Raw genomic sequence first — 57,671 nt, forward strand, 5'->3', positions numbered from 1 at the left:
GGCCACCGCCGTCCGTCCCGCCGTCCGTTCCGCCGTCGACCACGGCAGGGCGGACGGCGGGACGATCACTGTCCAGCTGGATGAGCCGTCACTGAAGAGCCGTCACTGAGGAGCCGAAGACGATGACTGAGACACACGCCGCGACGAGCACCGACTCGCGACCCGGGGGAAGCACCGGGGCAAGCCCCGCCTACCGGTCCCGTGACCCGCGCACCAACACAGTGCTGGAGACCTTCGACGTCGTCGACGACGCCCACCTGGAGGAGTCGCTGGCGGCCGGGTACGCGGCCCACGGGCCCTGGAGCGGCCTCGACATCGAGGACCGTGCCGTCTTCGCCCACCGGATCGCCGACCTGTTCGAGGAGCGCCGCACTGAGCTGGCGGTCATCGCCTCCACCGAGATGGGCAAGGCCCTGGATCAGGCTGACGGTGAGATCCAGGAGTGCATCGACATCTTCCGGTACTACGCGGTCAACGGCCCGCATCTGGGCGCGGACGAGGTCCTCAAGGTGGAGGAGGGGCGCCGCTCGGTGATCCAGAAGCGGCCGCTGGGCCTGCTGCTGGGCATCATGCCGTGGAACTTCCCCTACTATCAGATCGCCCGCTTCGCCGCTCCGAACCTGCTGCTGGGCAACGCGATCCTGCTCAAGCACGCCGAGTCCTGCCCGCGGGCCGCCCTGGCCCTGCAGCGGCTCGTCGACGATGCCGGCCTTCCCGCCGGGGTGTATCAGAACCTGTTCGTCACCCACGAGCAGGTGGAGCGGATCATCGGCGATCCTCGGGTCCAGGGGGTGTCCCTGACCGGCTCGGAGCGTGCCGGTTCCGCGGTGGCCGCCATCGCCGGGCGGCATCTGAAGAAGGTCGTGCTGGAGCTGGGCGGCTCGGACCCGCACATCTATCTCTCCGCCGACGACGTCGCCGCCGCGGCCCGAGAAGCGGTGGAGACGCGCCTGGACACCATGGGGCAGGCCTGCACCTCCAACAAGCGGCTGATCGTCGCCGACGACATCTACGACGAGTTCGTGGACACCCTGGTGGAGACCGTTGCCGGGCTGGAGCCGGGCGACCCGGTGGAGCCGCAGCCGGGACGCTACTATCCGCTGTCCTCGGAGGAGGCCGCCGTCGGGCTGCACGCCCAGCTGCGGCGCGCCGCCGAGCAGGGCGCGGTGATCCGTGCCGGGGGCGAGCGGCCGGACCAGCCGGGAGCCTGGCTGCAGCCGACCGTGCTCACTGATGTGACTGAGCAGATGGATGCCTTCCACGAGGAGCTCTTCGGTCCGGTCCTGACGGTCTACCGGGTGCGCGACGAGCAGGAGGCGGTGCGCCTGGCCAACGATTCGCCCTACGGCCTGGGCGGGGCGGTGTTCTCCCAGGATCGCGCCCAGGCGCTGCGCGTGGCCCAGCAGCTCGAGGTGGGCATGTCCAACGTCAATGTGGCCGGTTCTGAGGCGGCGGACATGCCCTTCGGCGGGGTCAAGCGCTCCGGCTTCGGCCGGGAGCTGGGCCCGCTGGGCATGGACGAGTTCGTGAACAAGCGGCTGCTGACCATCGTGGACCCGGAGATCGCGGGCGGCGAGGACTGAGCCGCCTGCGCAGGCTGAAGCCGCCGATGAAGAAGCCGCTGATGACGCCGCTGATGACGCCGCCGGAGGGGCCGGGGCTGCTCGACCTGAGCCGACCCGTCCATGACGCCATGATGGTCTACCCCGGGGACCCCGCGGTGGCGTTGGGGCCCGGGCTCACCCTGGCCGACGACGGCGTGGCCGTCGCGCGGCTGTCCTGCGGCACCCACACCGGCACACATCTGGACGCGCCGTCGCACACGGTGCCCGGAGGGCGGACGACCTCAGAGATCTCGCTGGAGGAGCTGGTGGGTCCCACTCTGGTGGTCCACGTCGACGCCGACGCCGGCCGGTTGGTCGCCCTGCAGCAGCTGGAGCCGCTGCTTCCGCCGCACGTGCCGCCCCGGGTCTTTCTCAGCTTCGGCTGGGACACCTTCTTCGGCACGGACCGCGCCCGGGAGCATCCGGGGCTGAGCGCCGAGGCCGCTGCGCTGCTGTGGACGCGGGGGATGAGGGTGCTGGGCACCGACGCGCTGAGCCCGGATCTGACCCACGGCCCCGAGGGGGAGGGCGACGGCGACACCAGCGACGGCGATACCTGCTCCGCCGCTCCCGCCGACGGGCCCGGCTTCCCGGTCCATGAGGTGGTGCTGGGGCAGGACGGGCTGATCGTGGAGAACCTGACCGGGCTGCGCGGGCTGCCGACCGGCGAACACACCATCGGCATCTTCCCGCTGCCGCTGGAGGAGTGCGACGGCGCCCCGGCCCGCGTGGTCGCCTGGGAGCGCTGAGGGCGCGGCAAGCACGTGCTGAGCACGTGCTGAGCACGTGCTGAGGTGGTCTGGAGTCGTGCGTGCTCGACTTGATCGAGGCGAGCACGCACAACGCCAGACCCCTTCAACGAGGGGGCCACTGACTCAGGGGCGCTGGGGCCAGCCCTGCAGGAACTCCGCGAACCGGTCGGCGTCGATGTTGCCGCCGGTGGCGACGGTCAGGACCTTCTTCCCGCGCAGATCCTCCAGCAGTCCCTGCTGGAACGCGGCGATGCCGACCGCCCCGGAGCCTTCGATCATCTGCCGGTGATGCCGGGCCAGCCAGGCGACGGCCTCAGCGATGCTGTCCTCGGAGACCGCCACGAAGTCGTCCACGTGTTCCAGTACGAGCTGCAGGTTCAGCTCCCCGATGTCTCCCGGCAGGCCGTCCGCCCAGGAGGACCGATAGGGGACGTCCACACGGTGCCCGGCGGCGAAGCTGGCGCCGAACTTCGCCGAGACCTCGGGCTGGACGCCGATGATCCGGATCCCCGGGCTGATCGCCCGGGCCGCCACGGCGATCCCGGAGATGAGTCCGCCCCCGCCGACCGGCACCACCAACGCCTCCAGGTCGGGGTGCTCCAGCAGCGCCTCCAGCGCCACGGTGCCCTGTCCGGCGATGATGCGCGGATCGTCATAGGAGTGCACATAGACCGCGCCGCGTTCCTCAGCGAGCGTCCAGGCGTGGGCTTCGGCGTCGTCGTAGGAGGCGCCGTGGACGATCAGCTCCGCCCCGAGCGTCCGCGCCCCTGTTTTCTTGGTCTCCGGGGTGGTCTCCGGCACCACGATCGTGGCCGGCACCCCCTGGGCCGCGGCCGCCCAGCTCAGCCCCTGGGCGTGATTGCCCGAGGAGGCGGTGACGACGCCGCGGGCGCGCTCCGCCGCTGTCAGCGAGTCCACGGTGTTCAGCGCCCCACGGGCCTTGAACGAGCCGGTGACCTGCTGGTTCTCCCATTTGATGAGCACCTCGGTGCCCGTCTCCGCGGAGAGCGGGGCGGAGGCCTCCACCGCGGTGGTGCGCACCCGGCCGCGCAGGCGGCGGTGGGCGGTGACGACGTCGAGCAGGCGCGGAGGACGGTTCATGGGACCTCGTTCTCAGGAAGATGATTCTCACTCGGATGGTACTCAGGAGGACCGCACTGGCGCCGACGCCCCAGCCGCTGCAGGCGGCCGGGGCGTCCGCGGAGCGGAGGATCTGCCGCGATCAGTAGAACAGGTGCGCCAGGCCGATGATGATCGGCAGGGTGATCAAGGTGCGCAGCAGGAAGATCGCCACCAGGTGGTGGAAGCGGACCGGGATCTTCGAGGCGAGCAGCAGGCCACCGACCTCGGACATGAAGATCAGCTGGGTCACCGAGAGGCACCCGATGATGAACCGGGTCATCTCCGCCTCGATGCCGGTGCCGATCAGAGCCGGCAGCAGCATATCGGCGAAGCCGATGAACAGGGTCTCGGAGGCGGCTGCGGCCTCCGGGACGCCCATCAGCTCCAGCACCGGCACGAACGGTGCGCCCAGCCAGGAGAACAGCGGCGTGTGCTCGGCGATCAGCACCGCCACGGTGCCCACTGCCATGATGATCGGAATGATGCCGATCCACATCTCCAGGACATTCGAGCCGCCGCGCCGGGCGATGTCGCTGGGCCGGGAGGTCGCCGCGCGCTCCAAGGCGCTGTCCCAGGCACGACGGATCATCCGAGGTGCTGGCTGGGCCGATGACCGCGCCGCGGAATCGGCTGCGACGTCGGCTGTCGCCTCGGCCCCGGTCGCTGCGGTCTGGGCGGCGTCAGCATGCCCGGCGTCAGTCTGCCCGGCGTCAGAGTCCACGGCGGTCTGGTGCTCGGCGGCGACGGCGGCCTCGGTGCCGCCCTGCGGGATCCAGTCGGCGTAGCTGTCGCTGAACCGGGAGAGCGGCGGGATGCGCGGCATGATGACTGCGGCGGCCAGGCCGGCCACCACGATGGTCGCGTAGAAGGGGGCGAACATGTGCTGCAGGCTCAGGTAGCCCATGATGACGATGGTGAACGTCAGCGAGACCACGTTGAACGTGGTGCCCAGCACGGCGGCCTCACGTTTGGTGTAGTAGCCCTGCACGTACTGCTGGTTGGTCATCAGCACACCGATGGTGGCGTCGCCCAGCCAGGAGGCGAGGCTGTCGATCGAGGAGCGCCCGGGCACGGTGAACAGCGGGCGCATCACCTTGGTCAGCATCACCCCGGCGAACTCCAGCAGCCCGAAGTTCAGCAGCAGCGGCAGCAGGAAGCCGGCGAAGAAGAACACGGTCACCATGAAGGCGGCCAGCCCGAAGATCAGGCCGCCGGTGTCCTCGTGCCACAGCCACTCCGGCCCGACCTGCAGCACGGTCAGCAGTCCGAAGATCAGGCCCAGGATGCGCAGCGCGAACCACACCGGCGTGGTGGAGAACAGTGCGCGAACCAGCGGACGCTCTCGCACGTGCTCGGGGAGGGCGCGGAAGGCGGCGGTGCCGATGACCGAGAGCGCCATCACCCCCACGGTCAGCCAGGCCAGGGCGTCGCCCAGCCCGGCCTCGGTGGCGCCGGCCAGCCAGGCCACCGGGATGGTGATCGAGCCTTCCCCGTCGGGGATGGGCACCACGAAGATCATGATCCCCAGCAGGGACGGGATGAGGAAGCGGGGGGCGGCCCGTCGGGCGGTTGTCTGTGTCATAGCAGGTGACCTCACCTTGTGGTGGACAGCTGGGCGGAAGTGTCAGGGTCGGAGGGGGCCGTGGCCGCACGCTCCGGGGAACGAGTGTGCCACGACAGCGCCAGGTAGGCGGCGGCGCTGAGCAGGAACGCGGGGATGGAGGCGCCGACGGCCAGGGGCCAGACGTAGGTCCAGCAGTAGATGGAGGCCGCACCGGCGAACCACACCAGGAAGGCCCGCCAGTTCACGCCCTGGCGGTACCAGTACGCGCCCCCGGCGGAGGCGAGGATGTCCCGGGTGTAGCGGGCCCGACGCAGCACGTAGTAGTCGATCAGCAGGATGGCGAACACCGGGATGAAGAAGGCGCTGATCATGACCAGGAAGTCGGTGAACTGGTCCAGCAGCGCCAGCCAGGTGGAACCGAGGACGGAGATGCCGCCCAGCACCAGCGCGGTGGGCAGGAAGCGGAAGCGGCGTCCGGGCAGCAGGCCGACCGCCGACGTCGTCATCCCGTAGACGGCCATGGTGTTGGTGGCCATCACCGAGAAGAAGATCACCACGGCCACCGGGGTGCCGAAGCCCTCCACGAAGGCCACCGGGTCGAAGGCCTCCGGGCTGGTGCCGGAGGCGATCAGGTAAGAGATCCCGGTCAGCCCCAGCAGCATGGCCAGCACCGTGGAGGTCGTGTAGCCCAGCCCGGAGCCGACGACGCCGGCCCGCGGGGTGCGGGCGAAGCGGTTGAAGTCCGCGGAGAGCACCGTCCAGGAGATCGCGGTGGCAATCACGATGTCCAGGGCGATGATCGAGGTCATCCCGGCCTCGGGGTCCTCCGGCAGCGCCTGGAAGTCCGTCACGGAGAACGCCGAGAGGGCCAGGTAGAACACGTAGCCCATCACCGCCAGGATGAAGACCGCCAGCCAGGGTTCGACCTTGGCGATCCCGGAGTGGCCGAAGATCGCCAGGGAGACCACGATGATCTCGCAGACCACCGACCAGAGCACGGGGTTGGACCAGCCGGTGAACCCGGAGATCAGGTGGTCCACAGTGATGCCGGCCAGCATGGCCTGCACCCAGCTCCATCCCATCAGGACCGTCACATTGGCGGCCACCGGCAGCATGGAGCCGCGCAGTCCGAAGGGCCCGCGGGTCAGCGCCATCGTGGCCAGGCCCGTGCGGGTGCCGATCGCGCCGACTGCGGTGAGCACCGCCGCCCCGACCAACGTGCCGATCAGAATCGCGGTGGCCGCGGCCCCGTAGCCGATGCCGGGGACGAACAGGGTTCCGGTGAGCATGGTGGTGACCACCAGATTCGCGGCCAGCCAGATCATGAAGATCCGGCGGCCGGAGAGCTCACCGACGACCGGCTGCCCCGTCTCGGAGTGGGTCTCGAGGTGCTGGTCGAGGCGGCGGTAGAGGTTCATCGTCTCAGGCCTCCTGGGCGCTCTCGGAGGGGGAGTTCTTCGACTGACCCATCGCGGAGATCAGCTCGTAGACCACGTGGCTGGCCGCCACGGCGGTCAGCTGGGCGTGGTCGTAGGCGGGGGCGACCTCGACGACGTCGGCGCCGACGATGTTCAGGTCCGAGAGGCCGCGGATGATCCGCAGCAGCTCCCGGGAGGTCATGCCGCCGGCCTCCGGGGTGCCGGTGCCCGGCGCGTGGGCCGGGTCGAGCACATCGATGTCGATTGAGATGTAGACGGGTCGGTCGCCCAGGCGGGCGCGCAGCCGGTCGATGGCGGCCGGCACCCCGTGTTCCTCGATGAACTCAGTGGTGGTGATCTCGAAGCCCAGGCGGGCGTCGTCGTCGAGGTCCTTCTTGCCGTAGAGCGGGCCGCGGATGCCCAGGTGGGCGCTGGCGGTCAGATCGATGTAGCCGTCCTCGGAGGCGCGGCGGAAGGGTGTGCCATGGGTGACCGGGGCGCCGAAGTAGGTGTCCCAGGTGTCCAGGTGGGCGTCGGCGTGCAGCACCGCGACCGGGCCGTGCTTCTCCGCCATGGTGCGCAGCAGGGGGTAGGCGATCGTGTGGTCTCCGCCGATGACGACCATGCGGTCCGCACGGCTGAGCAGGTCCCGGGCGCCGTCGGCGACCTGCTGGACCGCCTCATCCAGGTTGAACGGGTTGGCCACCAGGTCTCCGGCGTCGGCGACCTGCTGGACTTCGAACGGGGAGATGTCCTGGGCGGGGTTGTAGGGGCGCAGCAGCCGCGAGGCCTCCCGCACGTGGGAGGGGCCGAACCGGGCGCCAGGCCGGTAGCTGACGCCGGTGTCGAAGGGGACGCCGGCCACAGCGATGTCGGCGTGGCCGACCTCGTGCAGCTCCGGCAGCAGGGCGTAGGTGGCGCGTCCCGCGTAGCGCGGGGTCTTCGAGCTGTCGCGGGGGCCCACCGGCGTCGTGGGGGTGTTCTCGGGGGAGGACTGGGAGGTCATGATGTCCTTTCGGGGAGGAGGCGGGGCGGGGGGAACGGCAGGAGGCGGGGGAGGAGGCGGTGCCTCAGTCCAGGGCGATGGGCTTCAGCTCGTCCCAGACGTCGCCGGGGCCGGGGTTCTGCGCGGGGGAGGAGCCGCCCAGGTGGTCCATGACGCCCCAGACGGCGTTGAGCGCAGTGGTGACGGCGCCGTCGGCCCAGCCGGCGGTGAAGGAGATGTCGTCGCCGGCCAGGAAGATGCCGCGCTGGTGCTCCGGCAGGTCCTTCTGCACGAAGTGGTTGAACAGCTTCTCCTGGTACCGGTAGTGGCCCGGCAGGTTGTTCTTGAACGCCCCCATGAAGTTCGGGTCGGCCTCCCAGGAGACGGTGATCGGCTGGCCGATGATGTGCGAGCCGATGTCCAGGCTCGGGTAGATCTTGTGCAGCGAGTGCAGCATCAGTCGGGTGCGCTCGTCGGCGTCCAGCGGCAGCCACTTCAGGGCGTCGTCGTTCCAGGTGTAGGAGAGCAGGATCGCCGCCGGCTTGTCCGGGCCCTCGTCCAGCAGGTAGGTGGCCCGCGGGAGTCGGTCGGTCAGCGTCATCGACATCACCGGGCGGCCGGTCTGCGGGTCGATGTCCCGCCAGAACGGGCGGTCCACCATCACGAAGGTCTTCGAGGAGAGCATGTAGTGGCTCTTCTCGATGGCGTTCCACATCTGAGGGGCGAACAGATCCTCATCGGTGTCGATGCGGGCGGAGAGCAGCCAGGACTGGCAGGTCACCACGGCCGCCGGGTAGGTGACCGTGCGGCCCCACTTCTCGGTGATGGTGACGCCGCCGCCGGGCAGGGAGCTGTCCTGGCCGCGGTGGATGCCGGTGACCGCACCACGGGGGGCGCCGCCGTGCAGGGACTCCAGCGAGGTGCCCACCGGCCAGTGGACGATGTCCTCGGGGGCGTGGCGCCACAGCGATTCGGGCAGCCGCTGGGCGCCGCCGACGATGCCGCGGTGGTCGTCGTCGGCGTCGGTGAAGACGACGCGCAGGACTTCGAGCACGGAGTTCGGGAAGTCGGTGTCCCAGCCGCCGGAGCCGAAGCCCACCTGCCCGAAGGTCTCGATGTGCTTCCAGCTCAGGGCCTTGAAGGCCTCGGAGCCGGCGACGAAGCCGTAGAAGGACTCGTCGTCGAAGCGGGCCACCAGCTCGTTCCAGAGCCGCTTGAGCTCGGTGGCGTCCCGGTGGCGGATGGCGTCCTGGACGGCGTCGAGCTCGGCCTCGTCGCGCAGCGCCTTCTTCCAGGCTTCGGCGACGTCGCGGTAGAGCTGAGGCAGCTGGTCCTCGGTCTCCGCGTAGGTGGGCTCCGGCTCGTGGGCGAGGTCGATCACGGTCGACGGGGTGACCGGGGAGAGCGGGTTCGGGAACGCGCGGGTCTCCAGGCCCAGCTTGTCCACGTAGTGGTAGAACGCGCGGCCCGTGGTGGGGAAGCGCATCCCGCCGAGGTCGACGACGACGTCGGGGGCGCCGTCGAAGGACTGGGACTTCAGGCGCCCGCCGATTCCGGCCGCCTCGTAGACCACCGGCTTCAGGCCCATCTTCATCAGCTCATAGGCGGCCACGATGCCGGCCAGCCCGCCGCCGACGACGGCTACCTCGGTGCCGTGCGCCTGCTGGGGGATCTGCCCCAGGCCGGCGGGGCTGGCCAGGTAGTGGTCGTAGCTGAACGGGAAGTCCGGGCTGAGCATCGTCAGCGGGGGTTCGCCGGCGGCGCGGGCGGCATCGGACTCGTCGTGCAGCGGTGTCGACATCGTCATATGCGGATCCTTGGTCTCGTGCGGGGTTCTGGTGCGAGGTTCACGGCCGGGCGTGATCGAGGTGATTGGCACGTCCGGAGCCGACAGTGGGCGTCATCGGCAGACGGCTCTGCAGAGAATCTACTGAGATGGCCGTCACAGGGCAATAGTGGATGTATCGCCGGTCGCTGCATCTGTTTCATTTTCGTGACTGCAGTCGTGCCGGTGTGCACCATATGAGACTCTGTAGGGGCAACTGTCTTCGTTTTTGTCAGACTTCTCTGGCAGGGGAGGGTTTCTCGGCGGGTCCCGACCGCTGGAGAGGAGGAAGCATGGCGTCTTCGGTCGATGATGAGCTCATCGCCGCGCTGCAGGAGGACGGGCGGGCGAGCTATCAGGCCCTGGCCGAGCAGTTGGGGATCCCCCGCGCCGTGGTGTCCGCACGAGTGCGGGAGCTGCTGGACTCCGGGGCGGTGCGGATCGTCGCCGCGGCGGATCCGGCCTTCCTGGGCGAGAGCTGCCTGGCGCACGTGTCCATCACCGCCAGCGGTGAACTCGGTGCGGTGATCGAGGAGCTGCGTGCTCGCGACGACATCCCCCTGGTCTCGGCGATCTCCGGCTCCCAGGACCTGGTGGTCGAGGTCCGGGCCGCCGACCACGCCGCCCTCTTCGACGTGTTGGCCCATGTGCGGGCCTTCCCCCAGGTGGCCCGCCTGCGCACCGCCGTCTACACCGACGTCCTCCGTGGGTCCTTCGTCTCCGACTACGGGGGCGGAGGCCGTATTGATCAGATCGACAGCGAACTGGTCGAGCTCCTTCGACATGACGGCCGCACCAGTTACCGTGACCTCGCCCGGCAGGTGCGGCTCTCCCCGACAGCGGTGCGCAGCCGGGTGCGGCGGATGCTCGACGACCGCATCCTGCGGATCAGCGCAGTGGTCACCCACAGCGCGACGGCGCGGCGCGTCAAGCTCGGCGTCGGGCTGCATCTGGGTGGCGATGACAGTTCGGTCGCCCAGCGCCTCATGAGCTACCCGGAGACGGAGTTCGCCGCACTCAGCGTGGGGCCCTTCGACCTGATCGCAACGCTCGCCTCCTCCGTGCCCGCCGACGTCTTCGCCCGGCTCGACGACCTCAAGGGTCTGCCCGGGGTGACCGGCATGGAGACGTGGTTCCACCTGCAGACGCTCAAGGAAGACTACTCCCGAGCGATCTGAGGCGGTCCTTCTGCGGTCTCCCCTGCATTGACTCCGCGGTTTGGGCCCTTATGAACCCGCGGAATCTAGGGGTCGTCGCAACAGCGGGTGGGCTAGCTGGTGATGAGTAAGTCTTTCATGCACTCAGCTGGGTTCTTCCATCCCAGAGTCTTGCGAGGTCGGCCGTTGAGCTCGTTGGCCACATGTTCGAGATCTTCAGGACCATGAAGGGAGAGATCGGTGCCTCTAGGGAAGTACTGGCGCAGCAGCCCGTTGGTGTTCTCATTCGAGCCGCGCTGCCAGGGTGATGCGGGATCACAGAAGTAGATCGGCAGGTCCGTAGCCATCGTGATCTTGTGATGCTCTGCCATCTCCACTCCTTGATCCCAGGTCAAGGAGCCACGCAGATGAGCAGGCAGAGTGCCCATCCGTTGAGTCAATGCCGCAGCGACCGTCTCGGCGGTGTGATCACCAGGCAGGTGGCAGAGCATCACGAATCGGGTATGCCGCTCCACCAGGGTCGCGATCGCTGATCTGTTGGCGGCGCCAAGGATCAGATCCCCTTCCCAGTGCCCCGGCACAGCCCGGTCCTCGATCTCTGAGGGGCGTTGACTGATCATGATCATCTCCTCGCCCAGTGTGCGCGGCTTGCGGCGCTGACCAGTAGGTCTACGGCGGGCTCTGCCAGTGCGCAGCGCGGTTTGGACTTCGCGTCTGAGCCCACCACGGGCCTGTAGATACAGGGCCTGGTAGATGGTCTCGTGACTCACGTGCATCTCCTGGTCTGCGGGGAATTCCTCAGCCAGCTTGGCACTGATCTGAGCAGGCGACCATCGACGTTGCAGCTTCTGCCATACATACCGCCTCAGCGGCCCATCGGAGAGGAGCTTGGGCAGCTTCGGGCGGGGCCGACGGTTCTGCGTCTTCCGGTGGGCCCCATAGGGCTGATAGCCCCCGTGGGTGCTGTTGCGAGCGACTTCACGACTGATGCTCGATCGTGCACGGCTCAGCTCTCGAGCGATCGCGGCTAGGCTCTGGCCTTGATGCAGACGGTCTGCGATGAGGATTCTGTCATCCAGGCTCAAGTACCGATCATCAGAGCCAGGGGCGGCCGAGTCAGCACAGGCATGAGACATGTTGCTGTTATACCCGGTCGCCTGGCTGGCACGGTCCCAGCGCTTAGCAGCGGTGAGTCCTGCACCGATTGCCTCAGCGGCCTGTTCTCTCTTGAGGCCGACCAAGCGCAGCCGGTGGTACTCGTCCCGACCGGGATGCCTGGGACGCCCAGGTCGGGAGCGATCATGCATCCCTGCTTCCTTGACCCACTTCGCCAGGGTCTTATCCGAGACACCCATCTCTGCGCACACATGGGTGAGGTTGGGATGCTCATGGAATCGGCGAAGGATAACCGCCTTCTCCTGCTCGGTGTATGGACGACTCAGTCCAGGTTTCCGGGAAACCATCGCAACTCCTGAATGATCAGGCTGTTGCGACGACCCCTAGAATCCGCGACCAGAATCTCCCGTCATAAGGGCCCAAATCACGGAGGCATTTCTACGTCGTCACTGGATCAGCCCGATCACTGTCGGGATCTGTTGGGCCGATCCGTCTCGCACCGCGACGTGGAGGTTCTGCTCCCAGTCGGGAGACGCCGTCGACACTGTGAGGCCCTGGGCGCCCATCGCCCGACCCAGTGCGGCGAAGTCTGGTCGGGCAAGCCGGACGCCAGTGGGTGCGACGCCACGTTCGACCATCTGTTCTTCGATCTCCCGGTATCCGCCGTTGTCCGTGATGACGAAGACCACCGGGAGCTCCAGCTCCACGGCGGTCATGATCTCCTGGATGGAGAACATGGCGGCACCGTCTCCGACGAGGGCCACGACAGGTCTGGCCGTGGAGGCGAGCTTCGCCCCGACAGCGGCAGGGATCCCGTACCCCAGGGTGGCGTGACCCGGCATGTAGAGGAGCTGGTCCGGAGTCCTCGCCACGAGAGCGTGGACGGTTCCTCCATACGTGATCTGGGAGGAGTCCCCGGCGATCACGACGTCGTCACCGGCGGCCGTTTGGATCACGCGGGTGATCCGTGCGAGGTCGTCATTCAGGTCGAACTCGGTCTGCACGGCCGCACGCAGATCATCCACACGGGCGGGGGAGGGCGGATCGAAGGAATCTGAGGGGTCATGCTCAGAGGACACGACGACGTCGAGCAGGTCTTCCAGAGCCGCTCGGGCATCACCGAGGAGGGCCACATCAGCGGGCAGGTTCTTGTGCAGCTGCGCCGAGGCGACGTCAACCCTGATCACCTGCTGGTCGACGTCGGGTGATGTCGCGCCTACGGATCCTCCCCACAGGTCAGAATCTCCCAGTTCGGAGCCCACGACCAGCAGCACGTCTGCTGTGTGCGATGCCTCCTGGATGCAGGACAGACGGATGTTCGCCCCCAGGCTGAGCGGATGGTCCTCCGGCACCGTCCCCTTCCCGTTGGCAGTGGTGACCACAGGAGCACAGAAGGCTTCAGCGACCCGCCGAAGGGGTCCTGCTGCACCTCTGGCCCCGCCGCCGGCGATGATCAGCGGTTCACGTGCAGCGCGGAGCAGATCTGCGGCGCGTCCGATGGAGTCCTCCGTCGGGTGGCGGACTGGGTGTTCTCGAAGTGCGGGGATGCGGCCCGACCAGGGTCCTTCGAGGATGTCGAGCGGAATCTCGAGGTGGACCGGGCGGGGACGCCCAGTGGCGAAGAGCTCGAATGCGTCGGCGACCGCCTGGGTCACCTCGTCGGCCGAACTGACTCGGCGTGACCATTCGAGCAGCCGGTGCGCAGCGCCGGAGGCGTCCTTGGTCTCGTGGAGGCGGCCGAGATCCTGTCCTTCGGTGCCACCTGGCATCCCCGGGGAGATGAGAAGCATCGGACGGGACTCGGCGAAGGCGGTGGCGGCGGCGGAGAGCACATTGATGAACGACGGTCCCGAGGTGGTCACGACGACACCCGGCCGGCCAGAGATCAGGTGGTAACCGTCTGCGGCGTAGCCGGCTCCCTGTTCGTGACGGAACGTCACCGGCCGGATCCCGTGGTTCGTCAGCTCTCGATAGATCTCCAGGTTATGCGTCCCGGGGATCCCGAAGATGAGCTCGGTGCCGTGGGAGGCCAGGGCTGCTGCCAGGGCGGAGGCTCCTGTCGCGGGCGGGAGATCAGGGCAGCGCCGGGTGTCGGCTGCGATGTCAGCGTGGCTGCGTGTCGGCATGATCGATCCTTTCCCTCACGGCCTCATCGATGAGTTGAGGAGCGATCGCGACGCAGGCGACGTTGAGCGCCCCGAAGACGAAGAAGAGCGCGATGACGGACCAGATGGTTCCCGTCTGCCCGTAGAGGAAGCTCGCCGTCACCGGTGCGAGGCCCCCATAGATGGCGGCCCCGACGCCGTAGCACAGGGACACGCTGGTGTACCGGGCGAGCGGCACGAAGAGTTGGGAGAGGAACGTGGCCATCGGGGCGTACGTCATCGCCATCGTGATGCGCACGACGCCGACCATGAGGAAGATCAGCAGCACGTTTCCGGAGGAGAAGGAGAGGAACAGCGGGGCGACCAGCACCAGGGTACCGATGATGCCCAGACAGATCGTGACCTTCCGCCCGATCTTGTCGCCCAGTGCGGCCAGTGGAAGGGTCACCAGCAGCTCCAGGAATGACGCGAGGGTCATCGCGTTCAGGATCACATAGGTCGGCACGCCCACTTCAGGGTCGGTGGCATAGGCCTGGGCGAAGGTCGTCGTCAGGTAGTAGCCCCCAGTCGCCACAGGGATGGCGCCGATGCCGATGAGCATCACGAGCCAGTTCCGTCGCAGAGCGAGCAGCACCGGAGCGCTGTCCTTCGGCTGATCGTTCTCGGAGCGGGAGCTCCCTGCAGGTTTCGGGGCATCGGAGACCTGGTCCTTGAACACGGGAGACTCCTCGACCCGCCAGCGGATCCAGAACCCCACGGCGACGAGCACGATGGAGGCGATGAAGGGGATGCGCCAGCCGCCCTCGAGGAGGAAATCGTCGCCTGCGAGGGAGATCAGGCTGAAGGCACCGGTGGCGAGCATGGCGCCGGCCGGGTTCCCCAGCTGCGGGAAGCCTCCGTAGAAGGTCTTCCACTTCGGCGGTGCATGCTCGACCGACATCAGGACGGCTCCGCCCCATTCGCCTCCGACGGCGATGCCCTGCAATGCACGCAGGATGACGAGGAGCACGGCCGCCCAGGCCCCGATCTGCGCATGGGTGGGGAGCAGGCCGACCAGGAAGGTGGCCCCGCCCATGAGGACGAGCGTCATCACCAGAGCCGGTCGTCGGCCGAACTTGTCCCCGACGTGCCCGAAGATGACACCTCCCAGGGGCCGGAAGAAGAACCCGACGGCGTAGGTGGCGAAGGCGGCGAGGATGCCGATCCAGCGCTCCGTCTCCGGGAAGAAGACGTGGCCGAACACCAGAGCGGCGGCTGTCGCATAGATGTAGAAGTCGAACCATTCGATCGTCGTGCCGACGAACGCGGCCAAGCCGGCCTTGCGAGCCTGGCGCGGGTCGTGGTGCTCCACGGGAGGCAGATTCTGAGCAGCGGAATTCTGTGGACGATGGGTGCCGGTCATGACAGGTCCTTCCAGACGGGGCGGCCGTCGATCCAGGTCTGACGAACCTCGATGGTGGCGATGCGGGATTCGGGAGCGGTCAGCGGATCTGCGTCGAGGACGACGAAGTCTGCGCGCTTGCCCGGCTTGAGAGAGCCCAGGTCGGATTCTCGGCCCACAGCGTGTGCAGCGCGGATCGTGTGTGCCTCCAGAGCGTCGGCGACGTCGACCCTCAGATCCTGTGAACCATGGACGGCGCCGGATCTGGTCTGACGAGTTACGGCCGTCTCGATGGCAGCCAGGGGATCAGGCGCGGCCACCGGTGCGTCTGAACTCAGGGCGTAGGGGACACCTGCGGCCTGGAACTCGCCCAGCGGATTGAACCGTGCGGCGTCGGGGCCGACGGTCTGCAGCAGTCCGTCGCCCCAGTTGTAGTAGTGCTGCGTCTGATTCACCGGGATGATGCCCAGGGAGGCCATCTGGTCGATCTGCTCAGCGGTGGGCAGGCCGCAGTGTTCGATGCGGTGCCGAGGATCCGCGCGGGGGAACTCCTCCTGTGCTTCGCGAATAGCTTGGAGCACCATGGCCAGTGCTGCCGGAGACTGTGCGTGGGTGGCGGTCTGCAGCCCGGCAGCGTGGGCTCGTGAGACCAGTGCCGTGTATTCCTCGGGGGAATGGTAGAGCTGGCCATGTCGGCAAGGGTCATCGGCATACCCTTCGGGGAAGTATGCGGTGGAGCCGCCCAGGGTGCCGTCAGCGTAGAGCTTCACCCCCGTGACGGTCAGGTGTGCCGTGCCGAATGCTGCCGTCAGGCCGATCTCCAGAGCGTTGTCGAGCAGATGGGAGAGCAGGTATAGGTTCAGGCGGGTGAGCAGAGTTCCACCCTCGGCCGCCCGGAGATACGTCTCGAACTCCCTCCGCGACACTTGGGCGTCGCCGATCGTGGTGACGCCGCGCCGCAGGAACTGCTGCTGAGCCTCATGGAACTGGGCGAGATGCTGCTCCGGAGAGTCCGCGAGGTGGAAGTTCGGCCCGTGGTTCCCGATCTTGACGCCGTCGATGCCGGTGAGGGCATTGCAGGCAGCATCGGAGACTTCGCCGGTCAGGCGTCCGTAGGGGTCGCGGAAGAATGTCCCTCCGGGGGGATCGGGGGTCGAGTCGTCGATGCCGCAGGCCTCCAACAGCCAGCTGTTGACCACTCCTCCGTGGCCGGAGGCATTCATCAGGTAGACGGGGCGGTCAGTGGCCACCAGGTCCAACTCGTCTCGAGTGGGATGACGGCCCTCCACGAGATTCTTCTGCTCGTAGCCGTATCCGCGCACGGGGTTCTCCGGCGGCTGCTCCGCGGCGGTGGCCTGAAGCAGGCTCAGGATCTCTGGAATGGAGCGAGCGGCGGAGGGGCCGCAGTCGACCCACCCGAGCATCTGGCCGTACATGAGCGGGTGGGCGTGAGGATCGACGAATCCCGGCACGATGACGGCGTCGTCGAAGCCATGGGAGTCCGGGAGCTGAGCGCCTCGGCAGTGACGACGGGCGACCTCATCAGCGTGCTCCGCGTCGCCGACCCAGGTGATCCTGCCGCCGTGGAGGACCAACGCCGTGGCAGTCGGCAGGTCGGGGTCCATCGTGCGGATACTGCGGGCGGTGATGATCATCGGTGGCTCCTCGAGAGGAGACGGCGGCTCCGGGGTGATGAGTCGTCGCATGTGGGGTTCTTCTTCCTCGAGTGGATCAGATGGTGTCGGTGAGTGACGGGAGACTGGCTCGCGTCGGGAGTTGAGCCGAATGTACTGAGGTCAGAGGAGTGCGGCAAAGAGCATCTCGATCGAGATACTCTCGGCATATGACTGAAGTGGACTCCTTCTGGGGGAGATCGGATGTATCTCGTGACATATCAGTGACCAGGCGACGAATATGTAGGCAGTGACGTGCATCACCATCAATTTGTCGGAATGTGCTCGAGGGCGCTGGCGTCGGCACGTATGAGGCGCCGGGCCACGGGACGGACGGGAGGCGGAGTTGACCGCGGAGCTGGATGAGAGGCTCATACGGTCCTTGCAGAAGGACGGGCGGAGGAGCGCCACGGGGCTGGCCCGGGAGTTGGGGCAGCCGAGGAACATCGTGGCGGCGCGCATCCGTGCGCTGATCTCTGAAGGTCGGATACGGATCGTTGCGGCCGCTGACCCGGCGTTCTTGGGAGAGCGGATGATGGCTCACGTGTCGATCACCGGCGGGGGGAGGCTCGGTAGTCTCATCGAACAGCTCTGCGCGCGGGCCGATGTCCCCCTCGTCTCAGCTGTGACAGGGGACCAGGACGTGATCGTTGAGGTGCGTACGCGGGATCTCACGACGTTGCACAGCACGTTGAGCTGGATCCGCTCGTTTCCCGAGGTCGCTGGTGTGGATGCGGTCCTCTACGTTGACGTCGTCGCGGGGGTGTTCATCTCCGGGTACGTCGGAGCGCGTGACGTCGACGACCTGGATCTGCACCTGATCGAACTGCTCCGTGAGGACGGCCGACAGAGTTGCCGTTCGATGGCAGAGCGTGTTCAGCTGTCCGAATCTGCTGTGCGAAAACGGGTGAACCGCCTGCTCCGGTCGCGGATCGTCACGGTCGGGGCTGTCGTGGCGCATGGCACTGCCAGCGGTCGTCTCAAGATCGGCCTAGGTATCAAAGTCACAGGCGCTGACGCAGACGTGGTCGACGCGCTGCGAGCCTGTCCAGAGCTGGAGTTCGCCGCCCGGACCATCGGGCGCTTCGACATCGTCGCGACCCTGAACTCGGGAGAGCCCTCCGGGCTGACGGCCCGGATGGAGGCGCTGAAGGACCTGCCGGGAGTGGTGAGGAGCGAGACCTGGTTTCATCTGGAGACCTATAAGGAGGATTACGCGCTCACGCTGCCTCGGGAAACGTCGGCCTGAATCGGTTCTGTCTGCGCACGGGGGCGCCGCACTCAGCCGACGCCCGTCTTCGGTCCGTGCGTCAGACTCCAGACTCGCGCCGCCAGGTGCACGTCCAGGCTGCGCGGCGCCCGGTCCCACCCGTCCCCGAGGATCCGGCGGATGGACTGCAGCCGCTGCTTGACAGTGCTGCGGTGGAGGAACAGGGACTCAGCGGTCCGGTCGATGCGCCGGTCCGTCTCGAAATAGGTCGCCGCGGTGCGCAGCAGCTCGGTGCCCCGCGCCGCGTCATGGTCGATCAACGCGGCCACCAGGGCGGTCAGGGCCACCGGCTCCCCGCGGGCCTCCGCCTGCTCGGCGGCATGGACGACGGCACCGACGTCGCGATGGCGTTGACCCTGCTGGTCCAGGCCTACGTGAGCGTGCGGATCGGCATCATGGAGGCCCGCAGCCAGCGCGACCTGGGGATCGCCGGAGTGACCGCCGGAGTGACCGCCGGCGCCCCGGCCCTGCTCGGTGCGGCCTGGGGGCTCGGCGTCGGGATCCTGCTGTGCCTGGTCATCTACGGCCGTGACTTCTTCCGAGGGGAGAACGACGGCACCTTCGCCGAGGAGCAGACCTGATCTCGTACCTCCCGAGCTGCCTCCGCGGTTTGGGCCCTTATGATGCCGGAATCGGGCTCAAAAGGGCCCAAACCGCGGAAGCAACGTCATGAGTGGGGAGGGGGGGCGTCACGCCCAGTGGCGCACGCGTCCGCCGGTGATCACCCCGGCCACCGGGATGTGCGGCAGATCGGAGGGCGCGACGGCGAACGGATCCTCCCGCAGCACGGTGAAGTCGGCGAGCATCCCGGGGCGGACCTCCCCGGTCAGGTGCCCCATCCCGGCGGCATGGGCGGCCCCGGTGGTGAAGCCGGCGATCGCCTCGCCCACGCTGAGGCGTTCCTCAGGCTGCCAACCGCCCTCGGGCCTGCCGTCCGGCCTCTGGCGGGTGACCGCCGCGTGGATTCCGCCCAGCGGCGACGGCGGCTCCACCGGCGCATCCGAGCCGAAGGCGAGCGTGGCCCCGGCGTCGATCAGGGACCGCCAGGCGTAGGAGGCCAGCGGCCGGTCACCCATCAGGCGCTCGGCCAGCTCGAAGTCCGCGGTGGCATGCGGCGGCTGCATCGACGGCACCACACCCAGTGCCGCGAAGCGCCGCACATCCTCCACTGCGAGATGCTGGGCGTGCTCCACCCGGTGCACCAGCGGGGAGGAGGGCACGACGCCGGAACTCACCTGCTCCGCCAGCCACTGGTACGCGTCCAGGACCAGCTCATTGGCGCGGTCCCCGATCGCGTGGGTGGCCACGGCCAGCCCGGCGCTCGCGGACCGGACCAGCAGGTCGCGCAGCCCGGCCTCCTCGGTCACCGCGACCCCGTGCCCGTGCTCAGAACCTGCCAGCGGCTCATGCATCAGGCACGTGTGGGAGCCCAGGGCGCCGTCTGAGAAGATCTTCACCGGTCCGGTGCGCAGCCAGGCGTCGCCGGAGCCGGTGTAGCGCCCTTCGGTCAGCGCAACGTCCAGGTCAGGGGCGAGGACTGCCTTGGTGACCCGCATCCTCAACCGACCCGTCGCGTGCAGGGCGGCGAATCCGGCACGGACGTCCTCGCCGTCGAAGTCGTGCACACCGACCAGCCCCTGGGCCCAGAGCTGCCGCTGGGCGTGCTCCAGCTGGGCCGTGAGGTCTCCAGCGGCACCGGAGGCCAGGATCTGGTCCACCGCCCGCCCGGCAGACTCCCGCAGGATGCCGGTGAGCTGCCCGTCGACGTCGCGGTCGAAGCTTCCGCCTACCGGGTCCGGCGTGGAGGCGTCCAGCCTCAGGGCCTCCAGGGCGGCGGTATTGACCCACCAGGTGTGGGCGTCGGTGGAATGCAACGCGGTGGGGAAGCCGCCGGTGACGGAGTCGAGCGCTCGGCGGTCCGGCACCTGCGGGACCTCCCAGACGTTGTGGTCCCAGGCCTGTCCGAAGATCCATTGGGGCTGCTGCGGCCAGGTGCCCTCGGCCTTGGCGGCCTCCACCCGGTCTCGCAGGTGGGTCGCGACTCGCTGCAGGGCGGCCTCCAGAGAGGTGCAGTCCCGCAGGTCGGCGGAGAAGAAGCCGCGGGCGTAGAGCCCGGTGTGGACGTGGGAGTCCACGAATCCGGGCAGCACCACCGCGCCCTGCAGGTCGATGACCTCCTCGTCGGCGGCGAGATCGGGATGCAGCCGGGTGGTCTGTCCGACGGCGGCCACGCGTTCGCCACGGACCAGCACGGCGTCGCCGCGGGCCTCACCGATGCGGGCCGAGGGGATCACTCGGGCGTTCACGAAAAGCGTCACGCGATCACTCTAGCGACAGTGTGCCGGGGGACCGGAGGTCGACACTGTCGGCCACCGGATGGTCAGGTCCCCAGGCATGGGCAGGGCGGCGCCGGTGATCCCGACGCCGCCCGCTCCCGGCTCACGCGGCCGAAAGGCTCGGCACGCGTGAGTTCTCGTGCTCCGGTCCGGCGCTCAGCTCAGACCGGGCAGTCTCTCAGCAGGGGTTTCCGGCGGTGACTTCGCCGCCTGAGACCTGCTGCTCGCCGGCGGCGATACTGTAGTCCTGGTGGTCGTTGTTGTCCCAGTTCCCCGCGCCGTCGTTGAAGGCTGCGGTGATGCCGTCGGCGTTGTCCAGCTGGATGTCTGTGCGGAACCAGCCCTCGCAGGCCTCGGCCATCGCGACGCCCGGAACGTCCGTCCAGCCGCCGTCGCCCACCTGGTAGTGGATGCGCGGGTTCTCCCAGCCCGTCTCGTAGTACACGGTCAGGTCGGGGTCCTCGCCCGGGGCGGGCTGGGCCTCGCAGGGGTCGCCCTCGGCGAGTTGCCCGTCGGAGACCTGGATGATGCCGGAGCCGATCGTGTAGTCCTCACCGTCGTTGTTGTCCCAGGTGTCGCCGCCGTCATTGAACGCCGCGGTGATGGTGCGGGCGGTGCCGAGGTCGATCTCGGTGTGGGCCCAGCCCTCGCAGACCTCGGTCAGTGCTTCGCCCGGCGCCTCGGTCCATTCGCCCTCGCCCACCTGGTAGTGGACGTGCGGGGTCTCCCAGTCGGTGGCGTAGAACAGGGACAGCTCGCGATCCTCCGGAGGGGTCGAACCGTCGTCGTCGCCGTCGCCGCTGGCCGGGGTGGCGCCCACGTGCAGGGCCACGGCGGAGTCCGGGCCCACGTGGGCGCTGAAGGTGCCGTCGGCCGCCACGGTCACGGTCTCCCCGGAGCAACCCTCGGAGGTGGCGGAACCGGTGTAGACGTTGCAGTACTCGCCGGCCGGCAGGGAGGTCTGCCAGGTGTGCTGCACGCTGTTCGGGCCCCGGTTGGCCACCAGGAAGCCCTTGTCGTCCCGTCCGAAGGCCAGGGCGTGGGAGTCGTTGGTCCAGGTGTCGGTCACCGGAGCGTCTCCGACGGCGTTGCGGAACCCGACCATGTTGGCCACCTCGGTCTGGGCGTGGACGCAGGTCCAGTTCTCCTCGCCGCAGACGGCGTCGCGGATCCGACCGTCCTCGTGCTGCACGGGGCCGGCGTCGTAGTCGCTGAACGAGTAGCCGGAGTGCACGGCGGGCATGCCGTAGGGCCAGGCCAGCGTGAAGGCCTGGGCCAGGCGGTAGGTGTCCCCGTCCTTATAGCTCAGGGTCTCGCCGTTGCGTTCGGTGTCGTGGTTGTCCACGAAGGTGCCGGCGTGCTTGTCGGCGATGAAGCCGTCCCAGGTCTCACCGATGCCCTCGCCGGAGAGCAGCCAGTGGATGTCGCCGCCGTCGAAGGCCTCCTTGAGCTTCCGGCCCCAGGTGAACTCGTGGACGTCGCCCAGGTGCTGGTACTCCTCGGGCTGGATCGGCTCGCCGCCGCCGCGGATGACCTCGGACACCACGTAGATGTCGGTCAGGTCCACGCGGTCCAGGATGCCGGTGAGGTCATCGGCGGAGATGTGCTTGACCGCATCGATGCGGAAGCCCTCGACGCCGAGGCTGATCAGGTCTTCGAGGTGTTCAGCGATCCTGGCCTGGACGTAGTCGGCGCTGGTCTTCAGATCCGCCAGGCCGAGCAGGTCGCACTCCTGGACCTCCCAGCGGTTGGTGTAGTCCTGCACTTCGCAGCCGTGATCGTGGAAGTCGTCGGACGAGTAGGTCCCGGGATAGTTTGTGTGGGTGAACTCGCTGCCGGCCCAGCCCACACCTTCGTCCTGTCCCGTCATGTGGTTGATGACGACGTCGGCGATGACCTTCACCCCGGCGTCGTTGCAGGTGGAGACCATGTCCGCGAACTCCTCGCGGGTACCCAGTCGAGATTCGATCTGGTAGCTCACCGGCTGGTAGTGGGTCCACCACGGCTCACCGTGGATGTGCTCCTGGGCCGGTGAGGTCTGCACATAGCCGTAGCCGGCCGGGCCGAGGGTGTCACGGCATTCACGGGCGATGCTGTTCCACGTCCACTGGAACAGGACTGCGGTGGTCTCCTTGTGCTCGTCAGCGGCCCCCGTGGCCCCGGTGCGGACCTCGGGGAGGCGGTCGGTGTGGTGCGCGGAGTTCGGCGAGGCGTTCTCCGCGCCGCGGGCACCGGCATGATCGGCCGCGTTGTCGGAGGCCGGGGGCCCGCCGTCGAAGGCGGTGGCTGCGGGCATCGTGGCGGGTGCGAGCATCGCTCCGGCCAGCCCGAGTGCTCCGACTGATCTGAGCGCCTGTTTCCGCAAACGCTTCCAAAGCGAGTGCGGCACAGGTTCTGCCGTACTCTGTGTCGTCGTCATCTCTGCTATCTCCAAGGTGGTGGCGTCTCATTCCGCCGGGAATCGGAAGAGCCGCGTCGTCGCCGAACTGTCGGCGACCGCGTCGAGTCGACGTCTCTCTGTTGAAGATAGCGTGAATGTGATCCACATCGCAAGAGGATGTGGAAGCGCTTACAGAATGGATGGAGCAGCCCGGGCCGCGTGCTCCAGGCCTCCACGATGTCTGCGGTGAACAGTTCGCCGTCGGCGAGCCAGTCGATGCCCAGCGGCTCGGCGAGCCGTCCGATCACTTCCGGGTCGAGGATCAGGCCGAGGGCCCGGCGATGATGCAGCTCGGCAGCAGCAGCTTCTGGATGAACGGAACCTCCACGCGAAGGTGCTTGCCGAGCAGCATGATCGCCGCCAGCAGCACGATCGCGAACCCGATGGTCTGGGGACTCATCGTCGTCTCCTCTTCTCCCGTGCCACGGGTGGCTCGAGCGCCGCCGCGCTCCGGTTGCGCGCAGGTGGTCGTCCTCGCCGGGAGACGCCGGGTCGACGGCGTAGACTGGCTCCGCCGTCCGCACCGGGCGTGACGGGCAGTCCGCTGTCGTGGCGCATCCCGGGGAGCCCCAGGCCAGTTGTCTCCTGGCAGGGGGCCTCAGGGTTGAGTGATCCGTGTCGCGTGACCTGGCTGACAGGCCCGGCGCCACAGTCTCAGGCCTGAAAGTCGAGTTATCCATGTCATCCAGCCCCTCTGCCGCAGAGCCCCCCGGGCACTCCTCCGCCGACGCCTCGGACCCCGTCGTCGACACGCCGGAGCAGCGTCGCACCACCATGGTGGGGGACCTCATCCGCGGCGCACTGATCGGCACCGTGGAGACCGTCCCCGGGGTCTCGGGCGGCACAGTCGCACTCGTCGTCGGCATCTATGCGCAGCTGATCGACTCGGCCTCACACGTCGTCTCGGCCGGACGCCGTCTCCTCACCGGCCCCGAACGCGTGGCCGGGACGCGCGAGCACCTGGCCGCCGTGCGCTGGAAGCTGGTGATCCCGGTGCTGATCGGCATGGCGCTGGCGGTGTTCACCATCGCCGGGCCCATGGCCGACGCCGTGGAGAACCATCCTGAGGCCACCCGTGCGGCCTTCTTCGGCATGGTGCTGGCCTCCATCGCTGTGCCGCTGCGCATGGCGCTGCACACCAGCGGTGCGGAGAGGGCGGGAACCGAGCGGGCGGGATACCGTCGCCGGTGGAGCCTGCGGGTGATGAGCTGGCGTCACCTGACCGCCGGACTGGTGGCCGCCGCCGTGACCTTCTGGCTGGTCTCGGTGCCACCCACCGCCGTGGAGGCGAGCCCGGTGACCATCGTCCCGGCCGCCGCCGTCGCCGTCTCCGCCCTGCTGCTCCCGGGGCTCTCCGGCTCCTTCCTGCTGCTGACCTTCGGCCTCTACGAGCCCACGCTGCGCGCAGTGGAGGAACGGGATCTCGGGTACCTCGCGCTCTTCGCCACAGGGATGGTCATCGGGGTGATCGTCCTGGTGAAGCTGCTCCAGTGGCTGCTGGAGCACCGCCACCGCATCACCATGGTGGTGCTGGCCGGGGTGATGCTCGGCGCACTGCGCACGTTGTGGCCCTGGCAGGATGCCGACCGCGGTCTGCTCGCCCCGACGGGAGACCTGCTGCCGATCGTCGGACTGGCGGTGGCCGGATTCGCCGTGGTGACCGTGCTGGTGATCCTCGACGCCCGACTCGTGGCCAAGCAGGAGCGCGAGGCCCGTTCCACCTGAACCGTGGTCCCCGGGTCAGCCGCAGGGGAGTGAACCTCACCCGAGGCGCCAGGTACGATGGGCCACAAGTCAACTGAATACGCCATGTCCCCTGTGTGGGAGAGTCCGGAGACCGCCCCTCTCATGGTGGGCGGCGTCGGCGCCGAAGGAGCAACATCCTCCCCAGGAATCTCTCAGGCACCCGTACCGTGCAGGGGTGGCGACTCTGGAAAGCAGGACCCCGACGCCCGGCCGCAGGATCCGGCCGCGACGGCGGTTCCTCACCCACGGTGCAAGCCCGCGTCCGACGGCGACTCCTCGCCTCGGAGAGCAGGTCAAACTCTCAGGTTTCCTACAGAGCTCGGGGAGGGACGTGACCCTGTCCACCCCTGTACGTTCCGGAAGGAATCCTCCCCGATGACCAGCACTCTCAGCCCCGACGGCGGCGTCAGCCCCGCCTTCTCCGTACCGGAGGGCTTCGCCTCCCGGCACATCGGCCCCACCACCGAGGCTGCCGAGACCATGCTGGACGCCTTGGGGCACCGGTCCCTGGCCGAGCTGGTCGACGCCGCCGTCCCCGACTCCATCCGCCAGGCTCGTCCGCTGCAGCTGCCCGCCGCCCTTTCCGAGGCCGAAGCTCTGGAGGCGCTGCGCGATTATGCCCGACGGAACACCGTGAAGACTCAGATGATCGGGCAGGGCTTCTACGGCACCCACACTCCGCAGGTGATCCTGCGCAACGTGCTGGAGAACCCGGCCTGGTACACCGCGTACACGCCGTACCAGCCGGAGATCTCCCAGGGGCGGTTGGAGGCGCTGCTGAACTTCCAGACCATGGTGGCCGACCTGACCGGCCTGGACATCGCCAACGCCTCCCTGCTGGACGAGGCCTCCGCCGTCGCGGAGGCGATCCTGCTGATGCGCCGGACGAACAAGAAGAAGGCCTCCGGGATCATCGTCCTCGACGCCGACACGTTCCCGCAGACCCGTGAGGTCGTCACCGGCCGCGCCGAGGCACTGGGCATCGACGTGCAGATCATCGACCTGGCCGCCGAGGGCCTGCCCGCAGGTGAGCTGTGCGGCGTGGTGGTCCAGCAGCCCGGCGACTCCGGCGCCGTCGTCGACCACACCGCGCTGATCACCGAGGCCAAGGAGCGCGGGGCGATGGTCACCGTGGCCGCCGATCTGCTGGCCCTGACCCTGATCACCTCGCCCGGCGAACAGGGCGCCGACATCGCCGTCGGCAGCTCCCAGCGCTTCGGGGTGCCGCTGTTCTTCGGGGGTCCGCACGCCGCCTACATGGCCGTCCGCTCCGGCCTGCAGCGTCAGCTGCCCGGCCGGCTGGTGGGCGTCTCCCACGACGCCGAGGGTCGCCCCGCCTACCGGCTGGCCCTGCAGACCCGCGAGCAGCACATCCGCCGGGAGAAGGCGACCTCCAACATCTGCACCGCTCAGGCGCTGCTGGCCGTGGCGGCCTCCATGTACGGCGTCTACCACGGCCCCGAGGGGCTGCGCCGCATCGCCGCACGCGTCCACGGCCACGCCCGGGCCCTGGCCGCCGGGCTGCAGGCCGGCCGACGTCGGCTGGTCAGTGCGTCCTTCTTCGACACTGTGCAGGTCAGCCTGGACCTCGAGGCCGAGGCCGAGCACGTGATGTTCGCCGCGGAGGAGGCCGGGATCAACCTGCGCCGGGTGGACGAGACCACGGTGGGCATCAGCGTGGACGAGACCACGACCGCGGCGCATGTGGACGCAGTGCTGCGGGCCTTCGGTGCTCCGACGGAGGCCTCAGAAGGCGCGTCGGTCGGCTCTGCGGTCGGCTCTGTGGACGGCTCTGCGGCCAGCACTTCCGGCGACGGCACGGCGTTCCCCGAGTCGCTGCGCCGCACCAGCGAGTTCATGACCCACCCGATCTTCCACGAGGTCCGCTCGGAGACGCAGATGATGCGGTATCTGCGGAAGCTCGCCGACCGGGACCTGGCTCTGGACCGCACCATGATCCCGCTGGGCTCCTGCACCATGAAGCTCAACGCCGCCACGGAGATGGAGGCCATCTCTTGGCCCGAGTTCGCCGGCATCCACCCCTACGCACCGGCCGAGCAGGCCGCCGGGTGGCGGGCGCTCATCGAGGACCTGGAGGCGAAGCTGACCGCGGTGACCGGCTATGCCGCCGTCTCGATCCAGCCCAACGCGGGCTCCCAGGGGGAGTACGCCGGGCTGCTGGCGATCCGGCAGTACCACCTGGCCCATGGCGACGCCGACAGGGACATCTGTCTCATCCCTGCCTCCGCGCACGGGACCAACGCCTCCTCGGCCGTGCTGGCCGGACTGCAGGTGGCCGTCGTCGCCACCGCGGAGGACGGCACCATCGAGATGTCCGACCTGCAGGCGAAGATCGCCCAACATCCGGACCGGATCGCCGCGATCATGCTCACCTACCCCTCCACCCACGGGGTCTACGAGGCCGACGTCCGGGAGGTCTGCCGCACCGTGCACGAGGCCGGCGGCCAGGTCTATGTGGACGGCGCCAACCTCAATGCGCTGGTCGGCCTCGCCGAGCCGGGGGAGTTCGGCGGGGACGTCAGCCACCTGAACCTGCACAAGACCTTCTGCATCCCGCACGGCGGCGGCGGTCCCGGTGTCGGTCCGGTGGGCGTGGCCGAGCACCTCAAGCCTTTCCTGCCCAGCACCGCGGTGGGCGGGGCCGGGGGCAACGGCGCCGGCACCGACGCCGCCAGCCGCGGCGGCGCCCCGGTGACCTCCACCCCCTACGGCTCGGCAGGGGTGCTGCCCATCTCTTGGGCGTATCTCGCGATGATGGGCGCCGAGGGACTGACCAGCGCCACCGCCCACGCCCTGCTGAGTGCGAACTACATCTCCCGGCGCCTGGCGGAGCACTTCCCGACCCTCTACACGGGCGAGGGGGACCTGGTGGCCCACGAGTGCATCCTGGACCTGCGTGAGCTGACCAAGCGTTCCGGGATCACCGCCGAAGACGTGTGCAAACGGCTCATCGACTACGGCTTCCACGCCCCGACGCTGGCCTTCCCGGTCAATGGGACCTTGATGGTGGAGCCCACGGAGTCAGAGGATCTGGCGGAGATCGACCGGTTCATCGAGGCGATGATCGCCATCCACGCTGAGATCCAGCAGGTCATCAGCGGCGAGCTGAGCGCCGACGACTCGCCGCTGCGGCACGCTCCGCACCCGGCCGCCGTCGTCGCCTCGGACGAGTGGGACCGCGCCTACCCCCGGCAGCAGGGGGCCTTCCCGGTGTCCGGTGTGCTGCAGGACAAGTACTTCCCGCCGGTGAGCCGCATCGACGGCGCCCACGGGGACCGCAACCTGGTGTGCAGCTGCCCGCCGCCGGAGGCGTTCGAGATCAGCTGACGGCCGCTGACACCGATGCACCCGCACAGATCGTCTCTCGGTGAGAGATCGTCGTTGGATTCAGGGACGATCTCTCACCGCAGGACGATGAACTGATCAGGAGACCTTCCATGACTGAGACCATCCCGCAACAGACGACGACGTCGGCGGGCTCCCAGCTGCGCGAGACCGCCCTGGCCGCGGAGCATGAGGCGCTCGGCGCCAGCTTCACCGACTTCGGCGGCTGGCGCATGCCCCTGAAGTACACCTCCGAGCTCACCGAACACCGGGCGGTGCGGGAGACCGCCGGACTCTTCGACCTCTCCCATATGGGAGAGATCCGCGTGGCCGGCCCCGACGCCGCCACCTACCTGAACACCGCGTTGGTGGGGAACCTGGCCACGGTGAAGGTCGGCAAGGCCAAGTACTCGCTGATCTGCGCGCCCGACGGCGGCATCCTCGACGACCTCATCGGCTACCGCATCACCGAGGACGAATATCTGATCGTCCCCAACGCCGGCAACCGGGAGACCGTCTATGCTGCGATGGCCGAACGTGCGACCGGCTTCGACGTCGACGTCTGGGACGAATCCGAGGCGATCAGCCTCATCGCCGTCCAGGGGCCGAACGCGGAGGCCATAGTCTCCTCCCTGGTGCGCCTGGACGAGACCACCATCGTGGAGAACCTGCCCTACTACGCGGCGGACACCGTGACGATCGGCGGCGAGGAGATCCTGCTGGCCCGCACCGGGTACACCGGCGAGGACGGCTTCGAGATGTTCCTGCGCGACGACAAGGCCGGTGCCCTGTGGCGGGCGCTGCTCAGCCGAGGCGAGGAGTACGGGCTCGCCCCCTGTGGACTGGCCTGCCGCGATTCGCTGCGCCTGGAGGCCGGCATGCCGCTCTACGGCAACGAGCTCTCCACCGAGCGGGTCAGCTTCGAGGTGGGACTGCCCGTGGTCTCGTTCGCCAAGGAGGAGGATTTCGTGGGCCGCGCCGCTCTGGAGCAGGCGAAGGCGGAGGGCCGCGGGAAGACCACGGGGCAGCGGCTCGTCGGGCTGAAGGGCCTCGGGCGCCGTGCCGGACGGACGGGCTATCCGGTCCTCGCCGCGGAGGGGGAGCGCACCGGTCAGCAGGTCGGCGAGGTGACCTCTGGTCAGCCCAGCCCGACCCTGGGCCGCCCGATCGCGATGGCCTATGTGGACGTGGCCTTCAGCGAACCTGGCACGCGGCTGGACGTCGATGTGCGCGGTAAGGCGCAGCCCTTCGAAGTCGTCCAGCTGCCCTTCTACCGCAGGGAGAAGTGATCCGTCATGGCGATCAGTGTGTTTGATCTGTTCAGTGTGGGGATCGGTCCCTCGTCCTCGCATACGGTGGGGCCGATGCGGGCTGCGCGGCGGTTCGTGGTCGAGGAGCTGCCTGCGGGGGAGGGCCTGGGCGGGCTCGCGGAGGTCCGGGTGGATCTCTATGGTTCCCTGGCCGCCACCGGGCAGGGCCACGGTACCTTCGACGCCGTGCTGCTGGGCCTGGAGGGCTGGGACGCGGAGGAGATCCTTCCCCGTCAGGTCGATGACCGGCTGGCCGATATGCGCGCCACCGGGACGGTCCGGGTGGCCGAGCAGGTGGGGCGACGTCGTGACGTCGCGCTGCGTACCGAGGATCTGGTGCTGAGGCCCCTGACCTTCCTGCCGCAGCACAGCAACGGAATGGCCATCACAGCCCTCGACGACGACGGCGGCGTCCTGGCCGAGCAGACGTACTTCTCCATCGGGGGAGGGTTCGTGGTCACCGCCGCGGAGGCGGAGGCCGCCTCTCTGGGTGAGGCGGTGGAGTCGGCGACCTCGGCCCAGGCTGCGGTGCCGTACCCGTTCACCACGGCCGCGGAGCTGATGGACCATTGCCGGGATGCCGGGCTGTCGGTCTCTGAGGTGATGATGGCCAATGAGACTGCCGTCCGCAGTGAGGATCAGGTCCGTGCCGGGGTGCTGCACATCTGGGAGGTCATGGAGGAGTGCAAGAACTCTGCGCTGGGTCGGCTAGGTGTCCTGCCCGGGGGTCTGAAGGTCCGACGTCGTGCGCCTGACTGGCATGCTCAGCTGACGGAGAAGGATCCTGAGCGTTCCCACGCCTACTGGCAGGAGTGGGTGAACCTGGTGGCGTTGGCCGTGAATGAGGAGAACGCCTCTGGCGGGCGGGTGGTCACTGCCCCGACCAATGGGGCGGCCGGGATCATCCCTGCGGTGGGCTTCTATGCGACCCATTACGGGCCCGGTGGGAGCTATGCCGCGCGGGAAGAGCGCGATGAGATCGTGGTGCGGTATCTGCTCACTGCCTCCGCGATCGGGGTGCTGTATAAGGAGCAGGCCTCGATCTCTGGTGCGGAGGTCGGCTGCCAGGGAGAAGTGGGATCGGCGTCCTCGATGGCGGCTGCTGGGCTGTGTGAGGTGCTCGGGGGGAGCCCGGAGCAGGTGGAGAACGCTGCCGAGATCGCGATGGAGCACAACTTGGGGTTGACCTGTGATCCTATCTCAGGTCTGGTGCAGGTGCCGTGCATCGAGCGTAATGCGATCGCGGCCACCAAGGCGGTCAATGCGGCGCGGATGGCGCTGATGGGGGACGGTTCGCACCGGGTCAGTCTTGACGAGGTGATCGTGACGATGCGTGAGACGGGTGCGGATATGTCCTCGAAGTACAAGGAGACGGCCCAGGGTGGGCTGGCGGTCAACGTCATCGAATGCTGAGGCCGGTGCTCTCGCGAGGATCGCCTCAGTCACGAGCTGAGGGGACCCTGATAGTGTCCAATCGTGATGTCAGGCTCGCTCCCGGATGGAGGCTCGTGCAGTGAAACGATATGACCGCCTCCACGGGATCATGGAGCTGGTTGCTGCGCGAGGATCGGTGGACGTGACTGACATCGCGGAGGAAATGGGAGTATCTGTGGCCACCGTTCGGCGAGATCTGGATCATCTCGCCGAACAGCAACTGATTCGACGTACCCGCGGCGGTGCCGTGTCCCATGACAGTGTCTCGTACGAGTTGCCGCTGAGATATCGGACGGGCCAACGAGCCGCAGAGAAGCAGCGGATCGGTCAGCGGGCTGCGGGGCTAGTCACGCCGGGCATGGTAGTTGGGGTCAACGGCGGCACTACGACGATCGAGGTAGCACGCGCCTTGGGAGCCCGTGCTGACCTGCTGTCTCCCGACAGCAGCCCGGCCCTCACAATGGTGACGAATGCGGTGAACATCGCCTATGAGCTCTCAGTGCGGCCGCACGTCAAGCTCTTGATGACTGGTGGGGTGGCCCGTCCCCAGACGTACGAACTGGTTGGACCGTTCGCGGAGGACACCGTGGATGCGCTGACGCTTGATCTCGCCTTCATCGGCGCTGACGGCATCGAACCAGATTTCGGGATCAGCGCCCGTGACGAGCAGGAAGCACGCGTCAATGGGGCGTTCGTGAAGAACGCCCAGCTCGTAGTTGTGGTGGTCGACAGCACCAAACTGGGTCAGCGCGGATTCGTCCGCATCTGCCAGGTCGCTGACGTGGACATCGTGGTGACTGACACGGGAGCGAATCCCGCGAATGTGCAGTACCTCGTTGATGCCGGAATCCAGGTCCTCTACGTGTGATCCCAGTCTGACCCCGACGGTGCTGCAGCAGCAGGCACGAGACCTGCGGGCGGCTCGATCTCCCTCAGCATCCGAGCTGCCTCGGCCGTGACGGCCTCCCGGCCTGGAAGGACATACTTCCGGGGGTCATGCAGAGCAGGCTGATCAGCAAGGTGGGCGCGCAGCGCCTGAGTGAAGATCCTGTTGAGATGTGTGGAGATGTTGATCTTCCGTATCCCGGCGGCGATGGCGGACTTCAGATCGGTCTCACGAACACCGGAGGACCCGTGGAGCACCAGCGGCACGGGTACCGCGTCGGCCAGGCGAGCGATGAGATCGAAGTCGAGCTGAGCCTCGCGGGTGAGCATCGCATGGGAGCTGCCGACCGCGACGGCCAGGGAGTCCACTCCCGTGGAGGCGACGAAGTCTCGAGCCGCGCGGGGATCTGTGCGCGCGGTGGGGGAGTGGACCCCGTCCTTCCCCCCGATCTCGCCGAGTTCGGCCTCCACCGAGACTCCTGCAGTGTGGCATGCGGTGACGATCCCGGCTGTCATCGATGAGTTCATCCGGTCCCCGAGGGCAGAGCCGTCATACATGACGGAGTCGAACCCGAGATCGACTGCTTCACGGATGAGATCGGTGTCATCAGCGTGGTCCAGATGGACTGACACAGGCACCCGCGCCTGCCTCGCAAGCTCCACCGTGGCAGCTCCGATCGGTGCCAGCGACCCGTGGTAGCGCACACAGTTCTGACTGATCTGGAGGATCACGGGGCGCCTGGCCTCCTCCGCCGCGGTCACGAGAGCTTCGGCCGTCTCCAGAAGCACCACATTGAACGCCAGCAGGGCCGTTCCTGCGGCTGTCGCGTGCTCCAGGTGTGTGCGGATGTGTTGGTGGGGCATCAGAAGTCTCCCGGCGTCGAGGTCGGTACGGTGTCGAGAAGCGTGCGAAAGGTCGTTGGTGAGATCACACCGGCCACGGGCTCGAGGACGGCGCTGGCTCCGGCAGCCGCTGCGGCGGCGAGCGCTTCAGGGATGTCGGTCTCGAGCTGACATCGTCGATGCAGATAGGCCGCCAGTGCCGCGTCCCCAGCTCCAGTGGTGTTCCCTGCGATGCCCGGCACCGCAGGCTGGTGCGTCACTGCATCGGCGGTCACGTGGAGGAAGCCCTGGCGCCCGCGTGACACCAGGACCGCGCCTGCTCCGCGCCGGATCAGCTCACGAGCGTTGAGGAGGGGACCGGAGCCGGGGAGGCAGTCGGCGAGCTCGTCCAGGTTCGGTGCGAGCAGGTCAGCACGGGCGTGGGCCGCGTGGAGCAGGTTCTCGCCGGATGTGTCCACCACGACCTGGGACTGCCCCCGGACCGCTTGGATCAGGTGGCCCAGATCGGTGCCGGACACACCCGGGGGCAGGCTCCCTGAGATCACGACGGCGCAGGCATGCCTGCTGCGCCGAGCTGCAGCACGGACGAGCAAGTTCCACTCCGAGGCATCGACCAGGGGACCGGCTTCGGAGAAGTTCGTGGTGGATCCGTCCGACTCCACGACGGCGAGGGTCTGCCGTGTGCTGCCGGACAGCGGGATCACCTCTGCCGGGACCTCCCGGTGGTGGAGGTCGCACATGAGTTCGTCGCCTGCGGCGCCTCCGAGAGGAAGTAGCGCCAGGCTCCGGCTGTCGAGGGCGGCGAGGACCGAGCTGACGTTGAGTCCCTTGCCGCCCGCCCGACGGCTCACCTGCGGTACTCGGTGGGTAGACCCGGACTGCAGCCGATCGATCCGATACGTCAGATCCAGTGCTGGATTCGGGGTGATGGTCAGGAACATCGGTCTCCCTCTGCTGGTCATCTCTGCGGACTCCGGAGCCGGGCTCCGCGGTGTCGGGCCGAGGCCGTCGCAGAGCTGCGGCCCCGATCGGAGTCTCAGGCGGAGGGGCTCTCGTCCAGGACCACGGACCGGCTGAGATTCCGTGGGTTGTCGGGGTCGAGTCCGCGTCGGCAGGCCATGGAGACGGCGAACCGCTGCGCCACGATCAGCTGGGCCAGCGGGTCCAGGCCAGAGTGGTTGATGTGGTCGGCGCCGGTGGCGGAGACCTCGTCACCGAGGCCCGCGGGAAGCGCCCCGAAGGTCCACACGCCTCGTCCAGGTTCCGCGATCGCCTTGGGGCCGTGACGGTACTCCATGGAGGCATACGACTCCGTCCACAGCTGCGCGGCCTCGCGGCACTTCAACGCGGCCTCCTCGGCGAGACCGGTGGTCCACTCCGAACCCAGGAAGCTCACCTGGTGGAGGTGGAGCAGAGCATCGACATCGATGTCCATCGCGGTGTCCGCATCGTGGATGGCGGCGGTGAGATCTTCTCCGAGAGTGGCTCGGAGGAAGGCCAGCACGGTCGTCGCGAATCGCGTCTGGACGACGGATCGTTCGTCCGCGTAGGGGAAGGTGATGACGTCCTGGGACGCATGGACCACAGGTGAGCCCGGCACTCCCGTCAGGGCCAGCGTGGGACTGTCGACCTCCCGCAGGAGATCGATGACCTCCGTGGTCGTGCCTGAACGCGTGATGCCGACGACCCTGTCATAGGATCCCCGCCGGGAGGGCGGGAACTCGGACGCAGGGAAGGCATCGGTCTCTCCGTGACCCGAGGACTCGCGCAGACGGGCGTAGGCCATCGCGATGTAGTAGGAGGTGCCGCAGCCGACGACGGCAACGGACTCTCCTCGCCGCGGCGTGGTCGCGGTGGTCGTCTCTGCGGTCTGGACGGCCTGTCGCCACGTCGTCGGCTGGGACAGGATCTCCTGGCCGGTGATGGTGGCGAGGGGCTGGACGGGGGAGATCATGGTCTCTCGCTCTCAGTGGTGGGTCGGGTCTGGACAGAGGCAACAGGGGCATGGGGCTGGTCGGAGAGGGCGTTCCTCCTGGATTCGACGAAGGCTCGCACACAGGTCTCGATGTCGTCGCTGGTGTGGATCGAGGAGATCTGGACTCGGATCCTCGCTTCTCCATGGGGGACGACAGGGTGGCTGAAGGACGTCACGTAGACACCGCGGAGCATGAGGTCCTCGGCGATGGCGCTCGTGACGATCGGGTCATGGAACATGACGGCGATAATGGGATGATCTCCATCCAGCAGCTCGAAGCCCTCCTCACCCATGCGCCGACGGAACAGGGCGGCGTTCTCATGCAGCCGCTGGCGAGGCTCGGTCGCGGTGGCCACCAGCTTGAGGCCCTGAGCCGCAGCGCCGACCATCGCCGGTGCCATGGAGTTGGAGAACAGGTAGGGGCGAGCCCGTTGACGGATCACCTGGATGATGCCGGCAGGACCGGCGACGTAGCCCCCCGACGCACCACCGAGTGCCTTGCCGAAGGTCCCGGTGCAGATGTCGACCCTGTCCGAGACGCCGAAGTGCTCTGGGGTTCCGGCCCCGGTCCGCCCCATGATCCCGACGGCGTGCGAGTCATCGACCATCACGAGAGCGCCGAACTCCTCCGCCAGGGTGCATATCTCGGGCAGCGGAGCGAGGTATCCGTCCATCGAGAAGACCCCGTCGGTCACGATGAGCGTGCGCCGCGGCCCGGCGCCGTCGTTCATGCTCCGGGACCGGTGGAGCTGCGAGCGCAGGTCGTCGAGGTCTCGATTGGCATAGCGGAAGCGGTGAGCCTTCGAGAGCCGGATGCCGTCGATGATCGATGCGTGGTTCAGAGAGTCGGAGACCACCGCATCCCGGTGATCGAGCAGCGAGGCGAAGACTCCGCCGTTGGCGTCGAAGCACGAGGGGAAGAGCACCGTGTCCTCGACACCGAGCATGGTCGAGACGAGCCGTTCCAGGTCCAGGTGGATGTCCTGGGTGCCGCAGATGAATCGCACGGACGCCATGCCAAGCCCTCGCTCGTCCAGAGCGGACTTGGCGGCCGCCACCAGGCGGGGGTCATCGGCCAGGCCCAGGTAGTTGTTCGCGCAGAAGTTCAGCACCGTTGTGGGAGCCTGCTCAGGCGACTCGCTGGTGACGAGGTGCGTGTTCTGGGTTGAGTGGATCCTGCGCTCGTGCTTGTAGAGTCCGGAGCGCCGCATGGTGGACAGCTCCTGATCCAGTTGGTCCTTGAAGGTGTACATGGGTGTGTCCTTCGTCGTCGGTGCCGGAGGGCCTGATCGTGAGCGGTCTCAGGGGTCGCCGGCCGGGTCTTGGGGCGCCTGGAGCTGCGTCCAGTCGAGCATCACCTTGCCCGCGGTGCGGGAGGCGGCGGTGGCGAAGGCCTCCCGCCAGTCCCAGGCCGGGAACTCATGGGTCACCACGGAGCTGATCTGTGCGCGCAGTCGGGCGTCGGACTGCAGCATGGCGCTCATGGCGTGCCAGGTGTCGAACATCTCCCGCCCATAGATGCCTTTGAGCGTCAGCATGCGGGTCACGACACGAGCCCAGGAGAAGTCCGCTCGCGTGCTGGGCAGGCCGAGGAGGGCCACGGATCCTCCGTGGTTCATGTTGTCCACGAGCTCTCGCAGTGCCGCGGGGTGTCCGCTCATCTCCATGCCGACGTCGAATCCCTCGTCCATCCCCAGCGTCTCCTGCGCTGCCCGGGCGGATCCGGTCGAGACGTCCACCGCGTGGTCTGCGCCGACATGCGGTGCCATGGTCAGGCGTTCCTGGAGGACGTCTGTCAGCACCACATGGCGCGCCCCGGCGTGTCGGGCGACCGCCGCCGCCATGAGCCCTATGGGGCCAGCCCCGGTGATGAGGACGTCTTCGCCGATCACCGGGAACGCAAGTGCTGTGTGCACGGCGTTGCCGAACGGGTCGAAGAGGGCTCCCAGCACGGGGGTGATCTCCTCGTGGTCGTGCACCCACACATTGGCCTCCGGCAGGACCACATACTCGGCGAAGGCGCCATCGCGCTGGACCCCGAGGGACTCGGTGCGGATGCACATCTGCCGACGACCCGCACGACAGTTCCGGCAGGACCCGCACACCACGTGGCCTTCTCCGGAGACCCGGTCCCCGGCGCGGACCTGCTCTGTCATGCTGCCGGTCTCGACGACTTCGCCGTAGAACTCGTGGCCCGGGATCAGGGGAAGGGTGAGCATCTCGGCCGCCGAGTCGTCGAAGTCGACGATATGGAGATCGGTCCCACAGATCCCGGTCATCAGCACTCGGATGACGACGTCATGCGGGCCGCAGGCTGGATCCGGGCGATCGACGAACTCGAGGCCGGGCCCGGCCTGGGACTTGTACAGCGCCTTCACTGGCGGTACCTCCAGGGATCGGGGGGGGATGGAGGCGCACTCCGGACGTGGTCGTACGCTTCTGCCACAGTATGACAGATAGTGATCGTTAGGGCGACATATCGTGCAGCTGCACTCACAATGAGGTGGATTCTACGATCGTTATTGACTTCAGCTGATGGAATGAGTGAGTATTACTGCAGATTCGCTCGTTAGGAGGATCACATCACGTCATCGAGGCGCTTCCCGCTGGAGAAGCTCGGGACCACACCTGAGGGTGGGGACCAGGCATGCAGTGGGCGGCCGTTCTCGGCACGTGATGTTCGAGCGGGTTCCCAATCCGACTAGGGGGATGACGTGACCTTCAGAAACATTGCAGGCAAGGCGCTGCCGACGGCGGCAGCAGCTGTGCTGGTCCTGACCGGATGTGGCGAGAACGGAGGCACCGGCGGCGACGGGGAAGCCGAGTCCGGTGAGGTGGAGCTGAGCTTCCAGACCGGCACTCCGACCTCATTGAACCCATTGCGGGACATCGGCTCTCAGATCGGCATGGCGCTGTGCGCCAATCTCGTCGAGATGAACAAGGAGACGCAGGAGTACGAGAACCTCGTGGCTGGGGACGTGGACAGCGAGGACGCTCAGAGCTGGACGATCACCCTGGAGGAGGGCTGGACATTCCACGACGGCTCCGCCGTGACGGCTCACTCCTACGTGGACGCATGGAACGTCGCCGCGGTGGGCGCAAATGCCTGGCAGTCCAACGGAACCTTCTCGGTCATCGAGGGCTACTCCGAGCTGAACCCCACCGACGGTGAAGAGCCGGAGGGGGATGAGCTCTCCGGACTGGATGTCATCGACGACCTGACCTTCACCGTGGAGCTCAACGAACCCAATGCAGACTTCCCCAAGGTCCTGAGCACCAACAGCACGTGTCCCCTGCCGGAGGTCGCCTTCGAGGATTTCGACGCCTATGAGGCTGACCCTGTCGGCAATGGTCCCTACCGCTTCGTGGAGCGGGTGGAGAATCAGCATGTCGAGCTGGAGCGTTGGGATGACTTCCCGGGTGCCCCCCAGTTTTCGGGAGAGGCTGACCGGCTCCTGGCCAAGGAATACACATCTCCGGAGTCTGCCTACACTGATTTCGCCGCCGGGAATCTGGACATGATCCGCAACGTTCCGGCGACCACCGTCTCGCGTGCGGAGCAGGAGCTCGAGGACGGCGTCCTCTACGAGGCCAGCCTGGCGAGCAAACAGTTCCGGCTGATGGTGCCCGGGTACGTGGAGGAGCTTCAGGATCCTGACCTGCGGCGTGCGATCTCGCTGTCCATCGACCGGGAGACCCTAGCCGACTCGGTCCTCGACGGGCACGCGCTCGCGTCCGACTCATTGGTCACCCCGGACCTCGGGTCCTACGTGGAGGGTGCCTGCGAGTACTGCACCTATGATCCCGAGCGGGCTCAGGAGATCTTCGCCGACACCGACGGCGTGGACTCGCTGACCATCCACTATAACGACAACGACCAGCAGCTGGTCCAGGCCATCGGCACGCAGATCTCCGACACGCTCGACATCAAGATCAATTTCGACCCGCTGATGCCGGCCACGCTGAGTGAAAAGACCAACAGCCAGGAGCTCGAGGGCGTGGCGTTCGGCCTGTGGGGCTGGTCCTACCGAAGCCCGGACCAGTACATGAGCACCTATGAGACGGACGGTCCCGGAAACGCCGCCGCCGGCTACAGCGACGAGCAGGTCGACCAGATGATCTCCGAGGCCCGGGGCACACAGGACGAGGAGGAGCGCAACGCCACCTACGCCGAGGCCGAGCAGCGGGTGCTGGAGGATCAGCCGGCGATCCCCCTGTTCATCCCGATCGACTACGGACTGCAGGGTGGCTGCGCGAAGATGAACGATGTCCAGGGCGACATCCAGTTCTACCGCGCCGACGTGGACTGCTGACCTTCGATCACAGACCCGGCCTCCGGCGCCACTTGGCGCCGGAGGCCGGGCGGATGAGACTCCCATGGTTGTCTATACCTTCAATCGACTGCTCCAGATGGTGCCGGTGCTCTTCGGAGCGACGTTCCTGATCTACGCGCTGACCTTCCTGGTTCCTGGAGACCCCGTCGCCTCCTTGGCGGGCGACCGCCCGTTGCCGGAATCGGCAGTCCAGCAGATCAGGCAGGCCTATCGGCTCGATGATCCCTTCCTCGTTCAGTACACCCATTACATGGCTGGTGTCTTTCAGGGAGACTTCGGCATCGACTTCTACGGACGGCCCGTCCTGGACGTCGTCCGGGAACGACTGCCCGTGACTCTGTCCCTGGCCCTGACGGCCTGGGTCATGAAGATCCTCCTCTCCATCACGATCGGTGTGGTGGCGGGGCTCCGGAAGAACGGCACCTTCGACTACGCAGCGCTGACGTTCACCGTGGTGATGCTCGGGGTCCCCAGCTTCGTCCTGGCGCTGAGCGGTCAGTGGCTGTTCGGGCTCTCCCTGGGATGGGTGCCCGTGGCCGGAGTCGGATCCGGCTGGCCTCTGGCGTTCATCCTTCCGGCGTTGGTCATCGCGCTGGAATCCGCCGCAGGGCTGGCCCGACTCACCAGGACCTCCCTGGTGGACGTCATCAACGCAGACTTCATGCAGATGGCCAAGGCCAAGGGGCTCTCCGGGACGCGCCAGGTTTGGGGGCATGGGCTGCGCAACGCGATGCTGCCGGTCATCACGTATCTGGGGCTGAGCCTGGCAGGCATGCTCGGTGGAACCGTCATCATCGAATCGGTCTTCAACCTGCCGGGGATCGGCGGGCTCATGGTGGACTCCATCCAGAACGGAGAGGGGACCACAGTGGTGGGCATCGCGACCATGCTGGTCCTGGCGTATCTGGTGTTCAACCTCGTGGTCGACCTGCTCTACGGGGTCGTCGACCCCCGCGTGCGGCTGAAGTGAGAGGACAGCAATGTCAACAGATATGACGATGACAGAGGCACCTTCTCTCCGGCAGCGACGGCGGTGGAGACTCAGCCGGCTGTGGCGCGGTCCGCGGGCGATGTGGGTGACCGGGCTGCTGGTGGGGATCGTGCTGCTCATGGCACTCTGGCCCCAGCTGTTCACGGGATTCGGGCCTGGTCCCTTCCAGGACTGTGACATCGCCAGGCGAAACGAGGCACCCAGTGCCGAGCACTGGTTCGGACGGGACACTCAAGGGTGTGACTACTACACCCATGTCGTCTATGGGGCCCGGACATCGGTGATCATCGGCTTGGTTGTGACGGGGGTCACGTTCGTCATCGCCACCATCCTCGGTGCGCTCGCAGGCTACTACGGAGGTTGGATGGATGCGGTGGTCTCCCGGACCGTCGACATCTTCTTCGGCCTGCCGTTCATCCTGGCCGCGATCGTGATCCTGCAGCTCTTCGAAGCCCGGACCATCTGGACCGTGGCCTTCGCCTTGGCCGCCTTCTCCTGGCCTGGGGGCGTCCGATTCATGCGGGCGAGCGTGCTCAGCGTGCGTGAGCGGGAGTACGTCACGGCAGCCAGGACGCTCGGAGCCAGCGACCTCCGGATCATCAGGGAGCATGTCGTGCCGAACTCGCTGACGCCGCTGCTGGTGCTCCAGACGCTCGGGGTGGGCACGGCCATCGCCGCCGAGGCCGGACTGACCTTCATCGGGGTCGGCCTCTCGCCGCCCGCCATCTCGTGGGGACTGCAGCTGGCGAACTCCCAGGCCTTCATCACCCTGGCGCCTCACCTGATGGTCTACCCGGCGATCTTCCTGACCTTCACCGTGCTGTCCTTCGTGATCTTCGGTGAGGCCCTGCGCGACACACTCGACCCCAAGGACTGAGTCTCATGACCAGCACGACGACCACAGGCATCGGTGAGGTGGCCGGCTCCGACGGCGGAGGGCCGCGGCCCCTGCTCTCCGTCGAGAACCTCAATGTGACCTTTCGCCATCGCGGACATCCCGCTCACGTGGTGAGGGACGTCTCCTTCGACGTCCAGCCAGGCCACGCGCTGGGAGTCCTGGGCGAGTCGGGATCCGGGAAATCTGTGACGGTCAAATCCCTGATGGGGCTGCTGCCGACGTCTCGCGCGCAGATCGACGCGGGCCATGCACACTTCGGCGACGTCGACCTGCTGAGGCTCGATGCACGGAGCCGACGGCGGATTATGGGCTCCAGGATCTCGATCATCTTCCAGGATGCGCTCTCTGCGCTGAACCCGGTCCAGCCGGTGGGGAGGCAGATCGGAGAGATGTACCGGGTTCATCGCGGCTACAGCCGGGTCGAGGCGCGCAAGGCGGCGATCGCGATGATGAGACGGGTCAGGATCCCCGCAGCGGAACGCCGGGTGGACGACCACCCGCACCAATTCTCCGGCGGCATGCGTCAGCGCATCTGCATCGCGATCGCACTCGCGCTGGATCCCGATCTCGTCATCGCTGATGAGCCGACCACCGCTCTGGACGTCACGGTCCAGGCGCAGATCCTGGATCTGCTCAAGGAGGAGCAGGAACGCCGTGGGATGGGGCTGATCCTGATCAGCCACGACATCTCGGTGATCAGTGAGATGACCGACGATGTGGCGGTGATGTACGGCGGGCGGATCATCGAGCGTGGACGGACCGGAGAGGTGCTGGCGGCTCCCTCGCATCCGTACACGCGCGGACTGGCCGCCGCATCAGTCGGCGGTGAGCCGGGGGAACCGATGGTCACCATCCCAGGACTTCCTCCGAATCTGGCCTACCTTCCCCCGGGATGCTCCTTCGCGCCGCGCTGCGGCATGGCCCAGGACATCTGCACCGGCTTCCGCCCTCGATTGGAACCTGTGGAGAGTCTCGATGCGGGCTCTGCGCACACACCACGGTTATCCGCATGCCACTTCGCCTCAGGGGTCACATCATGAGCACACCTATACTGCGTCTGGAATCGGTCTCCCTGACATACCCGGTCGGGCGTCGGCTTCCCCTGCTGCCCAAGCGGCACCTCACCGCTGTGGACTCGGTCGACCTGGAGCTCCATGAGCGAGAGACCATCGGGGTGATCGGGGAGTCCGGCTGCGGAAAGTCCAGCCTGGGGCGGCTGCTGGCCGGTGTGGAGAAGCCGGATTCGGGCACCCTCTACTATGACGGGGTCGACGTGGCCACGTTGGACCGGACGGCGCGGAAGCAGATGCGCAGAAGCATCCAGGTGATCTTCCAGGACCCCTCCGGTTCGCTGAATCCGCGGAGGACGGTCCGGCAGATCATCACCGAACCGTTCAGGATCCATCCGGATCTGGTGACCGAGAAGGGAGTCCGGGCACAGGTCGACGAGCTCCTGGACGTCGTCGGGCTGAAGGCGGAGCACGCTTCCCGGTACCCGCATGAGCTCTCCGGGGGACAGCAGCAGCGCGTCGGCATCGCCCGGGCACTGGCGGTCCGTCCTCGGGTGATCGTCTGTGACGAAGCCGTATCGGCGTTGGACGTCTCGGTGCGGGCGCAGGTGGTGAACCTGCTACGAGACCTGCAGAAGGAGTTCGGCCTGTCCTATCTGTTCATCGCCCATGACCTCCACGTGGTCCGCAACCTGGCGCAGCGGGTGATGGTGATGTACCTCGGCCAGTGTGTGGAGTTCGGCGACACCAGACAGGTCTATGACGAGACCGCCCACCCCTACACCTACGCCCTGCTGGCCTCCGCGCCGGAGCTGCGATATGCGGGTCAACACAGGCATGCTGATCTGGTGGAAGGTGACCCGCCCACACCGCTGGACATGCCGCCCGGGTGCCGGTTCCGCACCCGATGCAGCTTCGCCACCGAGATCTGTCATGAACCCCCGGAGCTGGACAGCGTCGCCGAGAGCCATCAAGTGCGGTGCGTCCACGCCGACGAGGTCGACAGCCACGTCCGACGCCGAACTTCGGCGACAGCCTGATCACGAGGAGACCCCTATGTCCACTGTTCCTTTGCGCATCGGCCTGATCGGCCTGGGCCTGCGCAGCGGGCTCGCCCAGCACGTGGAGACGTCCGAGACCGCCGCGGTCGTCACCGGTGTATGTGACCCGTTGCCCGACCGTCGGAGACGCGGCAAGGAGGCCCATCCTGAGGCGCAGGCGTTCGCGTCGGTGGAGGAGCTTCTGGCCAGCGGAGTGGACGCCGTCCTCGTGACCACGCCTGACTGGACGCACGAAGAGATCACGGTGACCTGTCTCAGGCAGGGCGTGCCGGTCTTCGTCGACAAGCCGCTGGCCATCACCGCTGAAGGGTGCGACCGCGTCCTGGAGGTGGCCCGTGACACGGGGACCAAGGTGTTCGTGGGGCACAACATGCGCCATATGCCGGTGGTCACCGCGATGAGGCGGCTCATCGCGGACGGGGAGATCGGCGAGGTGCAGGCTGTCTGGTGTCGGCATTTCGTGGGACATGGCGGGGACTATTACTTCAAGGACTGGCATGCCGATCGTCGCAACACCACGGGCCTGCTCCTGCAGAAGGGTGCCCATGACATCGACGTGATCCACTGGCTGGCCGGAGGGCGCACCGAACGCGTCAACGCGATGGGGGCGCTGGCGATCTATGGAGGGATCCAATCCCGTGGCGGTCAGGGGGAGAAACTGCTCGGCGAATGGTTCGACCCCACGCAGTGGCCGCCGGCCGAGCAGACCGGACTCAACGACGTCGTCGACGTCGAGGATATCTCCATGGTGCACATGCAGCTGGACAACGGTGTGCTGGCCAGCTATCAGCAGTGCCATTTCACGCCGGACTATTGGCGGAACTACACGGTCATCGGGACTCATGGCCGGCTGGAGAACTTCGGAGACAGTGAAGGTGCTGTCATCAAGGTCTGGAACAGCGGTCGCAGCGGGTATCGCCTTGACGCCGACCGTGAGGTGACCGTGGAATCAGAGAGCGGCGGACATGGGGGAGCCGATCCCCGGCTGATCGCGGAGTTCCTCGCCTTCATCGGGAGGGGAGCGCCCACACAGACGTCTCCGGTGGCCGCGCGGGATGCTGTCGCCACCGGCTGCGCAGCGACGCAGTCCCTCCGCGGAGGAGGTGCAGCGGTCGACGTTCCGGGAGTGGATGAGGCGACGGTCGCCTACTTCGCTGGACACCAGTCGAGAACCGGCACCCATGTCGTCTGACGGGCGGGGATCTGATGCTCCCGGCCCTCGGCGGGGACGGGCGCCGGTGCTCGGTGTGGACGTCGGCGGGACCAGCATCAAGGCAGGCGTGGTGCAGGAGGGACGGGTCCTGGATTCGCTGAGCATGCCCACCCCCATGGGTGCGGCAGGCGTCGTCGGCGCCGTGGCGGAGCTCTTCCGGGAGCTCGTCGCCGGCCGGGACGGCGGGGGCCGGGTGGCCGCAGCAGGTGTGGTCGTGCCCGGGATCGTCGACGAGCGCGCCGGGCGAGGAGTCCTGTCCGAGAACCTTCGATGGCGGGACGTGCCGTTGCAGCGGATGCTGCAGGCCGTGATGGACGTGCCGGTGGCGTTCGGGCACGACGTGCGCGCCGGCGCCCTGGCCGAGTATGACGCGTTGGAGGGCCCTCGTCCGGGCGTCATGCTCTTCGTGCCGATCGGCACCGGCATCGCCGCCGCGACGGTCATCCAGGGGGAGATCCTGGTCGCCGGCGGGTTCGCGGGCGAGATCGGGCACGCACCCGTCGGTTTCGGCCCCCGGTGCGGCTGCGGAGCCATCGGATGTCTGGAGGCGGTCGCCTCGGCTCGAGCGATCGCCACCCGGTACAGCGACCTGAGCGGCGCGCGCGTGACCTCCGCGGCGCAGGTGATCGAGCGCCTCACCTGCGACGAGATCGCCCGATCGGTCTGGGATGACGCGTTGGAGGGCCTGGCGACCGCGCTGTCGTGGAGCTCGGCGCTGAGCGCGCCCGATGTGGTCGTGCTCGGCGGGGGCCTGGCCAGGTCCGGCGGCACACTCATCGACTCCCTCCGGAGCAGGCTGGAGGATCGTCTGTCCGTGCCCAAGGTCCCGGAGCTCCGGCAGGCGCGCCTCGGGGACCGATCGGCGATCCACGGTGCCGCGCTGCTCGCCGAGGATCTCCTGGCATGACACTCTGAGGTGCCCACGTGGGAGGAAGCGGATCGTGCCTGAGGGCCGGGGGACACGAGCCGGCGGTCCATGCCACTGTTCATGCCACTGTCGAGATCAACTCGTGTTCAGCCCGTGTTCAGTCCCTGGCCTCACACCCGCCGATACCGCTCGTAGACCACACGGCCGCCGAAGACGCGGCTCTCCACCAGCTCCAGGGGCACCGCCTCGTCCACCGGCGGCAGCAGGGGAGTGCCTCCGCCGAGGATGATCGGGTGCCGGAAGATCTGGTACTCCTCCACCAGCCCGAGCTCCACGGCCTGGGCGGCCAGCGTGGGGCCGCCGATCTCCACGTCCTGCTCGGTGGCGGCGAGCACCGCGGGGATCTCCTCGGCCAGGGGGCGCTGTGCCAGCCGGGCGTTGCCCTGCACCTGGTCCAGGCTGCGGCTGAAGACGATCTTCGGCAGGGCGGCCCAGACGTCGGCGAACTCCGCGCCGAGCGCGTTCTCCCGCATCAGCGGGTCGGTCTCCCAGGGCAGCATGGCCTCGTAGAGGCGACGTCCGCACAGGCAGGCCCCGAGCGCACGGACCGTATCCAGATGGAAGCGGAAGAGCTCCTCATTCGGCACACCCCAGCTGAAGTCGCCGGTGCGGTCCGCGGTGAACCCGTCCAGCGAGGTGCTCATCGAGATCAGCAGCATGGTTGCCACTCTAGGCGCGGGCGGGCTCCGCCGGGGAGGCTTGGCGGCTCAGGCGAAGGCCGAATACCCGGTCAGGTCGCGCCCGATGATCAGGCTCTGCACGGACTCGGTGCCCTCATAGGTGTGGATGGCCTCGATGTCGGCCATGTGCCGGGCCACCTTGTTCTTCAGCAGGATGCCGTTGCCGCCGAGCATGTCGCGGGCCACCTGAGCGATCGCCCGGGCCTTGCGGGTGTTGTGGTACTTCGCCATCGAGGCCTGCGGGCCGGAGAGCTTCCCGACGGCGTCGAGCTCGGTCACCTTCCGCACGTGCAGCTGCATGGAGGTCAGCTCGGAGGTCATCCAGGTCAGCCGCTCCTGGATCTGCTGGAATCCGGCCAGCCGCTTGCTGAACTGCTCGCGCTGGGTCGCGTAGCTCAGCGCGGCTTCGACGACGGCGGCGGCGTGCCCGACGGCGGACCAGGCCACTCCCAGCCGGGTTGCGAAGAGGACCTTGGAAGTGTCCTTGAACGAGCGGGAGCCGGGCAGCACCGCGTCGGCGGGCAGGGAAACGTCCTGGTACTCGATGACAGCCTGGTGGATGGCTCGCAGTGAGGCCTTGCCGTCGATGACCTCGGCCCGGTACCCCTCGGTCTTCTGGTCGACCAGGAAGCAGCGGACCTGCCCGTCGTGCTCGCCGCCGGAGACCCGGGCCCAGGTGAAGGTGATGCCGCCGGAGGCGCCGTTGCCGATCCACTTCTTCGCGCCGTTGAGCACATAGTGTCCCGTGGTCTCGTCGCCGACCAGCTTGGCCGTGGTCTCCAGGGAGACCGAGTCGGAGCCGTGGGTGGGCTCGGTCAGCGCGAAGGAGCCCAGGGTGCGGGCGGTGGCCAGGTCGGCCAGGTGCTGCTCCTTCTGCTCCTCGGAGCCGAACATCGCCAGCGTGCGCAGCGCGAGACCGCCCTGGACGGCCAGCGCGGTGCCCAGGGAGCCGTCGGCCCGGGAGGTCTCCATGTTCACCAGTCCGGCCGCCAGCGGGGAGAGGGTGCTCAGGCCTTCGCCCACTCCGTCGACGTCGACGCCGTCGGTGAGCAGTCCGCGGGCGCCCGCGTCCCGGACCAGGTCCACCGGGTAGTCGCCGGCCTCCCAACACTGCGTCATGCGCTCCTCAAGGCCCGTGGAGAACTCCCGGGCGCGGGTCCACCAGGCGCGGTCCTTGTCAGGGACGTCGTCGAAGACCCCGTAGTAGTCCAGGTCGCGGGGCGTGGTGACGTCGTAGTCCGGGTCGATCTCGGCTCGCATGAGGGCCTCCAGCAGCTGGTCGGTGATGTGCGCTGACCCACATGTTACCCGAGAGTCACTGTAGGTGCGACGCGTCAGCGACTCGCAGATCCGGGTGACGCGCGACGTCATAGACGAGTGACATGTCTCACATTCTGCCCCCTGCAGGCGGTGGCGCATCTGGGCCTGATCGGCCTTCGGGCAGGGCCGGGGAGCCGCATCCTGGCGGGCCTGCGATGTCAGCCTGGTGAGCCGCCGGCGCCGGTGGGGAGCCTGCGTCGCCGGCAGTCTCCAGGAACCTCACAGGATTACAGCACTTGTATGTGACGTAATTGCAGTTATGCTCACCTCACATGACAGCTTCACACGATGTCCTCCCAGATCAGCTCACCCTCCTGCGCCCCAGGGCCACCGGCTCCTATGACGCCCTCATAGGGGAGGTCAGCTCCCGCATCTCCCTGCGGCTCGCCTCCGCCGACGCGCCCTCCACGAACACGCCGCAGCGCGAGCTCGCCGACCGCGCCGCCGCCGTCGACCTCGACGCCCCCGGCATCGGCGGCCCCGCTCTGCTCCAGGAGCTCGACGAACTCTTCCTCGCCGAAGCCGTCTGGTACCACCATCCGGCCTACCTCTCCCACCTGAACTGCCCCGTCGACGTGCACGCCGTGGCGGCCGAGGCCGTCCTCGCCGCCGTCAACCCCTCCGTGGACACCTACGACCAGTCCCGCATCGGCACCTTCCTGGAGCGACGCCTGATCAGCTGGATCGCCGGACGCATCGGCTACAGCCGCGGCGACGGCATCTTCACCTCCGGCGGCACCCAGTCCAATCTCCACGCCCTGTTCCTGGCTCGGGAGGCCGCCCTGACCGGCACTTCCGGACCCTCCCGCGCGGTGCGCCAGCAGCAGCTGGTGGTGCTCACCAGCCCGCAGAGCCATTTCAGCGTCGCCAAAGCCGCGCTCCTCCTGGGCCTCAGCGACGACGCCGTCGTCACCGTGGAGACCGACGACGCCGGCCGCATGGACCCGGCGGCCCTGCGGCGCGTCCTCGACGAGATCACTGAGGACGGCAGGGTGCCGATGGCCGTGGCCGCCACCGCCGGCACCACTGACCGCGGCGTCATCGACCCGCTCGAACCACTGGCCGAGATCTGCCGCGGTCAGCGCCTCTGGCTCCATGTGGACGCCGCCTACGGCTGCGGGCTGCTGGCCTCGGAACGCCAGGCCCATCGGCTCGCCGGAATCGAGTCCGCACGCAGCGTGACCCTGGACTTCCACAAGGCCTGGTTCCAGCCTGTCTCCTCCTCGGCCCTGGTGGTGCGCGACCCTGCTGATCTAGGACGTGGGGCCTGGCACGCCGACTACCTCAACCCCGCCGGTGGTGCTGAACCGAACCAGGTGGACAAGTCGCTGCAGACCACCCGTCGCTTCGACGCCCTGAAGCTCTATGCCACCCTGCGCGGGGCCGGCGTCGACGCCGTCGGGCGTGCCTGGGACGCCCTGCTGGACCTCACCCAGGAGGTCCATCGCCATGTGGAGGGGCATGCTGAGCTGCAGCTCCTCGCGCCCACCGACCTGACCACGGTGCTCTTCCGGTGGCAGCCGGCGGCCGTGGCGGACCAGGACGCCGATGCGCTGGTCGCTCTGGTGCGCCAGGTGCTCCAGGAGTCTGGGCGGGTCATGGTCGCCAAGACCGTCCTGGACTCCCGGCCCTGCCTGAAGCTCACCCTGCTGGACCCGGAGACCACCGCTGAGCAGGTGGCCCAGAGCCTGGACGAGGTCGCCGAGTGCGCCCGCATCCTGCACCGTCACCGCGCCGGCGCGCCGGCCAGCCTCGCCGAGGAGGCCGCCCGATGACCAGCACACAGATCCCTGCTCACGCCGGCGGAGAGACGGTCCACGACGTCGTCGGCATCGGCATCGGCCCCTTCAACCTCGGGCTGGCCTGCCTGGCCCATCCTCTGGAGGACGTCGACGCCGTCTTTCTCGACGCCCGCGACGGCTTCGCCTGGCACCACGGCATGATGCTGACCGACGCCACCATCCAGGTGCCGTTCCTCGCCGACCTGGTGACCATGGCGGACCCGACCTCCGAGTTCTCCTTCCTGAATTGGCTCAAGCAGACCGGACGTCTCTACCCGTTCTACATCCGCGAGGACTTCCACCCGCTGCGGAGCGAGTACGACGCCTACTGCCGGTGGGCCGCCGAGCAGCTGCCCTCTTTGCGCTGGGGCCGACAGGTGGAGTCCGTGGAGCACGACGCCGCCACCGACACCTTCGTGGTCACCGCGGTGACCGCCGACGGGGTGGAGGTCCACCGGGGTCGCCACGTGGTGATGGGCATCGGCACCGCCCCGCACGTGCCCGCCGCGCTGCGCGAGGACGTGGACGCCTCACCGGCGGCCACCCATTCGGCGGACTACCTGCACCGCCGCGAGGAGATCCTGGACGCCGGGTCGGCCACTGTGGTGGGCAGCGGACAGTCCGCGGCCGAGATCTTCCTGGACCTGCTGGAGTCCCGCCGGGCGCACGGTCTGCGGCTGGACTGGATCACCCGGTCCCCGCGCTTCTTCTCCATGGAGGACACCCGGCTGACCCTGGAACTGACCTCGCCCGAGTACACCGACCACTTCCACCGTCTGCCCGAGGCGCTGCGCGACCAGCTCACCCGCGAGCAGAGGGGGCTCTACAAGGGCATCAGCACCGCCACGATCGACCGGATCCACGACGCCCTGTATCGGCTCAGCGCCCACGAGCCTCTGGAGGTGGGGATGCTCACCGATACAGAGGTCACTGCCGCCGGCTGGGACGCGGCCGCCGGCGTCCACCGGCTGCGGGTGGCGCATCGTCAGCTGGGCGACCACGCCGAGCACCAGACCGGCCATCTGATCCTCGCCACCGGCTACGCGCCTCGGGACCCGAGCTTCCTGGCGCCCGTGGAACACCTGATCAGCAGGGACGCCGCCGGCCGCCTCGCCGTCGGGCGGGATTACCGCATCGACACGCTCGGCGGGCGGATCTTCGTGCAGAACGCCGAGGAGCACACCCATGGGCTGACTGCGCCCGACCTCGGCATGGGCGCCTGGCGCAGCGCCTCGATCCTCGCTTCGATCACCGGCGAGGAGCACTACCCGCTGGAGCGGCGCGTCGCCTTCCAGCAGTTCGGACTCCCCACCACCGCGGAGGTGCCACGATGACCATCACCCCACAGACGACTGAGACCACACAGACGACTGAGGCCATACAGACGTCCGAGACGAGACAGGCCACAGACACGGGAGGCACCGCCGCCGGTGCCGTGCCGATCGTCGACGACCCCGCGCTGGAGGAGCCCGCCTCCGGCGCCTCAGACCTGCCGCTGGTGTTCCGGCCCGCTGATCCGGAGAGCGACGCCGGCCGAGTGTACCGCTGGCTCACCCACCCGGGCGCCCACCACTGGCAGATGGGGGACCTCACCGGGGAGCAGGTGCGCCGATACCTGGAGCAGATCGCCGCCGACGACGCCCAGGACGCGTGGATCGGGGAGGAGGCCGGGGTCGCCCTGGTGTACGTGGAGACCTATGACCCCACTCGCGTGGTGCTCACCGACGTCCACGACGCCGAGACCGGTGACCTCGGCATGCATCTGCTCATCGCCCCTGCTCCGGAGGATGCCGCGCGGCGACGCCACGGGCTGACCAGCGCGATCATGCGGGCCGTCGTCGCGTACTGCTGGTCGCTGGGTGCGGGCCGCATCGTGGTGGAGCCCGACGTGGAGAACCATGCGGTGCGCCGGAAGAACCGCGAGGTCGGCTTCGAGGAGCTGCGTGAGATCACCCTGCCGGACAAGCGGGCCATGCTCAGCGTGCTGGCTCGCGGCACTCGCGTCGAGACGGCGGCTTCGGGGGCGGGCGCGGATTCGGCGGCGGGGGCCGAGGCCGGAACGGTGCATCTGCGGCCCGAGCATATGGCCCTCGCCCAGCGGCACCTCGTGGCCAAGGCACTGGCAGAGTTCAGCCATGAGAAGCTCATCAGCCCGGTGGTCGAGAAGGACCGGGGCGAGCCCGCCGGCGCTGCGCCCTTCTGGAGGCTGGAGGTCCCCGGATCGAGCATCTATCGTTTCCGGGCCCGTCGCCTGCCGCTGGACCACTGGGTCCTCGACGAGGAGAGCCTGCAGCGTCATGACGTCGTCCACGGTCACCAGCGTCCGCTGGACGCCCAAGAGCTGATCGTCGAGCTGCAGCACGTCCTCGGCGTCCCCGACGATCTGCTGGGGACCTACCTGGAGGAGGTCGCCGCCACCCTGGCCAGCGCAGCGTTCAAGAACCATCGCGGGGGCCCTTCGGCCGCCCAGCTGGCCCGCGGACGGAGGGACCTCGACGTCGCCGGGGACCTGCAGCACACCGAGGCCGCCATGACCGAAGGGCACCCCTGCTTCGTGGCCACCAACGGACGCATCGGCTTCAGCGTGGACGATCTGCGCGCCTACGCCCCCGAAGCGGGGGCCCGCTTCCGCTACGTGTGGCTGGCGGCCCGACGGGCCCACACCCGGCTGGAGCTCGGCGCCGGACTCACCGAGGCTCAGCATGGGGAGTTCGAGCTCGGAGCCGACGGAACGGCCCGCCTGCACGCTCGGCTCCATGACCTCGGGCTGGACCCCGCAGACTATGTGCTCCTGCCGGTGCACCCCTGGCAGTTCCGCCACCGTGTGGCGGTCAGCTTCGCTCCCGACCTCGCCCGGCGTGATCTCGTGGTGCTGGGGGAGGGGCCCGGGGCCTGGCAGCCCCAGCAGTCCATCCGCACCGCCTTCGACATCGAGCACCCGGAGCGGTCCTACATCAAGACGGCGCTGTCCATCCAGAACATGGGCTTCCTGCGGGGGCTCTCCCCGGCCTATATGCGTGCCACACCAGCGATCAATGAGTGGGTGGCCGCCCAGGTGCGCGGCGACGCCCGCCTGGCCGAGCTCGGCTTCGACGTGCTGCGCGAGCACGCCGCCATCGGCTACACCGGTGACGCCTACCACCGGGCGGGGTCCTCCTCGGACCAGCAGAAGATGCTGGCGGCCCTGTGGCGGGAGAGCCCGATCGCTCGGCTGACCGAGCGGGGCGAGTCCGGAGAGCGACTGATGACCATGGCGGCCCTGCTGCACCGGGACGCCCGCGGCGACTCCGTGGCCGCGACGCTCATCGAGGTCTCCGGGCTGGCGCCCCGGGACTGGTTGGGCGAGTACCTGCGCGCCTATCTGCTGCCGGTGTTCCACTGCTTGGAGGTCCACGAACTGGCCTTCATGCCGCACGGGGAGAACATCATCCTGCGGCTGCGGCAGGGCCGGGTCACCGGGGTGTTCATGAAGGACATCGGGGAGGAGGCCGCCGTCATCGGTGACCGGGAGCTGGATGAGGACATCTCCCGGATGCGGCACATCATCGACGACGACGAGGCCACCCAGCTGATCTTCACTGATGTCTTCGGCGGGGTCCTGCGTCACCTGGCCGGGATCCTGCATGCCGACGGCGTGCTCACCCACGCCGCTTTCTGGGAGGTGGTCAGCGAAGTGGTGACCGAGCAGGAGGAGGCCACGGAGGCCGAGGGGGTGCGCCGCCGTCGTCGGCTGGACCTGCGCGTGCCCCGCTATGCGCAGTCCTGCCTGAACCGGCTGCAGCTGCGCAACACTCGTCAGATGGTGGACCTGGACGACGCCTCGGGCTCGCTCATCTACTCCGGGGAGCTGGAGAACCCGATCAGCAGGTGAGGCGGGTCTGCATCACGGAGACTCGGCGAGTCGGGTGCTCAGTCCAGCGAGGGCTCGACCAGGCCGAGCTCCGTGGCGCGGATGATCAGCTGGACCCGGTCCCGGACCCCCAGGCGCTGCATCAACCGGCCCATGTAGGCCTTCACCGTCGCCTCGGAGACGATCATCTCCGCGGCGATCTCCGCGTTGGACCGCCCGCTGGCCAGCAGCTTCAGCCCCTGCAACTCCCGGTCCGGGATGCGCGGCAGCTCCGGGTAGCGGCGCAGCATGGTCTCCACCTGGGCGGGGTCGTCCCGCACTGAGAGCATCAGCTCCTGTGCCACCGCCGGGGAGAAGGGCGCCATGCCGTCGTTGACCTGCCGGATGGCGTCGATGATCTGATCAGGCTCGGCATCCTTGACGATGTATCCGCCTGCCCCGGCCCGCAGCGCCGGAATGACATAGCGTTCCGTGGAGAACGTGGTCACCGCCAGCACGGCGACGGTGTCGAACATCCGGCGGATCTGAGTCGTGGCTTCGATGCCGTCGGTGCCGGGCATGTGCATGTCCATCACGACGACGTCAGGCAGCAGCTGCCCGACCATCTCCACGGCGGTCTTGCCGTCCCGGACCTCGCCGATGCACCCCATGCCCTCGGTGGAGTCCACATAGGTGCGCAGGGCCGTGGACATCATCGGATGGTCATCGGCGATGAGCACTCGGATCCCGGGGGTGCGGGGGATCGGCACCGTGGGGACCTCCTCGGCGGGGGTGTCGGTCATGAGCACGATTGTAGGAGCGTGACCTGGACGTCCGACGCGCTCAGGTCTGGAGCCCACCTCCGGGGTGGCGGAGTCGTCCTCGTAGACTGTCCTCGTGCCGAGTGTCGCAGAGGAGTTCGAGTCGCAGGGGTTCTGGTACGCCCGGGACCTGAACAAGTGGCTGCTGGTGGTCGTCACCCTGATGTTCGGCATCGCTCTGGGCTCCGACATCATCCTGGAGATGCTCGAGGGCAAGGCTTTCCCGATGGAGATCGCCGTCGCCGGGCTGCTCAGCGTGGGCTGTGTGGTGCTGCTGTGGATCCGAGTGACCTGGGCCGCCGTCGTCGGGCTGGTGATGGTGGCCGTCAGCCTGTTCACCGAAGGGCTGGCCTACTCGCTGGTGCTGGCGGTGCTGCTGGTCGGGGTCGGAGCCATGGTCACCACGAAGCTCTTCCGCCGCACGCTGCTGGTGGCCTCCCTGGCGTGGACCGGATTCCTCACGAACGAGCTCGAGGATCCCACCAACGGGCTGGTGCTCATGGCGATCATGGTGCTGCTGATCATGGGGTCCTACGGGCTCGGCTCGGCCTTCCGTAAGGTCACCAACGCCCGGCTGCAGTCCCGGCGTGAGCTGGAGGAGGTCGAGGCGCAGCACCGTGAATCGGTGGCCGCCGAGCGCAAGTCCATCGCCCGGGACCTCCACGACATCGTCGCCCATGACATCACCATCATCGCCATGCAGTCCCGTGCCGCGCAGATGGCCGGCACCGAGGAGTCCTATCGCAATGCGGTGGACGTCATCGGAGACTCCTCCCGGGCAGCCCTGCAGGACCTGCGCCGCATGCTCAACCTGCTCCAGGAGGACGGCGCCGAGGAGGACCTCCCGACGTCCTCGGCCACCGAGCTGGAGATCCGTGCCGGCGCCGAGACGTTCTGTCAGCAGCTGCGCGGTCTGGGCTTCACCGTCCACTGTGCCCTCGACGGTGACCTCGATGCTCTCTCCCGGTCGGTGCACGCCGCTCTCTACCGGATCCTCCAGGAGTGCACCACCAATGTGGCCCGCTATGCCGGGCCCGGGCAGGAGTGCTGGATCCGTGTCTGGGCCGGGGAGGACGAGGCCGGACTGACCGTGCGGAACACGGTGGCCTCCCACCGACGAGCCGTCTCCCGCTGGTCCAGCTCAGGGGCGGGTCTGATCGGCATCCGGGATCGGGCGGCGGCCTTCGGTGGCCAGGCGCGGGCCGGTTTCGACCGGCGGGGCCACTGGGTCGTCACCGTGCAGGGCCTGAAGAAGGACTGAGCCGGCGCCGCTGATTCCGGCGCCGCTGATTCTGACGTTCTGACGGCAAGCTGGCGTCAACCTGGAGGAAGGCTGGACGACACGCCGCGTGCAGGGCCCAACACTAGACGAAAGTCGACTAGAGGATCCCTTCGTTGCCGGGGGAAAATAGTTCCTGGCGTACAGATACGGTGTACGTGCATCACGAGAACCTGGCTTGGAGACCCCGGAGGCTTCGGTGCAACGGCCTGCGGTGAGGCGCTCGGTCAGGTGCACGGCCCGGGCGGTGAGAACGGCATCGCCCGGGCCTCTCTCGTGTCTGGGGGATCAGTGGCGCAGCCCGCCCTGCCAGAGGGCGTCGAACGGAGTGCCGCCGACCACGCGCTGGCGGATGCCTGCCGTCACGAACTCCTTCGCGCGGCGAGCCGCCTCCAGCGGCGCCGCGCCCTTGGACAGCTCAGCGGCGACGGCGGCCGCCAGCGAGCAGCCCGCGCCGGAGACGGCGTGCTCCCCGACCTTCGGGGAGCTGATCACCTCGGTGGACTCCGCGTCCACGAAGACGTCCACGGCGTCGGGTCCCTCGAGACGCACCCCGCCCTTGGCGAGCACTGCGGCCCCCGAGATCCGGTGGATCTGCTGTGCTGCGGCGATGAGCTCCTCCCGGCTGCGCACCGTCATGCCCGAGAGCTGCTCGGTCTCGAAGTGGTTCGGTGTGACGAATGTGGCCTGGGGCAGCAGCTCGGTGGTCAGGGCGGTGTCGGTGTCCAACGCATGGCCGGGCTCCTGGCCCTTGCAGATCAGCACGGGATCCAGCACCACGTGCCGCGGGCGACGTGCCCGGATCGCCTCACCCACGGTGGCGATGGTGGCGGGGGAGCCCATCATGCCCAGCTTCACCGTGTCCAGAGCCTCGGCGTCGTAGTCGGCGAAGACCGCCTGGATCTGATCGGCGATGACCTGCGGCTCCACCGGCACGAAGCGGTGGTTCCAGTCGTCCTCCGGGTCGAAGGAGACGATGCAGGTCAGGGCGATGATCCCGAAGCTGCCAAGCTCCTGGAAAGTCTTCAGGTCAGCCTGCGCTCCGGCGCCGCCGGTGGCCTCGGAGCCGGCGATCGTCAGCGCCATCGGCGGGTGGGTGCTGCGATCGAGAGTCTCAGTCATCGTCTCGTCCTTCCTCGTCTCGTCCTTCCTCGTCTCGTCCTTCCTCGTCTCGTCCCTCGCGGTCCCCGGCGGCGGGGTCCGTCACTGTGGCCAGCGGCTGAGCGGCCCAGCGTCCGATGCCGAGCAGCACCCCGGCCGGGAAGCCGACCAGCGGGATGAGCATGGGCATCAGCCCGCCGGTGCCGGCCAGCAGCACGATCGGGCCGTAGAGCAGGCCGACCACCACATAGCCGAGCACATGCAGCGTGGGGTTGAGGTGGTGGCGGTAGAGCCAGGTCACCAGCAGGGTCCCGGGGATCCCGACGGCGACAGCGGCTCCACCGATCAGCGGGATCAGCGGGGTGAGGAACCCCTCCTCATCCAGCCCCGGCACGAAGGAGAGTCCCAGCAGCAGTCCGCCCATCACGGCGGTGGGCAGCAGCCAGGAGACGACCCAGCCGGCGACGCCCAGTCTCAGCCGCGGGCGACGCGCGGGGGATTGGCGGCGGGGGCGACGTCGTCGAGTGGTCTTCTCCGGGGCGGGGGTGGTCATCGAGGCCCTTTCGTCGGTCGGCGGGCGCGTCCTGCGACGGCCGCTCAGTCTACCGGCCGCGCCTGGACACCGGATCTGGACATCGGGCCTGGATATCGGGCGTGGATATCGGGCGTGAGTGCCGGGTGTGAATGCCGGGTGTGAGCGCCGGACCTGAAGGTTGGGCCTGAAGGTTGGGCCTGAAGGTTGGGACGCGTCGCCGTCGTCCTCACCGGTGCGTGGGCCCGGCGCCGCGGGGCGGGACTGCACATCAGGGCACAGAAATCTGCGTCGGTCCCTTCAAAAAATCTGATTGTCGTGACAAACTGACAATTACCGCGACGAAGGAGCATCCGTGACTCACGACCTCGAGATCAGCCTGGACCGGTCATCTCCGGTGCCCCTGTATCACCAGGTGGCCTCCGCCTTCGAGAAGGCCATCAGGGACGGCTCGCTGCCTCCGGAGACCAAGCTGGAGAACGAGATCGCCCTGGCCAAGCGCTACAACCTCTCACGCCCGACCATGCGACAGGCCATGGACCAACTCGTCCAGCACGGGCTGGTCGTCCGGCGTCGTGGCGTCGGCACCCAGGTCATCGGAGCCCCGGTCCGCCGCAATCTCAAGCTCTCGAGCCTCTACAACGACCTCCAGGATGAGGGAGCCACCCCGCAGACCACGGTGCTCTCCCTGGAGCTGACCCATGCCGACGCCGAGGTCGCCGCGAAGCTCAACCTGACCCAGGGGGACGAAGTCCACCACATGATTCGGCTCCGCACAGTCGACGCCCGGCCGCTGGCGATCATGGAGAACTGGGTGCCGCGCAGCATCGGCTCCTTCGACCAGGCCGAGCTCGAATCCGACGGACTCTACAACCTGCTGCGCCGCTCCGGCATCGACTTCCGCATGGCCCACCAGACCGTCGGCGCCGCAGTGGCCGACGACCACCAGGCCGAGCTGCTCGACACCGAGGTCGGCGCGCCGCTGGTGATGATGGACCGCACCGCGCTGGACAGCCGCGGCATCGCCGTCGAATGCGGCCATCACGTCTACCGGGCCGACATGTACTCCTTCGACATCACCCTGGTGAACTGAGCCCACCGTCAGGCGCCACCACCGCCCGTTCCACCCTGCCCTCCCGCCTGGAAAGGACAGCCATGACCTCCCCACGCCCCGAAGCCCCCACCTCCCCCTGGTTCCACCCGGCCGGATCCGCCGCCCGCGGAGACTGGATGCTGGACCTGGGGACCCCGGACTCCACCACCGAGATCCCGGGATGGCAGCACACCGGCCTGCGCGTCGTCGACCTCAGCCCCGGACAGAGCATCCCCCTGGACTCCCAGGAGGAGGAACGCATCGTCGTGCCGCTGGCCGGTTCCTTCACCGTGGAGGTCGACGGCGGCACCTATGAGCTCGCCGGCCGAGAGTCCGTGTTCCACGGCCCGACCGATGTCCTCTACACCGGCATCCGACGGGCCGCGCGCCTCTCCTCCGCCCAGGGCGGCCGCGTGGCAGTGGCCTCCGCTCCCGCCGCAGCCGACCATCCCGTGCGGCACCTGCCCGTCCAGGAGGTGCCGCTGGAGTTGCGCGGCGCCGGCGTCTGCTCCCG

The 57,671-nt window shown here is 68.2% G+C and carries 46 protein-coding genes and 1 riboswitch (1 of these 47 running past the window's edge); of the genes, 23 read left to right on the plus strand and 23 right to left on the minus strand.

The features are described from left to right. Positions 1-122: 122 nt before the first annotated feature. Both ACYVKI_RS00985 and ACYVKI_RS00990 read left to right on the plus strand, forming a co-directional pair. Positions 123-1,583 carry an NAD-dependent succinate-semialdehyde dehydrogenase gene (locus tag ACYVKI_RS00985; RefSeq protein WP_460688482.1) on the plus strand — a complete coding sequence of 487 codons (1,461 nt, stop codon included), beginning with the start codon at positions 123-125 and terminating at the stop codon, positions 1,581-1,583. 26 nt (positions 1,584-1,609) lie between these two features. Beyond that, positions 1,610-2,353, plus strand: coding sequence for a cyclase family protein (locus tag ACYVKI_RS00990; protein ID WP_460688483.1), 744 nt, complete (start codon positions 1,610-1,612; stop codon positions 2,351-2,353). Positions 2,354-2,479: 126 nt separating this feature from the next. Here the strand turns inward: ACYVKI_RS00990 and ACYVKI_RS00995 are convergent, their stop codons facing one another. From ACYVKI_RS00995 to ACYVKI_RS01015, 5 genes are all read right to left on the minus strand, one after another. Then, positions 2,480-3,457: a threonine ammonia-lyase gene (locus ACYVKI_RS00995; RefSeq protein WP_460688484.1), complete on the minus strand. Its 978-nt coding sequence runs from the start codon at positions 3,455-3,457 to the stop codon at positions 2,480-2,482. 121 nt (positions 3,458-3,578) lie between these two features. Continuing rightward, positions 3,579-5,060: a YjiH family protein gene (locus ACYVKI_RS01000; protein ID WP_460688485.1), complete on the minus strand. Its 1,482-nt coding sequence runs from the start codon at positions 5,058-5,060 to the stop codon at positions 3,579-3,581. Between the two features lie 11 nt (positions 5,061-5,071). Beyond that, on the minus strand, positions 5,072-6,460 hold the full coding sequence (locus ACYVKI_RS01005; protein ID WP_460688486.1) for a purine-cytosine permease family protein: 1,389 nt from the start codon (positions 6,458-6,460) through the stop codon (positions 5,072-5,074). A 4-nt stretch (positions 6,461-6,464) separates the two neighbouring features. Beyond that, positions 6,465-7,466: an agmatinase gene (gene speB / locus ACYVKI_RS01010; RefSeq protein ID WP_460688487.1), complete on the minus strand. Its 1,002-nt coding sequence runs from the start codon at positions 7,464-7,466 to the stop codon at positions 6,465-6,467. Positions 7,467-7,530: 64 nt separating this feature from the next. Continuing rightward, positions 7,531-9,252 (minus strand): flavin monoamine oxidase family protein, encoded by a 1,722-nt coding sequence (locus tag ACYVKI_RS01015; protein WP_460688488.1) that lies wholly within the window; start codon positions 9,250-9,252, stop codon positions 7,531-7,533. A gap of 311 nt (positions 9,253-9,563) precedes the next feature. Here ACYVKI_RS01015 and ACYVKI_RS01020 point away from each other — a divergent pair, with 311 nt between their 5' ends. Beyond that, positions 9,564-10,448: an Lrp/AsnC family transcriptional regulator gene (locus tag ACYVKI_RS01020; protein WP_460688489.1), complete on the plus strand. Its 885-nt coding sequence runs from the start codon at positions 9,564-9,566 to the stop codon at positions 10,446-10,448. A 92-nt stretch (positions 10,449-10,540) separates the two neighbouring features. On the opposite strand, the gene ACYVKI_RS01025 is transcribed toward ACYVKI_RS01020, so the two are convergent. From ACYVKI_RS01025 to ACYVKI_RS01040, 4 genes are all read right to left on the minus strand, one after another. Next, positions 10,541-11,734 carry an IS30 family transposase gene (locus ACYVKI_RS01025; protein ID WP_460689372.1) on the minus strand — a complete coding sequence of 398 codons (1,194 nt, stop codon included), beginning with the start codon at positions 11,732-11,734 and terminating at the stop codon, positions 10,541-10,543. Between the two features lie 255 nt (positions 11,735-11,989). Beyond that, positions 11,990-13,669, minus strand: a complete 1,680-nt coding sequence (locus ACYVKI_RS01030; RefSeq protein ID WP_460688490.1) for a thiamine pyrophosphate-binding protein — start codon at positions 13,667-13,669, stop codon at positions 11,990-11,992. Further along, positions 13,647-14,999 carry an MFS transporter gene (locus ACYVKI_RS01035; RefSeq protein WP_460688491.1) on the minus strand — a complete coding sequence of 451 codons (1,353 nt, stop codon included), beginning with the start codon at positions 14,997-14,999 and terminating at the stop codon, positions 13,647-13,649. The genes ACYVKI_RS01030 and ACYVKI_RS01035 overlap by 23 nt, the downstream gene beginning before the upstream one ends. A gap of 47 nt (positions 15,000-15,046) precedes the next feature. Continuing rightward, positions 15,047-16,684 carry an amidohydrolase gene (locus ACYVKI_RS01040; RefSeq protein ID WP_460688492.1) on the minus strand — a complete coding sequence of 546 codons (1,638 nt, stop codon included), beginning with the start codon at positions 16,682-16,684 and terminating at the stop codon, positions 15,047-15,049. A 364-nt stretch (positions 16,685-17,048) separates the two neighbouring features. Between ACYVKI_RS01040 and ACYVKI_RS01045 the strand changes: the two genes are divergently transcribed. Beyond that, positions 17,049-17,951 carry an Lrp/AsnC family transcriptional regulator gene (locus ACYVKI_RS01045; protein ID WP_460688493.1) on the plus strand — a complete coding sequence of 301 codons (903 nt, stop codon included), beginning with the start codon at positions 17,049-17,051 and terminating at the stop codon, positions 17,949-17,951. Positions 17,952-17,983: 32 nt separating this feature from the next. Here the strand turns inward: ACYVKI_RS01045 and ACYVKI_RS01050 are convergent, their stop codons facing one another. Then, the gene (locus tag ACYVKI_RS01050; RefSeq protein WP_460688494.1) at positions 17,984-18,259 is read right to left on the minus strand and encodes a helix-turn-helix domain-containing protein; all 276 of its coding nucleotides are present in this window, start codon (positions 18,257-18,259) and stop codon (positions 17,984-17,986) included. 33 nt (positions 18,260-18,292) lie between these two features. Here ACYVKI_RS01050 and ACYVKI_RS01055 point away from each other — a divergent pair, with 33 nt between their 5' ends. After that, a complete protein-coding gene (locus tag ACYVKI_RS01055; RefSeq protein ID WP_460688495.1) occupies positions 18,293-18,553 on the plus strand; it encodes a hypothetical protein in 261 nt (86 codons plus the stop codon). Between the two features lie 108 nt (positions 18,554-18,661). Here the strand turns inward: ACYVKI_RS01055 and ACYVKI_RS01060 are convergent, their stop codons facing one another. The 3 genes from ACYVKI_RS01060 to ACYVKI_RS01070 form a co-directional block, all read right to left on the minus strand. Further along, positions 18,662-20,290, minus strand: coding sequence for an amidohydrolase (locus ACYVKI_RS01060; RefSeq protein ID WP_460688496.1), 1,629 nt, complete (start codon positions 20,288-20,290; stop codon positions 18,662-18,664). Positions 20,291-20,486: 196 nt separating this feature from the next. Next, positions 20,487-22,604, minus strand: coding sequence for a carbohydrate binding domain-containing protein (locus ACYVKI_RS01065; protein WP_460688497.1), 2,118 nt, complete (start codon positions 22,602-22,604; stop codon positions 20,487-20,489). 406 nt (positions 22,605-23,010) lie between these two features. Continuing rightward, complete coding sequence (locus tag ACYVKI_RS01070) at positions 23,011-23,148, minus strand: hypothetical protein (RefSeq protein WP_460688498.1); 138 nt, start codon at positions 23,146-23,148, stop codon at positions 23,011-23,013. Between the two features lie 278 nt (positions 23,149-23,426). Between ACYVKI_RS01070 and ACYVKI_RS01075 the strand changes: the two genes are divergently transcribed. The 5 genes from ACYVKI_RS01075 to ACYVKI_RS01095 all read left to right on the plus strand — a co-directional run bounded on the left by ACYVKI_RS01075 (position 23,427) and on the right by ACYVKI_RS01095 (position 31,451). After that, positions 23,427-24,473, plus strand: a complete 1,047-nt coding sequence (locus ACYVKI_RS01075) for a DUF368 domain-containing protein (RefSeq protein WP_460688499.1) — start codon at positions 23,427-23,429, stop codon at positions 24,471-24,473. 86 nt (positions 24,474-24,559) lie between these two features. Continuing rightward, positions 24,560-24,672, plus strand: a riboswitch (glycine riboswitch). A 197-nt stretch (positions 24,673-24,869) separates the two neighbouring features. Beyond that, positions 24,870-27,842 (plus strand): aminomethyl-transferring glycine dehydrogenase, encoded by a 2,973-nt coding sequence (gcvP, locus tag ACYVKI_RS01080; RefSeq protein WP_460688500.1) that lies wholly within the window; start codon positions 24,870-24,872, stop codon positions 27,840-27,842. A 110-nt stretch (positions 27,843-27,952) separates the two neighbouring features. Further along, entirely contained in the window at positions 27,953-29,128 is a 1,176-nt protein-coding gene (gene gcvT, locus ACYVKI_RS01085) for a glycine cleavage system aminomethyltransferase GcvT (RefSeq protein WP_460688501.1), read from the plus strand. 6 nt (positions 29,129-29,134) lie between these two features. Next, positions 29,135-30,562 (plus strand): L-serine ammonia-lyase, encoded by a 1,428-nt coding sequence (locus ACYVKI_RS01090; protein WP_460688502.1) that lies wholly within the window; start codon positions 29,135-29,137, stop codon positions 30,560-30,562. 85 nt (positions 30,563-30,647) lie between these two features. After that, the gene (locus ACYVKI_RS01095) at positions 30,648-31,451 is read left to right on the plus strand and encodes a DeoR/GlpR family DNA-binding transcription regulator (RefSeq protein WP_460688503.1); all 804 of its coding nucleotides are present in this window, start codon (positions 30,648-30,650) and stop codon (positions 31,449-31,451) included. Here the strand turns inward: ACYVKI_RS01095 and ACYVKI_RS01100 are convergent. The 5 genes from ACYVKI_RS01100 to tdh all read right to left on the minus strand — a co-directional run bounded on the left by ACYVKI_RS01100 (position 31,442) and on the right by tdh (position 36,664). Then, positions 31,442-32,332: a class II fructose-bisphosphate aldolase gene (locus ACYVKI_RS01100; protein ID WP_460688504.1), complete on the minus strand. Its 891-nt coding sequence runs from the start codon at positions 32,330-32,332 to the stop codon at positions 31,442-31,444. The genes ACYVKI_RS01095 and ACYVKI_RS01100 overlap by 10 nt on opposite strands. Next, complete coding sequence (locus ACYVKI_RS01105; protein ID WP_460688505.1) at positions 32,332-33,252, minus strand: 1-phosphofructokinase family hexose kinase; 921 nt, start codon at positions 33,250-33,252, stop codon at positions 32,332-32,334. The genes ACYVKI_RS01100 and ACYVKI_RS01105 overlap by 1 nt, the downstream gene beginning before the upstream one ends. Before the next feature lie 95 nt (positions 33,253-33,347). Continuing rightward, positions 33,348-34,265 carry an SIS domain-containing protein gene (locus ACYVKI_RS01110; RefSeq protein WP_460688506.1) on the minus strand — a complete coding sequence of 306 codons (918 nt, stop codon included), beginning with the start codon at positions 34,263-34,265 and terminating at the stop codon, positions 33,348-33,350. Further along, complete coding sequence (locus tag ACYVKI_RS01115; protein WP_460688507.1) at positions 34,262-35,539, minus strand: glycine C-acetyltransferase; 1,278 nt, start codon at positions 35,537-35,539, stop codon at positions 34,262-34,264. The genes ACYVKI_RS01110 and ACYVKI_RS01115 overlap by 4 nt, the downstream gene beginning before the upstream one ends. A gap of 48 nt (positions 35,540-35,587) precedes the next feature. After that, positions 35,588-36,664, minus strand: coding sequence for an L-threonine 3-dehydrogenase (tdh, locus tag ACYVKI_RS01120; RefSeq protein WP_460688508.1), 1,077 nt, complete (start codon positions 36,662-36,664; stop codon positions 35,588-35,590). A 336-nt stretch (positions 36,665-37,000) separates the two neighbouring features. Between tdh and ACYVKI_RS01125 the strand changes: the two genes are divergently transcribed. The 7 genes from ACYVKI_RS01125 to ACYVKI_RS01155 all read left to right on the plus strand — a co-directional run bounded on the left by ACYVKI_RS01125 (position 37,001) and on the right by ACYVKI_RS01155 (position 44,700). Next, complete coding sequence (locus ACYVKI_RS01125) at positions 37,001-38,599, plus strand: peptide ABC transporter substrate-binding protein (RefSeq protein ID WP_460688509.1); 1,599 nt, start codon at positions 37,001-37,003, stop codon at positions 38,597-38,599. A gap of 64 nt (positions 38,600-38,663) precedes the next feature. Continuing rightward, positions 38,664-39,590 carry an ABC transporter permease gene (locus ACYVKI_RS01130; protein ID WP_460688510.1) on the plus strand — a complete coding sequence of 309 codons (927 nt, stop codon included), beginning with the start codon at positions 38,664-38,666 and terminating at the stop codon, positions 39,588-39,590. A 28-nt stretch (positions 39,591-39,618) separates the two neighbouring features. Continuing rightward, on the plus strand, positions 39,619-40,488 hold the full coding sequence (locus ACYVKI_RS01135; protein ID WP_460688511.1) for an ABC transporter permease: 870 nt from the start codon (positions 39,619-39,621) through the stop codon (positions 40,486-40,488). A 5-nt stretch (positions 40,489-40,493) separates the two neighbouring features. Then, entirely contained in the window at positions 40,494-41,549 is a 1,056-nt protein-coding gene (locus ACYVKI_RS01140) for an ABC transporter ATP-binding protein (protein ID WP_460688512.1), read from the plus strand. Next, positions 41,546-42,559: an ABC transporter ATP-binding protein gene (locus tag ACYVKI_RS01145; RefSeq protein WP_460688513.1), complete on the plus strand. Its 1,014-nt coding sequence runs from the start codon at positions 41,546-41,548 to the stop codon at positions 42,557-42,559. The genes ACYVKI_RS01140 and ACYVKI_RS01145 overlap by 4 nt, the downstream gene beginning before the upstream one ends. A 16-nt stretch (positions 42,560-42,575) precedes the next feature. Beyond that, positions 42,576-43,772 (plus strand): Gfo/Idh/MocA family protein, encoded by a 1,197-nt coding sequence (locus ACYVKI_RS01150; RefSeq protein ID WP_460688514.1) that lies wholly within the window; start codon positions 42,576-42,578, stop codon positions 43,770-43,772. A 46-nt stretch (positions 43,773-43,818) separates the two neighbouring features. After that, the gene (locus ACYVKI_RS01155; protein ID WP_460688515.1) at positions 43,819-44,700 is read left to right on the plus strand and encodes an ROK family protein; all 882 of its coding nucleotides are present in this window, start codon (positions 43,819-43,821) and stop codon (positions 44,698-44,700) included. Positions 44,701-44,831: 131 nt separating this feature from the next. Here ACYVKI_RS01155 and ACYVKI_RS01160 read toward each other — a convergent pair whose 3' ends face one another. Both ACYVKI_RS01160 and ACYVKI_RS01165 read right to left on the minus strand, forming a co-directional pair. After that, entirely contained in the window at positions 44,832-45,380 is a 549-nt protein-coding gene (locus tag ACYVKI_RS01160) for a dihydrofolate reductase family protein (RefSeq protein WP_460688516.1), read from the minus strand. Between the two features lie 48 nt (positions 45,381-45,428). Further along, a complete protein-coding gene (locus ACYVKI_RS01165) occupies positions 45,429-46,661 on the minus strand; it encodes an acyl-CoA dehydrogenase family protein (RefSeq protein WP_460689373.1) in 1,233 nt (410 codons plus the stop codon). 332 nt (positions 46,662-46,993) lie between these two features. Between ACYVKI_RS01165 and ACYVKI_RS01170 the strand changes: the two genes are divergently transcribed. Genes ACYVKI_RS01170 through ACYVKI_RS01180 form a run of 3 tightly spaced genes read left to right on the plus strand, consistent with a single transcriptional unit; the run spans position 46,994 to position 52,373 of the window. After that, on the plus strand, positions 46,994-48,496 hold the full coding sequence (locus ACYVKI_RS01170; protein ID WP_460688517.1) for a pyridoxal phosphate-dependent decarboxylase family protein: 1,503 nt from the start codon (positions 46,994-46,996) through the stop codon (positions 48,494-48,496). Beyond that, complete coding sequence (locus ACYVKI_RS01175) at positions 48,493-49,836, plus strand: lysine N(6)-hydroxylase/L-ornithine N(5)-oxygenase family protein (RefSeq protein ID WP_460688518.1); 1,344 nt, start codon at positions 48,493-48,495, stop codon at positions 49,834-49,836. The genes ACYVKI_RS01170 and ACYVKI_RS01175 overlap by 4 nt, the downstream gene beginning before the upstream one ends. Then, positions 49,833-52,373 (plus strand): GNAT family N-acetyltransferase, encoded by a 2,541-nt coding sequence (locus tag ACYVKI_RS01180; RefSeq protein WP_460688519.1) that lies wholly within the window; start codon positions 49,833-49,835, stop codon positions 52,371-52,373. Before ACYVKI_RS01175 ends, ACYVKI_RS01180 begins: the two co-directional genes overlap by 4 nt. 38 nt (positions 52,374-52,411) lie before the next feature. On the opposite strand, the gene ACYVKI_RS01185 is transcribed toward ACYVKI_RS01180, so the two are convergent. Beyond that, the gene (locus ACYVKI_RS01185) at positions 52,412-53,134 is read right to left on the minus strand and encodes a response regulator transcription factor (RefSeq protein WP_460688520.1); all 723 of its coding nucleotides are present in this window, start codon (positions 53,132-53,134) and stop codon (positions 52,412-52,414) included. A gap of 94 nt (positions 53,135-53,228) precedes the next feature. Here ACYVKI_RS01185 and ACYVKI_RS01190 point away from each other — a divergent pair, with 94 nt between their 5' ends. Next, positions 53,229-54,413: a sensor histidine kinase gene (locus ACYVKI_RS01190; protein WP_460688521.1), complete on the plus strand. Its 1,185-nt coding sequence runs from the start codon at positions 53,229-53,231 to the stop codon at positions 54,411-54,413. A gap of 306 nt (positions 54,414-54,719) precedes the next feature. Here ACYVKI_RS01190 and ACYVKI_RS01195 read toward each other — a convergent pair whose 3' ends face one another. Further along, positions 54,720-55,553, minus strand: coding sequence for a hydroxymethylpyrimidine/phosphomethylpyrimidine kinase (locus tag ACYVKI_RS01195; protein WP_460688522.1), 834 nt, complete (start codon positions 55,551-55,553; stop codon positions 54,720-54,722). Beyond that, positions 55,546-56,085 (minus strand): hypothetical protein, encoded by a 540-nt coding sequence (locus tag ACYVKI_RS01200; RefSeq protein ID WP_460688523.1) that lies wholly within the window; start codon positions 56,083-56,085, stop codon positions 55,546-55,548. Before ACYVKI_RS01200 ends, ACYVKI_RS01195 begins: the two co-directional genes overlap by 8 nt. Before the next feature lie 334 nt (positions 56,086-56,419). On the opposite strand from ACYVKI_RS01200, the gene ACYVKI_RS01205 reads away from it, so the two are divergent. Beyond that, entirely contained in the window at positions 56,420-57,157 is a 738-nt protein-coding gene (locus ACYVKI_RS01205; protein ID WP_460688524.1) for a GntR family transcriptional regulator, read from the plus strand. 62 nt (positions 57,158-57,219) lie between these two features. Next, on the plus strand, positions 57,220-57,671 hold the 5' portion of the coding sequence (gene iolB, locus ACYVKI_RS01210) for a 5-deoxy-glucuronate isomerase (RefSeq protein WP_460688525.1). 481 nt of this gene lie beyond the right edge of the window; 452 of the gene's 933 nt are visible here — the first part of the coding sequence; its start codon is at positions 57,220-57,222; its stop codon lies beyond the right edge, outside the window.

Source organism: Nesterenkonia suensis (assembly GCF_054782935.1).

Bases quoted from the DNA above. Each gene is read 5' to 3' on its own strand.
- ACYVKI_RS00990 (WP_460688483.1), top strand. From the start codon at position 1,610: ATGAAGAAGCCGCTGATGACGCCGCTGATGACGCCGCCGGAGGGGCCG.
- ACYVKI_RS01040 (WP_460688492.1), bottom strand. From the start codon at position 16,684: ATGATCATCACCGCCCGCAGTATCCGCACGATGGACCCCGACCTGCCG.
- ACYVKI_RS01065 (WP_460688497.1), bottom strand. From the start codon at position 22,604: ATGCCCGCAGCCACCGCCTTCGACGGCGGGCCCCCGGCCTCCGACAAC.
- ACYVKI_RS01095 (WP_460688503.1), top strand. From the start codon at position 30,648: ATGGAGGCTCGTGCAGTGAAACGATATGACCGCCTCCACGGGATCATG.
- gcvT (WP_460688501.1), top strand. From the start codon at position 27,953: ATGACTGAGACCATCCCGCAACAGACGACGACGTCGGCGGGCTCCCAG.
- ACYVKI_RS01020 (WP_460688489.1), top strand. From the start codon at position 9,564: ATGGCGTCTTCGGTCGATGATGAGCTCATCGCCGCGCTGCAGGAGGAC.
- ACYVKI_RS01110 (WP_460688506.1), bottom strand. From the start codon at position 34,265: ATGATCTCCCCCGTCCAGCCCCTCGCCACCATCACCGGCCAGGAGATC.
- ACYVKI_RS01140 (WP_460688512.1), top strand. From the start codon at position 40,494: ATGACCAGCACGACGACCACAGGCATCGGTGAGGTGGCCGGCTCCGAC.
- ACYVKI_RS01180 (WP_460688519.1), top strand. From the start codon at position 49,833: ATGACCATCACCCCACAGACGACTGAGACCACACAGACGACTGAGGCC.
- ACYVKI_RS01105 (WP_460688505.1), bottom strand. From the start codon at position 33,252: ATGTTCCTGACCATCACCCCGAATCCAGCACTGGATCTGACGTATCGG.
- ACYVKI_RS01200 (WP_460688523.1), bottom strand. From the start codon at position 56,085: ATGACCACCCCCGCCCCGGAGAAGACCACTCGACGACGTCGCCCCCGC.
- ACYVKI_RS00995 (WP_460688484.1), bottom strand. From the start codon at position 3,457: ATGAACCGTCCTCCGCGCCTGCTCGACGTCGTCACCGCCCACCGCCGC.
- ACYVKI_RS01195 (WP_460688522.1), bottom strand. From the start codon at position 55,553: ATGACTGAGACTCTCGATCGCAGCACCCACCCGCCGATGGCGCTGACG.
- ACYVKI_RS01115 (WP_460688507.1), bottom strand. From the start codon at position 35,539: ATGTACACCTTCAAGGACCAACTGGATCAGGAGCTGTCCACCATGCGG.
- ACYVKI_RS01135 (WP_460688511.1), top strand. From the start codon at position 39,619: ATGACAGAGGCACCTTCTCTCCGGCAGCGACGGCGGTGGAGACTCAGC.
- ACYVKI_RS01025 (WP_460689372.1), bottom strand. From the start codon at position 11,734: ATGCATGATCGCTCCCGACCTGGGCGTCCCAGGCATCCCGGTCGGGAC.
- ACYVKI_RS00985 (WP_460688482.1), top strand. From the start codon at position 123: ATGACTGAGACACACGCCGCGACGAGCACCGACTCGCGACCCGGGGGA.
- ACYVKI_RS01185 (WP_460688520.1), bottom strand. From the start codon at position 53,134: ATGACCGACACCCCCGCCGAGGAGGTCCCCACGGTGCCGATCCCCCGC.
- ACYVKI_RS01030 (WP_460688490.1), bottom strand. From the start codon at position 13,669: ATGCCGACACGCAGCCACGCTGACATCGCAGCCGACACCCGGCGCTGC.
- ACYVKI_RS01015 (WP_460688488.1), bottom strand. From the start codon at position 9,252: ATGACGATGTCGACACCGCTGCACGACGAGTCCGATGCCGCCCGCGCC.
- ACYVKI_RS01005 (WP_460688486.1), bottom strand. From the start codon at position 6,460: ATGAACCTCTACCGCCGCCTCGACCAGCACCTCGAGACCCACTCCGAG.
- ACYVKI_RS01170 (WP_460688517.1), top strand. From the start codon at position 46,994: ATGACAGCTTCACACGATGTCCTCCCAGATCAGCTCACCCTCCTGCGC.
- ACYVKI_RS01150 (WP_460688514.1), top strand. From the start codon at position 42,576: ATGTCCACTGTTCCTTTGCGCATCGGCCTGATCGGCCTGGGCCTGCGC.
- ACYVKI_RS01070 (WP_460688498.1), bottom strand. From the start codon at position 23,148: ATGAGTCCCCAGACCATCGGGTTCGCGATCGTGCTGCTGGCGGCGATC.
- ACYVKI_RS01160 (WP_460688516.1), bottom strand. From the start codon at position 45,380: ATGCTGCTGATCTCGATGAGCACCTCGCTGGACGGGTTCACCGCGGAC.
- ACYVKI_RS01145 (WP_460688513.1), top strand. From the start codon at position 41,546: ATGAGCACACCTATACTGCGTCTGGAATCGGTCTCCCTGACATACCCG.
- ACYVKI_RS01000 (WP_460688485.1), bottom strand. From the start codon at position 5,060: ATGACACAGACAACCGCCCGACGGGCCGCCCCCCGCTTCCTCATCCCG.
- ACYVKI_RS01100 (WP_460688504.1), bottom strand. From the start codon at position 32,332: ATGCCCCACCAACACATCCGCACACACCTGGAGCACGCGACAGCCGCA.
- ACYVKI_RS01055 (WP_460688495.1), top strand. From the start codon at position 18,293: ATGGACGACGGCACCGACGTCGCGATGGCGTTGACCCTGCTGGTCCAG.
- ACYVKI_RS01090 (WP_460688502.1), top strand. From the start codon at position 29,135: ATGGCGATCAGTGTGTTTGATCTGTTCAGTGTGGGGATCGGTCCCTCG.
- gcvP (WP_460688500.1), top strand. From the start codon at position 24,870: ATGACCAGCACTCTCAGCCCCGACGGCGGCGTCAGCCCCGCCTTCTCC.
- ACYVKI_RS01175 (WP_460688518.1), top strand. From the start codon at position 48,493: ATGACCAGCACACAGATCCCTGCTCACGCCGGCGGAGAGACGGTCCAC.
- ACYVKI_RS01165 (WP_460689373.1), bottom strand. From the start codon at position 46,661: ATGCGAGCCGAGATCGACCCGGACTACGACGTCACCACGCCCCGCGAC.
- speB (WP_460688487.1), bottom strand. From the start codon at position 7,466: ATGACCTCCCAGTCCTCCCCCGAGAACACCCCCACGACGCCGGTGGGC.
- ACYVKI_RS01130 (WP_460688510.1), top strand. From the start codon at position 38,664: ATGGTTGTCTATACCTTCAATCGACTGCTCCAGATGGTGCCGGTGCTC.
- ACYVKI_RS01075 (WP_460688499.1), top strand. From the start codon at position 23,427: ATGTCATCCAGCCCCTCTGCCGCAGAGCCCCCCGGGCACTCCTCCGCC.